The sequence below is a fragment of the Peribacillus sp. YIM B13472 genome, from assembly GCF_042788005.1.
GTDB classification, from domain to species: Bacteria; Bacillota; Bacilli; order Bacillales; family DSM-1321; genus Peribacillus; species Peribacillus simplex_E.
Genome location: NZ_JBHZPG010000034.1, coordinates 1 through 55,941, shown reverse-complemented (window position 1 = coordinate 55,941; position 55,941 = coordinate 1). Strand labels below are relative to the sequence as shown.

The following is a 55,941-nucleotide window of genomic DNA, read 5'->3' as shown; positions in this document are numbered from 1 at the left end:
AAGGATTTCGAGGTTTTATCCACTCCGATAACTCGGTTTTTCTTCGAGACGTATTCCTTTCGGACTGAACGGATTTCAATCATTTAAACATTAAAAAACTGCCTCTATCATTCAGAAAGAGGCAGCGAAATTATATCTCGTCTTATCTTTCGGAATGCAATCATTCTGCAGGAAGTGGCACCGTTCCCTATGGTCGGTTGCCGGACATCGCAGGGCCTGATCCTCCCTCTCTCTTGATAAATAAATTATTTTTTTAGAATATTTCAAGTTTTTTAATATAATCTAAATTATTTATAAAATTCGACAATGTCAATAGTTTCTGAGATTTTGGGATGATTTTTTGGTATTAAAATTGAGTACGGTCCGTTAAAATGATTCGTGAAAAAAGGGCTATTATGCAATAATCCAGCATGTACGTCCAGGTTAATTATTCCAAAATTTCCTTGTCAAGCAGGTGAAGTGGTAATACATTTATTATAGTAAAGTTAAAAAAGGGAAGCTGAAACTATTTTTGTGTAATGATGGGGAGGCAATTGAATGATAGAGATTAACACGATAAATGATGTGGTTTGTGTGAACGGGACTCCTGGCGGGAACAGATCGGGGATGAGTGTTTATGTCTTTTTAACGGATGGTCTATTGATAGATACTGGCGCACAGATTTTATTGGAAGAGCTTATTCCATTCTATGAGTCCGCAGACTTCGACTCAGTGGCCCTGACTCACTATCATGAAGACCATACCGGGGGCGCTGCATGGATACAGGAACATAAAAAGGTCCCGCTTTTCATTCACCCGATGTCGGTTGAGATTTGTGCAAAGGATGCTGTATACCCTGAATATCGTAAAATTTTCTGGGGAAAGAGAGATGCCTTTAAAGCTGAGCCGCTAGGGAAGGCCATTCATTCCCGCACCCAAACGTGGGAGCCGATTTTTACCCCTGGTCATGCAAAGGACCATATGGTGTATTTGAATCACAATAATGGCATGCTCTTTTCAGGAGACCTTTTCGTAACACCAAAAACAAAGCTTGTCTTACGGGAAGAGTCTGTCCCGGTCATCATCGATTCCATAAAAAGATTACTTCAATATGACTTTGGGGAAGTGTTTTGCTGCCATGCTGGGCATGTCCCTGATGGGAAGGACATGTTTCGGAAAAAGCTAGATTATTTGGAAAACCTCCAAGGTGAAATTTTACGCTTACATTCTCAAGGGCTGACCGTTCATGAAATCCAGCAGGTCGTTTTACCGAATCGCTATCCTCTTATCGAGATATCTGGGCATGAATGGGATTCAGAGCATATCATTACTTCAATATTAAATGAAAATAATTTGAGTGCGAGGGAGAATGGAACTATTTGAATGTTATCCGTTTAACTGTCTTCTATTTGTCACTCAAACAACTTCCATCCAGGAAGTTGTTTTTACTTGATTACTTATAAAAGAAGGACTTTTTATAAGGGGAATGCAGTGCAAGCGGGAGATGAACGGGAGACGTAATAAAGGAGAGCTCTCCATAAGAGAGCCCGCATAATTTATTTATTTATTTTCGTTGGGAGCTGTTTCATCATAAAAATCATGTGCTTCTTCGATGTTCTGAAGGTTAGCGACTTCATACACATTTCCGCCAGCCATTCCTTCATTGATGATACGGTCGATATCCAGGTAAACGGAGTCCTTGCCATCATATTCAGTATCCTTCAAAAATGTCATTTTTTCTTTATCCAAAATTAATCCCTCCTAGCCTTTTCTTTAGTTTAGGCAAAGGAGTTTTTTTTATTCTGTTTAGGGATTTCATGAATGTAAAGAGGGTTCATTCATATACATGGAAGATCATTAAATCATGTATCATGCTTTTGAGTTTGGTTTCATCTGTTTCGGAAGGCGGGTTTGCTGTCCACTCGATGGATCCATCTTTATGATACAAGGCTTGGACTGCCTGTTTGTTGAAATAAAAGGAAATTTTCCATCCTGGCAGATTCTTATGCAATGGTGCCCATTGAAAATGAGTGATCATATGTATTACCTCCATATATACAGTTTCTCATTTAATTATAATGGAAAACGGCAGCTGGAGGTGTTATTTTATTGTCAGGTTGGGAAAAGTTAATTCAATGAAAAGATTTTTTAAATGCAAAAGCCTGTTTGTTTCAATTTCCACCTCATCGAATTGCATGGGCTTTGAGTTCACTTCATATATGAAGAGCGAGCCCGATTCGTTTTCCCCTATATCAATGGAAAACTCTCCGAGAAACCCAATTTTTTTCGATAGTATCTCTCCGCATTTTTGGGCGATATTCGCTAATTTTAGATTCAGGCTTCTTGATTGCAGGTCTTGATAAGGAAAAAGCTTACCCCCTCGGGGAGTGTGGGTGGTGATTTCCTGAGTTTGTGACATCCTTACCGCTTTGCCGGTCACTTTATAAGAACCTTTTTCATAATGGACGAGAATCCGGTAATCATAACGATGTCCAAAAAGTTTTTTTGGTTTAATCGCCTGTTGAGCAAGATAGCTCCTTTTTAATAAATCCCTTTTTTTTGTTTCCCAGAATGATGCGAAATCCGGGAAGGACTCACTATGCTTTAAGCTATTGAACAATAGTGTATCATCATCATTTTTGATTATGGTATAAATGCCTTTCCCTTGGCTTCCTTTGCAGGGTTTAAGGTATATATGCCTGTAGGTCTCCAGGAAAGCATAAAGGCAATCGCTGTTTCGTAAGACCGTTGTGGGTGGAAGGTGATTTGTGAGGGATCCATCTTCATTTAATGCTTCGAACATCACATATTTATCTATAAAACAGGGGTTGAATAGATTCATTCGGTAATCTTTAAAGTGTGTAATAAGATGTTGGAATTCCTCTGACGCCTCATAGCTCCTCGAGGGGATACGGTTATAGACGATGTCAGGGAAGGGCACTTTGCATTCGATCCACTTGTTTGAAATGGAGGAAAAAACATACCCTCTCAACGAATCGGGATGAAGGGCATTTTCTGTGAATACATACGCTAATATTCCATGTTTTAATAAATATAATGATAGGTCCCGAAAAAGGGTCAGGTTTCCACCCAAACCTGATTCCTTTTTGGGATTGGAAACAGTTAAAATTCCGACGGCGAGCATCCGGTTACCTGGAAATACCGTGATTGGAATTAGGGGTTGATTCGAATGATCCTTTTTATAGCTGATTTCCTCTTCGGCAGAGCCGGCGAAAAGTTCAGCATTCTCATGATTGTGGTACCAATTTTCAGTGGGGATATCGTAAAAAATGTTCATCGCGGCACACTGATTGATTTCGTAATCGTCTGTTCCGTAAGATAAATGGCATAATCAAGGCTTAGCTTTCTGGTCAGCAATTCGAAATCCTTGAGTTTTGGATGTGCGAATATGGAACGTCCAGGTTTGGAATTGGCTTCAAACATCCAAACCTGCCCTTTTTTATCCAATCCAAAATCAAATCCTATTTCTGCAATGATGCCGTCCAAGTTCTTTTCTATACTGTCACTTAAAATCAGCGCGGCTTCCGATAGCTTTCGTTCGACTTCTTTCGCCTCATCGTCATCTCCAAACAGTTCGGCAACCGTTTTGATGACACCCCCGCTTTTAATATGGGTCGTGACGCTGCCAGCGCCGGCGATTTTTGCGGCGATCGCGGTTACCTGCCATTTTCCATTACTGTCCTTGTTCGTATGGACCCGGAAATCCACTGGCCGTTTTTCAAATCGAATTAATGGGATGCCCTGCTGCACGATAAGATTCTCAAGCGGTCGGTCGTGAAAAATATGTTTAACGATGGATTCCAATGTGGGAAACTTTTGCAGTTTATTTTCTTTTGCTTCATTTGTATAGCGACAATAGTAAACATCCTCATGCTTATCATAAAGAATTTGGTGAATCCCTAGACCGAGGCTGCCGTGAATGGGCTTTATATAAACTTGCCGGTAATGGGAAAGAAGGGTTTCCACTACGGACATGGATTGAAATGGATACGTTTCCGGCAAATAAGGCAGTGCCCGTTCATCTGCGCATAGCCTTTCATTTACATCCCATTTATTGAAAAATCCAGGATTATACCATGGTATGGTATATTTTTTTTGAAATTTCTGCTTCACTTCTTTAGATCCATCGCGGTTTTCCGTCAACCGATTTGGGAGACGGTCATAGATGACATTAGGAAAAGGGAATTCATCAATGTGCCAGTAATCGTTATCAAACACATAGCCTTTGATTGTCTCCTCATCCCAATTGATTACATTCTCTCCAAAAACAAAGGGGATACAGCCTGTGGTCCTGCTAAGTGAAAGGAGCTTTGCGAAAAATTCCGATCTCTCCCCTAATGGTTTGTTTGAAAGGCCAGTGAAGCCTGAGGAAAATATTCCGACAAGCGGTCCGATATGGATGCTCTTGCCATAAATGAATAAATGAAGGGGAATATCGGTATGATCGAATATTAGGGATTCCGCAAGGCTTTCCGATAGGACGATTGACTGATTGACAGCTGGGTTTTGTTTGACGATGGCAGGACATGAATGCCGTCCGAAATAAATTAATTCAATCTCTGCCAAATCTCCAAGCTCTGAAGGGTAGTAGAGAACATTGCCAGGGATAGCAGCAATTTCGGCAGGATAATTCTTTCTCACTTTCTATTCACCTGCTTTCTGAAGATGTTCGGCTAAATACTGGCTATATTGAAACGGTGCGCGATGAATATCTTTCATGGTCTCCGGCTGTAGTGTCTGAATGATTTTCCTTCCGGGCTTCGAGTTAATGTCCATGATCCATAATTGGCCTTTTTTATCGATGCCTAGATCAATCCCCAATTCGAATAATCTTTCAAAGACAGCTTCGGTTTCTACGGGCAGGGTGCGAAGGATATGCTGAATCTTTTGTTCGACAGCAATCGAAATCGTTTCCGGATTTCTTTTGTTGAAAGTTTCCAATGAAATGGCTTCCCCGCCTGTGGCAAGATTTGAAGTAATTCCGTCTTTTTGTCCTGTACGAATTCCTCGGCCTCGTTCCATCCATTGATTCTTCTCGTTTTTTTGAAGGAAAATCCGTAAATCGAATGGCTCGTTATTTTGGTTGCAAAGTTCCAAATATGGCTGGCAAAGGTAACGGTATCGATTTAATAAATGCTGCAGCCATTTGTTAAGCTGAGATTTGGAGGAGAATGGGCGGTCATATTTGGTGCCCTTTTTCGTCATGGATACCAAAGTGCCGTCTTCGGTTTTTGAAAGGAGATAGATTCCTGTACCGCCTGCACCGAATTCAGGTTTGATGATGATTTTATCCAGGCGTTCCAAATGACCGGTAATATCTTCAGGTGTCGTCACTTGTACGGTCTCTGGAAAAAATGCCTGCAGGTGTGGATGGTTTTTTAGGATTTGGTACACTTCCCACTTACCAGGAAGGCCCAGCCCTAAGAAATTCGAGTTATCTTTTAACCAATCGATTTTGTGTCGCGTTTCCGTTGACTCACGGACTAATCCGTGAAAACAGCGATCATATACAAAATCAGGTAAATCAAAAGATGTGGCGATCCAAGTTTCATTCTCGGCATCAAAACGCTCGCCACGCACTTTTTTCAGATCCATATCAATATTTTCAGGTGAGAATTTACAAACTTTCATATTAAATGATTTCGCGGTTTTGGCTATTTCGGTGAAGTAGTTGTTTTCATGTGTATCCGACGCGGCCATTAATCCTATTAACACGAGCTAGCAACTCCTTTTATGGATGGTTTTCGCGGTTAAGGGCAAGCATGAAATCTATGATGGATTTTACTGATGGACGAAAGGTTTCATAGTTGCCTTGAAATTTTTTCGAAGGTTTTGAATTCACTTCGATGATCCATGGATGTGTATCGGTATCCAGTGCTAAATCGATCCCTAGCTCACCGAATGAATCGTGATGATTTTCAACCAAGGCCTGGGCAGTATTTTTAGCCAGCCGCACGAGCTTTTGATATATGTGGCTGGCGTCCTGAAGGTCAAATGCTTCCTTTAGAAAATCCGGCCCATTTTTCATCAATCCGCCCTGTGCAAGATTAGAAACGATTGTACCAGGGTCCCCAATCCGGGCAACCATTGATGAAACTTTCCATTCAAGCTGATCGTTCCGGTGAAGAAGTATGCGGAAATCAACTTTTCTCTGATCGATTTCGAATAGGGAAATCCCTTTTTGAAGAATGAAGGATCGTTTTCTGGAAAATCTTTTTAACGTTTCATACAACTTTTCATCCGTATCAGCAAAATGTACATTCTGGAGATGTTCGGATTGCTCGATTTTCCATTTTTCAGCTACTTGGGTTAATCTGCAAATATTCCTGCCTTGGCTGCCTGCTGAAGGTTTAAAGTAGATTACCGAATGCCTTTCTATAAAAGCCAAGAAAGATTCCTTTTCGTTAAAAAGAATCGTCTCTGGCAAATTTGGCAACAGCTCATCTTCTAAGATTAGCAACTCATGTACATGATGTTTGGAGAGGAACCTTCCATTGAACATCGGTATCGACCGTTCCTCCAGTTCAGTTTTAAACAGGTTGAAAGAATGCGATTCCTCAAGTTTGCGCGAATGTATCCGGTTATAAATTACATCAGGAATGGGGAGGGGAAAGGGTTTCCAGCCATTTTGTCCAGGCAGGTAGCCTTCCACAACCCCATCTTGAAGAGACTGCAGTTTTACTAAATAGAAGGGGATGCCCTGCTGATTACAATATGATTTCATTTCCTGATAAAATTTTTCCATCTCGCCGAATGTCCCGTCTTGCGACGGGGTCTGGTTCATGAGTGAAGCGAAGAATGGGCCTATTTTAATTGACCTTCCTTCCGCATGGTATGAGACGGAGATTGGATCGGAAAAAACGGGTAAGGATAAAATTTTGTTCATATCATATGAAAGTTTCAATGTAGGCTGGGATGACGGGAATGGCTGGACAAGTACCGGGACGGAACGGCATCCAGCCATGATCGTTATGGGTTCTCCAAATTGAAGGCCCCATTCCTCAAATAGTTTTTCTTCGATAAACAGTAGCGCCTTCTTTCTAGTCTCTGCGGAATTTACCGTAATGAAAACTTTCTGATGGTTAAGGTTCATAATAATTCCCCGTTTGCGCTAAGTTTGATATCCTTTTATAAGTAAATGATGGGCAAATGTGGATAACACATTCTATGTTTTTTTTATTAGAAGGTGTCATCAAGCCTTTATTTCAAGCAATAAAAGAAGAAATTTCAATGGTGAATTTTAGGTGAAGATACTGTTTATGGTCGTCGTAGGTGCTGTAATAGGTGCTTCACAATTTATTAGCTATCAGAAAACCAATCTATTCTTTCGGGAATCAACTGCCGTTGACACCAGGGTTGATTCTGAAGCGGCAGGATGAGTTAGGCAAATTGTTAATGATGCCTCTATACAGAATATGAAAATTTTCGTGAAGGCAGAAGTAAAGAAAGCATTGTACACGGAAAAAAGTACTGCACAATTGCTTGATCAATTGGGAATAAAGTAAGCCGATTCGAGAATTGACGCCAATTCCTCGGACACCATTGTCGAAAAGGGCGTCCCGACCTTCATGGAAAAAGGTGCCGAGCACTTAATCACTCATTTTCAGCCGCTATTCCAAAAACTGCATTTGGAGATATCGTGGAAGAACAGGTTTCGTCATTTTCGGTGTCCCGACTTGAGGAAATGGTCGTTTACATCACTAATACGAAATTGTCGATGATCACATACCTTGGGGCTTTGCTTGGTGGAATCATCGGGTTATTTCAAGGTTTCGTAACTGTTTTAATAGGATGACGTGTAATTCTCAATCGGATTTGTTATAGTGGAAAAGGTGTATGAATACAATGATTACCGGGAGGGGAAATAAATGAGTAACGTATATGATGCAGCGTATGAAATGGAAAAGGCGATTAGGGCAAGTAATGAATATTCCGATTTGCAACGCTTATATGATCTTGTCAATTCTGATGAAGCAACAAAAGGAATGTTTGAAAACTTCCGTAATCTGCAGATGTCATTGCAGCAAAAGCAAATGATGGGACAGGAGATTGCCCCGGAAGAAGTTGAGCAAGCACAAAAGACGGTACAGCTTGTCCAACAAAACCCAACCATTTCACAATTGATGGAAGCTGAACAACGGATGAGCATGGTCATTGCAGACCTCAATAAAATTATCATGAAGCCGCTTGAAGATTTATATGGCTTGCCTGAACAACAGCAATAAGCAGTTGGAGACTCCCTTCTATAATGGTTGGGGGTTTTTTTGTTCCCTGAATGCACCGGTGCAAGGGTCGTGAACCACTATTTGTTCTAATCCCGAAATTTTAGTCATAAATTTGAAAGAGGATACTACAGATGGGGGAGATCAGCATGGTATATCGACTACTTGCGGTCAATATCGACGGGACATTGCTCCAGTCGAATGGCCGTTTAAATAAATCGACTAAAGAAGCAATAGATTATGTTCACCAAAAAGGTGTCCATGTTGCACTTGTGACATCAAGAAACTATCACTCAGCTAAAAAAGTGGCCAAAGCCCTAAAAATAAATCCGATGATCGTTGCTCAGCAAGGAGCCTTTGTCGGAGCTTCCATAGAAAAGCCGATAATGGTAAAAAGAATATCGGAAGAACTGACTGTAGAGCTCGTGCAAATGCTTGAAAAGACCACGTGCCAAATATTGCTCATTCATGAAAAATACTCGCTGGGCAATCGGGTTAACCTTCCGGAGAATTTGCTAGGTAAAACGGTTATGTATTTGAATGATCAAAATATTTATGCTCAAAATTATGTCGACGATATCAGTGAAGAGCTTATTGACCAGCCGATGGCCCCGACGAAGATGGATATAATATTTTCAGAAAAAAGTGATCGAAATGATATGTTGAAATTGATAAAGAAAATGTTCCCTGAAGTGGATGCAATATTACATCCAGGACATAAAATGACAATCGTCCCGAAGGGGGTTTCTAAATGGAGTGGTGTATTGTATTTAGCCGACCATTTAGAGGTGAGAAGAACGGAAATCGTCTCGATTGGTGATGGATTGGATGATATGGAGATGATTGCCGGTTCTGGTCTGGGAGTTGCCATGGGTAATGCGGATGAGGAAGTAAGGAAAGTGGCAAAATGGGTGACGCGCTCCAATGATCAAGATGGTGTTGCCTATATGCTGAGGGAATTTTTCCGGAAACAGCATCCGATCGAATTTTTACAAAAGATGAATATGCTTAAGTGAATGGCGGGGCTTCTTCATATAGAAGGGGCCCCATTCAGATAATGCCGCTTGCGAGGACTGTTTTATTTCATAAATAATTATAAACTTCTTTCCATAAACTAAAGGAAAATCAGTAATGGAAAGGAAGAATTCAATGGGTGTAATCAATGCAAAAGAAGTGCAAGTCGGTGATGAGGTGTTTGTGATTTATAATAATCCCCATGTTCCTACCGTTTCGAATATAAGGGCAGCGGAAATTGTTCCGCATCCCAAAGATCCCAATGCAGTTGCCTTGTTCCTGAACGATACATTTCATACGATTGAGGATGATGATGCTTTGTTCACTTCGGAAGCCGCAGCGGAAAAAGCATACAGTGATTATATGTATAACCAGGACCAGATGACTTGAAGAGGCGTTTACTTCGCTTTACGGAAAGAGTATGAACAGATGAAAGCCCTCGCTTAAAAAGCGGGGGCTCCTTTTGATTATTAAATCGGAGCATCAAGCAAAAGTAGCTTAGCATCGAATGGACCCATAAAAAGCATCCAAACTCAGGAGTGAAAGCTCTGAATTCACGAGTAAAAGCTCGAAATTCACGAGTAAAAGCACGAAACTCACGAGTATTTGCTCAAAACTCACGAGTAAAAGCACGAAACTCACGAGTATTTGCTCCAAACTCACGAGTAAAAACACGAAATTCACGAGTAACGCTCAACGAGTAAACGCACGAAATTCACGAGTAACGCTCAAACTCACGAGTAAAAGCACGAAACTCACGAGTATTTGCTCCAAACTCACGAATAACGCTCAAACTCACGAGTAAAAGCACGAAACTCACGAGTATTTGCTCCAAACTCACGAGTAAAAGCACGAAATTCACGAGTAAAAGCACCCATACTCACATGTCAGAGGCCATTAGTGTTAATACAGCATATTTGACTGGTAAATTAAAAAACTGCCACTCCTTTTTTAAAGAAAAACAGAGTGACAGGTATGGCTTAACTAGTTATTGGATTGTATAAAGAGTTTCATTGCGTGAATTTGTCCAATATGATTGGCTTCGTGGAGCACTACAAAATTAATGAATTCCCCCACTGTTTCCATTCCGTTGAAAGGCTTTGCTGTTTTTTCTGTCAATCGTTCTTCCGGAATTTCAAGAAGTCGATCAAGTTGCTCATGCAGCTGTTTCTTTAATAATTCAACGGTAGGTACGTCCCCGGTCCAATCTGCTGGTTTTGAACCATATCCGAATAGTTGGCTGTAATTCGCTGGCAATTCACTGTTGGATTTCAATAAAAAATTTTCGGCTGCAGTAAGGATATGTCCAAGGTGCCAATGGATTGTATTATTAAAACCTTCAGGCTGTACATCCATAAACTCTGGATTGATTCCCTCGATTTCTTTTAAAAGATTGCTGCGCATGACCGTTAGCTGATTTTTTACATAATTCATTTTACATTCCCCTTTCAATCTTGTTTTTCTAAACGCTATCTCATGAAATTATAACAAGGAGAATTCAATATTATCAAATTTTAGATAATCCGTTTCGAAAAGGGAAACGATTACCAATTTAAAATTATTTTCATGTTAAGGGTTGAAATTGTCAGAAGATTTATTATAATTAAAATGATGGTAATTAATGTAACATTATTGCGTAAGATTAAATCACAAATTGTGAACCGATAATGGGAATTAAGAGGAAAGATGTAAAAAAATGAAATGGTTGTAACGGGACTTATGGAAAGTACTTTGAACATTTTGCAGTATAGTTTGGCAAAAGGAGAGAGGGTATGCGTTTAACAGCAAGAGAACAGGAAAAGTTAATGGTTGTAGTGGCGGCAGATTTGGCAAGAAGGCGAAAAGAACGCGGCTTGAAATTGAACTATCCGGAATCCATTGCCTTGATTACCTATGAAATCGTGGAAGGGGCCAGGGATGGGAAGTCAGTATCGGAACTAATGCAATTTGGCAGGACGATTCTTACAAGTGAAGATGTTATGGATGGTATCCCTGGGATTATTCATGATATTCAAGTCGAGGCGACATTTCCGGACGGTACAAAGCTTGTGACTGTTCATAATCCGATTCAGTAAGGAGTGGGGAAGCCATGATACCAGGTGAATATATCTTGAAAAAAGAACCGGTCTTATGTAACGAGGGAAAGATTTCAACGGTCATGACTGTCATCAACAGGGGGGACCGTCCGATACAGATTGGCTCACACTTTCACTTTTATGAAGTTAATCCTGGACTGGAGTTCACTCGTGAGGATGCTTTTGGGAAAAGGCTGAACATTCCTGCCGGTACAGCTGTCCGTTTTGAGCCGGGCGATGCGAAGGAAATTGAACTGATCCCATTCAGCGGCAAGAGGGAAGTTTTTGGATTGAGCAATAAAACGAATGGTCCGCTTGATAAGGAGTGAAAATATGAGTCATGAAATGTCACGTAAACAATATGCCGACATGTTTGGTCCAACAACAGGAGATTTGATTAGATTGGCAGATACCGAGCTTTTCATAGAAGTGGAAAAGGATTTTACAAAGTACGGGGATGAAGTGAAATTTGGCGGGGGGAAAGTGATCCGTGATGGTATGGGGCAACATCCAACCGCTTCAAGAGATGAGGTGATGGATCTTGTTTTCACCAACGCGATCATCATAGATTACACCGGCATTTATAAAGCGGATATCGGAGTGAAGGATGGAAATATTTCAGCTATCGGAAAAGCGGGAAATCCCCTATTGATGGATGGTGTGACAATGGTTATAGGAGCCGCTACGGAAATAATTGCAGCTGAAGGAAAGATCGTTACGGCTGGAGGCATTGACGCCCACATCCACTTCATTGCCCCGCAGCAAATCGAGACTGCACTTTCAAGCGGGATCACGACAATGATCGGCGGGGGAACCGGACCTGCAACGGGAACGAACGCCACGACGTGTACTCCGGGTGCTTGGAATATACATAAAATGCTCGAAGCGGCAGATCATTTCCCAATGAACCTCGGTTTTTTGGGGAAAGGCAATTCCTCGTCCAAAGAACCGCTTGCTGAGCAAATAGAAGCTGGTGCGATCGGGCTGAAATTACATGAAGATTGGGGAACGACGGCTGCAGCTATCAATACAAGTTTAATGGTGGCAGATGAATACGATGTTCAAGTGGCGATACATTCAGACACGCTTAATGAAGGTGGTTTTGTCGAGGATACGATAAATGCGATCGACGGCCGTGTCATTCATACCTATCATACCGAAGGAGCGGGCGGGGGGCATGCCCCTGATATCATCAAGGCAGCTAGTTATCCCAATATTCTTCCGTCCTCGACGAACCCTACCCGTCCATACACGATCAATACGTTGGAAGAACATTTAGATATGCTGATGGTATGCCATCATTTGGATCCATCCGTTCCGGAAGATATCGCTTTTGCCGATTCCCGGATAAGAAAAGAGACGATTGCCGCCGAAGACATTCTGCATGATCTGGGCGTCTTTAGCATGATTAGCTCCGATTCCCAAGCGATGGGGCGTGTAGGTGAAGTTATACTGCGGACATGGCAGACGGCCGACAAGATGAAAAAGCAGCGTGGGAAAATGATGGAGGAGGCAGGGGAAGGGGACAATTTCCGCGTTAAGCGTTATGTTGCCAAATATACGATAAATCCTGCGATCACACATGGAATCTCTGATATCGTCGGATCTGTGGAAGAGGGAAAATTCGCGGACTTGGTGCTATGGGATCCTGCTTTTTTCGGTGTTAAACCCGACTTGATCCTAAAAGGGGGGATGATTGCACACAGTATAATGGGGGATCCAAATGCCTCGATTCCAACGCCTCAACCCGTGTTATACCGCCCGATGTTCGCAAGTTTTGGAAAGGCTGTTGCAAGTACATCGATTACGTTCCTATCAAAAGCGTCATATGAAGCGGGTATTCATGATGACCTGGGTTTGCAAAAAATAGTGAAGACTGTCTCGAACATTCGCAATCTTACAAAAAAAGATATGAAGTTAAACGGGGAGACCCCCGTCATAGAAGTAGATCCGCAAACATATGAAGTGACGGTGGATGGTGATTTAATTACGTGTGAGCCAGCGGAAATCCTGCCGATGGCGCAACGATACTTTTTATTCTGAGGTGATAGCATGATAGTTGAAGAAGTTTTGGGAAATATAGAGTTTATTGAAAAAAAAGCGAAACATATGGAAAAGGTTTATCTGGAAAGCGATTCATTAAGAAAACGGATACTAAGGGTTAAAACGGATCATGGAAATGAAATTGGGATTCGCCTTAAAGAAAATAAGGATTTGATGGATGGGGACATCATTTATATGGATGAAAATAATATGATCGTGATCCATACGATAGATGACGATATTTTGACGATCTTGCCTACAACCCTAGGGCAAATGGGCGATATAGCGCATCAATTGGGGAATCGCCACTTACCTGCCCAATTTGATGGGGATGAAATGCTTGTTCAATATGATTACCTGGTGGAAGAGCTTTTATTGGAACTGGAAATACCGTTTCGCCGTGAAAAGAGAAAGGTGAAGCAGGCATTCCGTCATATCGGCCATTCACATGATTGAACGTTTGTTTCCGTTGATCCAGCTTTGTGATTCCAATTTTCCATCTGGGTCGTTCTCCCATTCATTCGGGATGGAGACATACGTTCAAGAAGGGAAAATACATGATGCTGCCTCTTTAAAGGAATTTTTGAAGGTATACATTTCAAAATCCTTAACCTATTCAGATGGATTGGGGTGCCGGATTGCTTATGAATTGATTAGAAGTCATAGGATTGAAGGGATATGGGATTTGGATGAGAAGCTTTATGCTGCCTGTTCCGCCCGGGAATCCAGAGAAGCTTCCAAAAGAATAGGGCAGCAGATTGCTAAACTATGCTCAAACTTATACCCATCCAAAGAATTATCGGCATACTTGAAGAAAATCCAAGGAAAACAATGCTATGGACATCCGGCGATTGTATTTGCGCTTGTTTGTACCGAACTGAACCTTACCGTAGAAATGGCCATTCATGCTTGTTTGTATGCAGCCGTATCTTCGCTGATCCAAAATGCAGTAAGAGGAATTCCTCTGGGTCAGACAGCGGGACAAACCTTGTTATTATGGACGCATGAGGAAATCCAGACTGCAGCGGCATTCATTAAGGGGCTTCCGGAGGATGAACTCGGACGGACATTGCCGGGGTTGGAAATCGCACAAATGAGACATGAGCAATTACATGTAAGACTATTTATGAGTTAACCAGAAAAGAGGTGACAGGTTTGCCCCATATGGAGGTAAATCGATAATGATGAAACAAGTAGTCAAAATAGGAGTAGGTGGCCCGGTTGGTGCCGGAAAAACGATGCTTGTCGAGAAGCTGACGAGGGTAATGGAAAATGACTTCAGCATGGCAGTCGTAACGAATGATATATATACAAAGGAAGATGCGTTGTTTTTAATGAAAAATGGTGTACTTCCTGAAAATAGGATCATCGGCGTAGAAACTGGCGGCTGTCCGCATACAGCGATACGTGAGGACGCTTCGATGAATTTTGCAGCCATTGATGAATTGATGGAACTCCACCCGGAACTGGATTTGATTTTTGTGGAAAGCGGCGGTGATAATTTAGCGGCGACCTTCAGTCCTGAACTCGTTGACTTTTCGATCTATATCATTGATGTCGCACAAGGGGAGAAAATCCCCCGCAAAGGTGGCCAGGGAATGATTAAATCGGATCTATTCATCATTAATAAAACGGACTTGGCCCCTTATGTAGGAGCAAGCCTGGAAGTGATGGAGAGGGATACATTATCGACCCGAGGGGATAAACCCTTCTTTTTTACTAACTTAAAAGACGAAAAGGGTTTGACTGATGTCGTGAACTGGATAAAGTCAGAGGCATTTCTAGTAGGTCTTGAGCAGTGAGGTGGACAGGCAGCATACGCTTAAAAGCGGTACTGAAAAATGATCGAACGATACTGAGTGATACTTATTATGACGGGGCATTCAAATTGTCCCCCCCTGTGTTTCTTGATGAACTTTCACCTACCTATTTTCTCATTCATGTTGGAGGCGGCTATGTAGGTGGTGACAGGTACCATCAGCTTTTTTGTTTGGAAGAAGGGGCTACAATGACATTGACGACACAGTCGGCAACAAAGATATACAAAACGATGGATGAGCCGGCACTTCAGAGAACCGAGCTAGTTTTAAAAAAGGGGAGTTTCCTTACCTATGTGCAGGACCCTGTAATTGCCTATGAATCCGCTCGATATATTCAGGATACGACGATCCATATGGAATGCGGAGCGGGATTGTTGCTGACTGATATATTTACACCGGGATGGTCGGAGAGTAGGACTGCCTTTACATATGATTGGATTCGGTCCAAAATGAACGTGTTTCATGATGGGAAAAGACTGATAATGGACCACTTGCTTCTGAATCCTTCAGATGAGATGGACTCTGTACTCTTATTGGAAGGATATAGTCATTTCGGCTCGTTATTATTGATACATGAAGAGGTGGATGGGGAAGTCATGGCCGAACTCGATGAAATGCTATCCCCGTTAATAAGCAAAGTTAGAATTGGTTTTTCTCGGCTGCCAATAAATGGTTTAATGCTGCGGGTATTGGCAAATCAAACTCAACAGATAGAAAAGGTATTTTCCGTTTGTGAGGATCTCTTCCGAAGGAGGGTCCTGCGGGAGGGTGCAATTTTTTATCGAAAATATTAAGAAAAGGTAAAGGCGGGGGTTCATGGAAATGAGTTTATTGCTGGTTTTAGCGATTGGGTTTGTATTAGGCATCAAACATGCTTTGGAACCCGATCATATCATCGCAGTTTCTACGATTGCGAGCCAAAGTAAGAAAATATGGAAATCTTCACTTGCAGGCGTATTTTGGGGAATCGGCCATACACTTACTCTTTTATTATTCGGTGTCATCCTGATCCTTTTGAAAAACGAAATTCCGGAAGCTTGGGCTATGTCATTGGAATTTCTTGTAGGAATCATGTTGGTATATTTAGGTATCACGACGGTTTTTTCTTGGAAGCAAACGCAGCAGCATGACCATACAGGCCGGGCTGCCTATCTGAAATCGATGGTAGTGGGAATTGTCCATGGACTTGCAGGCAGTGCTGCAATGGTCCTTCTTACTATGAGTACGATAGAGACAGCGTGGCAGGGAGCGATTTACATTATCATATTTGGTGTAGGTACTTGTATAGGCATGCTTATGTTCACGACGATTTTAAGCATCCCCTTTGTCACAAGTTCTTCTTCCAAAAAAGTCAATCGTTCACTCATTCGATTGACAGGTGTGATAAGTATGGTTTTCGGAATCTATTATATGTACAATCTGGGCATCAACGAGGAACTATTTTCTGTTTGGTTTGGTTGAATGCCGGACATATGCCCAAGGGATACAGGGGTCATGAACTCTTAAGCCAAAAGCTTGAGGGTTTTTTGCTGTTAATTAATTGACAAACATTTCTATTACTCTTTTGTGTGGACTAGTATAATGAGAATATATTGGATAATTAATCCATCAGGGTGTGAGGAGATGACATATGATGAAAAGGAAACAGCTGCTTGTTGCACTTGGCCTATTATCAATAACGTTAGCTTCAGGTTGTACAACAAAGCAAGAACATATTTCCGTCCAAAAATATGAAGGTAAAAACTACAAATTTGAAGCATATAAAGAAAAGATAGAATTGGAGAAAACAGATAAAACAAAAGAAATAGTAAAGAATGCTGATTGGGAAGAATTCGCATTGGAGAAAGATCATCCTAAGGCGGACTTCATCTTTTATTTTAATGATGAAAAAAGCGAAGGTAAAATAGCTGTATATTATGTTTGGGTTAATACTGATGGAAATATTGTAGAATTGACGAAGGATGAACATAGCCAGTATGCACAGTTAAATAGAAAGGATTCTGAAACTATATTAAGACTTCTGCATTAATGAAAAGGAGGAGAAAGGAAAGACCTGTACTTTCAAAAATATCCAGACAAGCATTTTTTTATTGCATTTAGAATTCACATGTGAACGAGTAGCCAGCTTTTTATGGGGTAATCTTTTGGAGGGGCTTATGAAAATTACTTTATCTAATGGAAAAATGGTGGAAGTTGAATGTTTAAGCTGTGCTTTGACAAGTGGGGAAGCAGAAGCCGAGGGTGGTGTAATAGTCGAATCTGAATATTTTCATGCTCACCAAGATGTTGCATACCCCATTGAAGGTTTAGTGATTTTAGCATCTAAACGCCATATTAAGTGCTTTGATGAATTAAATGAACGAGAAAAGGGTGATTACATAAACTTATTAACCAGGATAAGAAAAGCTCAAAGGGAAGTATTGGGGGTAAAACACGTTTATTATTTTTACAATGAGGATACTTCCCACCATTTTCATACTTGGATGGTTCCTCGATATGAATGGATGTACGAGTTTGGACGTTCGGTGGAATCAGTTAGACCGGTTTTGCTGCATGCAAGAAACAGCTTGAATGATGTTGGAAATTTAAAAAGTGTAATGGATGGAATCGAGGCATTAAAAAAAGAATTAAACCGTTAATCCTTCCTGTTCAAAAGAAACAGATGCGTAATTTCCATTTAAAAATCTAATGTTTGAGAACAAAATGTTTAAAAAAGGCGAAAGAAACCGGACTTCCATACAAGTCCGGTTTCTTTCATCTGCTCAGGCTGAATCAGTCTTCTTATTCGTTGTCCTCAATAGTGGCATGGTGCAACAACGGAAAGAACCACCGGACTTGATGATTTCGCTTATATCGACTTCAATGACTTCGTATCCGCGTTCACGAAGCTGACTATTTACCTGTTTATTACATGGTAGACTGAATAATTTTTTATTCCCAATCGAAAGCACGTTGGTTCCTAATGTGAATTGTTCTTCTTTAGTCACTTCTATCATGTCATAACGTGAAGCTAATAAATCCATCTCTTTTTTTGTAAAGGACTCTGGAAAAATAAGCGCCTCTGTCGGTGATATGATATTGAAAACACAATCTAAATGAAGGAATGTTTCAATGAAAGGAACCGCGATGATATCGTATTCCGGTAAAAGGGTTTGAAGATGCTTGACGGATGTTTCATCCGTTCTTTCACTGATTCCAATATAGATGGTCTTTCCGTCAATAAGGACATCCCCGCCCTCAATATGATTTTTGAGGAGGTTGAAATATGAGATACCATTCGTTTCGAGCCAGGATTTCAATATTTGTTCTTCACCCTGTCTGATACCTGTTGCCAATTCAGCAACGCATACGGTATTGCCAAGAGTAAAACCGATATCCCTCGTGAAAACTTGTTCTGGATATGTAAATTGTGGCGGAAGTTTTATGACTTCAATCCCTTCATGTTCAAGAGCCTTTATAAATTGGGCGTGCTGCTTCAAAGCAAGTGCCTGATCGATATTTTCTTCTTGAAACTCTTTTTGAGTTTCGTTAATGATCTCCCGGATTTCCATATAACGTGGTTCACAGACGATCACCCGTGATAGCTTTGAATATTCACTCGCGCAATAAGCTTCCAGTTCTTCGTTTATTTTGTTTACCATAAATGAGCTCCCTCTAAATATAATTATATCTTTACTATTTCCTCTTTTTTCTAGAAAGAAACATAAAAAATATGTCATGGAACTGCACCGCTAAATTTGGATGGTTTGGATCCTTTCAATTCGAAGAAGGTTCTGCTTAAAAAAAACGTTCCAGTTGTTTTCAGAAATCCGCTCCCTTTCCGAATCCCCTCTTTGTCGCCAAACTGATTTAAAAATTCCATCTAGATAAAGCCGGATTCAAAATCATCGTAAATGGCGCCTAGGGAAAAAGGATTATTTTTTTTCTGGTCGAATATATAATGAGCATGCTTTTAATATAAGGGGGAGATTGTAATGATGGATACTCCATTGATCATGACTCAAATCATTGAGAGAGCTGAAAAATATTTTCCGAAGAAAGAGGTAGTTTCGCGTACGGATGGTGGAATTCACACATTTACATATGCTGAAATTGCTGAGCGTACAAGAAGGCTGACCAGTAATCTTGAAAAATTCGGTATTCAAACAGGTGACCGTATTGGAACACTTGCCTGGAACCATCATCGGCATTTAGAAGCTTATTTTGCGATTCCTTGTCATGGTGCTGTCCTACATACAATCAATATGCGTCTGTCTCCTCAACATGTTTCTTATATCGTCAATAGTGCGGAGGATCGATTATTATTGATAGACCCGGATGTCATCCCCCTTTTGGAAGCAATTAAAGATGAGTTAACGACAGTGGAAGGTTATATCATAATGACGGATAAAGATGAGCTGCCTGAAACGACGCTTTCACCTATTTACCATTATGAAAAATTATTAGCCGAAGGGAATCCGAAACAGCCATTTATTCAAACCTTGGATGAAAATGCACCTGCCGGCATATGTTATACTTCCGCCACGACCGGGCATCCAAAAGGTGTGGTTTATTCACATCGCGGAATTTTGTTGCATGCGATTGCACTGGGACTTGCCGATTCTACAGCATTAAGCGAACGTGATGTGGCACTTCCTGTCGTGCCCATGTTTCATGTGAATGCCTGGGGCATGCCTTTTGCCAGTGTTTGGTTTGGAACGAAGATGGTTTTGCCGGGACCTTATTTCACCCCAAAGATTTTGGCTGAGCTAATAGAAACGGAGAAGGTTACAATCGCAGCAGGGGTCCCGACGATATGGCTGGGCTTATTGAAGGAGCTAGAAGAAGGCAGCCATGATACGAGCAGCATTCGTGCTGTTTTATGCGGAGGGTCGGCTGCTCCGAAAAGCATGATTAAAACCTTTGAACAAAAGTATGGGATACCATTCCTGCATGCCTATGGAATGACTGAAACAAGCCCGCTCGTATTTGTATCCAAACCAAAAAGCTATCAGGAAGATCTCCCTGAAGAAGAACTTTATGAGTTGAAGGCCAAGCAGGGCCTTGTTTCACCAATGATAGAAATTAAAGTGATCGGTCAGGATGGCGAAGTGAAACCTGATGGAAAAGAAATGGGCGAATTGCTGATCAGGGGTCCTTGGATAGCGAATGAGTATTTTAAGGATGAGCGGTCAGAGGATACGTTTAAAGATGGCTGGCTGTATACGGGGGATGTTGTCACGATTGATGAAGAAGGATTCGTGAAAATCGTCGACCGGACCAAGGACTTGATAAAAAGCGGGGGTGAGTGGATTTCTTCCGTAGATATAGAGAATGCATTAATGGCCCATGAAGCAATCTTTGAGGCGGCGGTAATTGCAGTGCCTCACGAAAAATGGCAGGAACGGCCGATTGCCTGTGTTGTTTTGAAGGACACATACAAGGGTCAAGTGTCCCAGGAGGATATCATCGAATTTTTAAAACCGCAGTTTGCAAAATGGTGGCTGCCCGATGAAGTGGTCTTTTTGGATGAAATCCCTAAAACGGGTGTTGGGAAGTTCTTGAAAAGGGCATTGCGTGATCAGCTTCACGATAAATATATCAATAAATAATGCTATATTTGTTTAATTATAACTTTTCGACCTATTCAGTTAATGGAAGAAAAATATATAATAGAGTAATAGAACGAAAGAGGAGGAAATAAATTGAGTATTGAATCGACATCACCTGCTGGCACTGTTTTAATCACATATTCGGACAGGACGGCTACTGTTGCCATGAACCGTCCAGAGGCCATGAATGCCTTAAATCCGAAAATGCTGCATGATTTCATTAATGCCCTTAAGGAAGTAAGTGAGAATGATGAAGTGGACGTCGTCCTTTTAAAAGGGAATGGGAAAGCATTTTCCGCGGGTGGTGACATTAAGATGATGCTCTCGCCTGGAAAAGAAAGCGCTTTCGATGAACTGATGGATGGAATCAGTGAATTGGTGACCACTCTATACTTCATGCCTAAATTGACCATCAGTGCCATTCATGGTGCAGCTGCAGGGCTTGGGTTGAGTATAGCTCTTGCAACCGATCACCTTATTGCCGATTCGGACAGTAAGGTCGCGATGAATTTTATCGGGATTGGATTAATCCCTGATGGCGGCGGACACTTTTTCCTTGAACGCCGTCTTGGTGAAGTGGGTGCGAAAGAATTGATCTGGGAAGGCAAAGTGCTTACAGCGCTTGAAGCAAAAGAAAAGGGCCTCATTCATGAAGTGGCAGAAGGAACGTTGGAACATGCGGTAGAGAAGAAAGTGCAATCATGGCTGCAAAGCCCGGTTCAGGCCATGATTAAAACGAAAAAGATCCTTAGTGAAAAAAATCGCCCACTATTAATTAAGATCCTTGAGATTGAAAAAGCTGCTCAGATGAAAATGCGCCAAACAGCGGACCACCAAGAGGGAATAAAAGCTTTCGTGGAAAAAAGAAAACCGAACTTCATCGGAAAATGAATGAGAAAGGCCGTCACGTAAATGTGACGGCCTTTCTATATAGAATAAAAAGGAATAAATGGAAAACCTTTTTCTTTTGATTGCGCTTCCATTTCCAATCAGCGATGAAAAAGCAATAACGCGCCTGAAGGTGATGTACAGCGATGTGTTTGATCTTGATAGTTTTTTTCCTTTAATAGATTTTGTCCCAATTCTTTTGCTTGTTCATCATTCTCGGCTGTAAATGATTCATCCAATAGTTTCTTCCCTGAGGGTTCAAAAACGGTTAATTTGTATATTTTGCTCATTTTCAAAAACTCCCTTGTCAATAATAATGCTGTCTTTTATCTAGATAGGTACTGTTATAAAAATTTTATCATTATCTGTCAATTTTGACTATTGTTATGTGTGGGGGAATGTATTAAGACAGGGAATATTGATAAGTAGCTGAATATCTTGAAAAATGATGGAAAATAACTAAATCGAAGTAATTTCATGGTTTCTTCCTTTATGTTTGGAAAGAATGAAAACAAAACCTATTTATACTAGAGGAATTCTCTCTTTAAAATGAAAAATCATAAATGATATAATAAACCTGAGTAAAAGGTAGGAAGTGTATGGATCGAAGGGAGATTTTTTGAATGACGGTAAAAATCGTTAATAATATCACTGAATTGATAGGAGATACACCTGTTGTAAGGATTAATCATTTAACAGCGGCGGGTGACGCTGAAGTATTTGTGAAACTTGAATATTTCAATCCGAGCCGCAGCGTAAAAGATCGGGCTGCCTTCAACTTAATTAGGCAGGCTGAATTGGATGGTATCATTCAATCCGGGGCCACGATCATAGAACCAACATCAGGGAATACAGGAATTGGGCTTGCTATGAATGCCGCGGCAAAGGGGTATCGTGCCATTATGGTCATGCCGGATAATATGTCGAAAGAAAGAATCAATATCTTAAAGGCATACGGAGCGGAAGTTGTCCTCACCCCTGCATCAGAGCGTATGCCTGGAGCCATTCGTAAAGCTGAACTACTTGCCGCAGAGATTCCTAATAGCTTTATTCCGCAGCAATTCGAAAACCAAGCCAATCCTGATATTCACAGAGTGACGACAGCAGTCGAGATTCTGGATCAGATGGATGGAAACCTGGATGTGTTTGTCGCTACTGCTGGAACGGGAGGAACGATAACCGGTACAGGTGAAGCCTTAAAAGAACATCTGCCGGAGTTAAAGGTTGTCGTTGTCGAGCCTAAGGGTTCCCCAGTTCTTTCCGGCGGAAAGCCTGGTCCTCATAAGTTAGTGGGTACGAGCCCTGGTTTTATCCCCAACATTTTAAATACAGAGGTATTTGATGAAATCGTTCAAGCGGCCGATGAAGATGCGATTTCCACCATGAAGGATTTGGCTTCGAAGGAAGGTATATTGATTGGACCTTCAGGAGGTGCCTCTGTCTGGACAGCCCTGCAGGAAGCCCGTCGTCTTGGAAGTGGCAAACGAGTATTATGCATTGCACCGGATAATGGTGAACGATATTTAAGTATGGATATTTTTAAATGAAAAAAAAGACCGAATGCCGTGCATGAAACAATGTTCACGCCATTCGGTCTTTTTCCTATTGAATTTGCCCATACTGGAATAACCAGGTACCAAATGCCGGATTAAAATAATAATGTATGGGAAAGTATGTTCTGTACGTGTTAAAATTAAATGTGAAATGTTGAAAGAAATCGAGGTGATACTTTTGAGCGGTGTGAAGTTCATTCATGCGGCGGATCTCCATTTAGATAGTCCCTTTTCAGGGTTGAAGGATATGCCGTCATCTATATTAAAGGAATTAAGGGACAGTCCGTTTAAAGCTTTTAAAACTATCATTAATGAAGCAATTTCCCATCAGGTTGACTTTATCGTGTTATCGGGGGATCTATTTGATGGGGAAAATCGGAGTCTCCGGACACAGGTCCGCTTTCGAGCCGAATTGGAAAAGCTCCAGCAGCATCAGATACCTGCTTATATCATTCATGGTAACCATGATCATCTCAGCGGCTCATGGATTACTGTGGAGCTGCCGGATAATGTCCACGTATTTTCAGGAAAAACCGAAGTGAAACGGTTTGAAAAAATCGATGGGACGACTGTCCACCTTTATGGATTCAGTTATCCACGCCGTCACGTAAGGGAGAGAATGATTGAAACCTACATAAAAGCTGAAGGGGCCGATTATCATATAGGTCTGCTTCATGGGAATTTGGAAGGCAATTCCGAACATAGCCCATACGCCCCTTTTTCATTGAAGGAACTAGCTGCTAAAGATTTCGATTACTGGGCATTAGGCCATATTCATAAACATCAGGTAGTATCAGAAGATCCGCTAGTGATATACCCAGGAAATATTCAAAGCAGGAACAGAAAGGAGTCTGGAGTTAAAGGGTGCTTGCTTGTCGAATTCGACGGGGACATGAAGCGTCATTCTTTTATTGAAACCTCTGAGGTGATATGGGAAAGCGAAACAATTGAAATATCTGCGGAAGGCGGATTCGATGCCCTGTTCAAGCAATGCAAGGCAGTAATTGAACAGAAGAGTTTCGATGGGAGAAGCTTTCTTTTGGAATTGAAGCTGGATGCAGGTGACGCAGCAGGCCCTTCCGGGGATTATCTTGAAGAATTGACCCGGATCTTGCAGGAAGAGGACCAAGGGGAACCATTTATCTGGGTGTATAAAATCAAAGTCATCCGGTCCATGCCGATGATTAGGTCAAATGAAAGAATATCGCCCTTTATGGCTGAGGTATCGATGCTTGCATCTGAATTTGATGATACGGATGCTGCTCTGGCCCCGCTTTATATTCATCCGGGAGCAAGAAGGTTTCTTGATTCAATAGAGCCGGAAGAGCAGAGGGAACTTTTGGATGAAGCGGAAAGATGGCTTTTGCAAGTTTTTGAAGCGAATAAATGAATGTAGGGAGGAGGAACGGATTTGATTATTAAAGACCTCCATGTTTATGGTTACGGCAAACTGGAAAATCAGCGTTTTCCTGAATTGGGGCAGCTGCAGGTTTTCTTTGGGGAAAATGAATCGGGCAAGTCAACCATCATGTCCTTCATTCATAGTATGCTGTTTGGTTTTCCGACAAAGGTTCAAAACGAACCGCGTTACGAGCCTAAAATGCATGCCAAATATGGGGGAAGGCTCAGTCTCATAACAAAAAATGATGGGGAAATCGTCATTGAGCGTGTGAAGGGAAAGGCTACTGGTGATGTAAAATTGACCTTCGAGGATGGAAGGGTAGGCGGCGAGGAAGAATTGAATGAGATTCTCCATGGCGTTGATAAAAACTATTACCAAGCCATTTTTTCTTTCGACCTTCAAGGTCTGCAGGGATTACATACACTAAGTGAAGGGACCATGAGTAAATATCTGCTTTCAGCTGGGCTGATTGGGAATGATAAACTTCTTGAAGGCGAAACGAAATTGCAAAGGGAGCTCGATTTAAGGTTCAAGCCATCAGGCCAAAAACCTTTACTGAATGTGAGATTGAAAGAACTTAAGGAATTGCAGAAAAAGGTGAAAGCATCGGAAGAAGAACAGCAGTCATATACGGCATTACTTCAGGAAGAAGCAAAACTTAAGAAGGAGCTCTCTAAAGTCACGATAGAAATTCAAGAGATTGAAGAAGACCTTGTTAACGTGAGCACTTTTTTGCGAATTAAACCCTTGGTTGAAGAACAGCGGGAACTTGAAACAGAAATAAGTGAAATTCCGGATGTAAGTTTTCCTGTTGATGGCTTAAAAAGACTTGAACAGTTTCAGGCAGTTGGAATGCCCATGAAAGCCCAACTTGCGGCATTGACTGAGAAAGTGGACAAACTTGAGGTAAAACTCACGGAAATCGAAATCAATCCGTTCATCAAGGAGCATAAAGAGCAGATTGAACATGCAATCGATCAAGGAACATTGCTGGAGAAGCTCGAGCTGGATATAAGAAAAGCGGAACACGAAAGGCTGTTGGAAGAAAAGAATATTGAAAAGGTGAAGCAGGAATTATTCTTGGATGTTTCTGATGATGAAATAAGAAAACTGGATATCAGTACATTCATGAAGGAAAAGGTGAAAAGGGCCGAGAGGGAAAAGCATCAACTCCAAAATAATAAAAAACAGCTTGATGAGAAATATGGGCTGCAAAAGGATAGTCTGGAAACTACAGAATCCCGATTGAAGGAGATAAAGGCCCAGTTACTTCCAGATGAAAAAAGAATCGAGCTGGAATCCTTATACAACAAGCAGAATAACATCGAATTTGAAGCAGCACAAACCCTTATTCTTGATGAACAAATACTCGAGCTTGAAAAGCAATTGGCTTTACAGAGGAAGAAGGAAGCGCATAATCGCAAACGTTCACTTATCATGAATGGCAGTTTAATAGTCCTTCTTTGTTTAGGTGCGATCGGAAGTTATTTCAGTGAACAGATTTTGTTGGGGATTATACTTCTAGCCATGGCTGTTCTGTTTGCGGTTTCCAGGCATCTCTTTAAAGGTGAAGATATATTGTCCGGATATATCAGGCAATTGGATGAGATGAAAAGGAAAAGGGCTGCAATTGGCAGTGAAACCAATCGAGTGAGTGAAGGAGAGTCGATGGGTCGGTTGCTTGAACTGGACCAACGTCTTCAAAGGCGGTTTGAAAGTGAAAAGTTTAAATATGAAGAAAGGGAGGAAGCGTTTGAATCGACCATTCAGGAATATGCTACTTGGGAAGCTAGCAGGGACCGATTGGATAAAGAAGTGAGGAGCATCTTAAGCGGTTGGGGTCTGTCTTATCCCGGAATGGAAATCAATCTTGAATCTGTATTTGAACTTCTTGAGAAATGGAAAGAAGCCGTTGATAGGAAATATGAAGCAATCAAGATGCACAATTTTCTGCATGCAGAATTTGAGGGGAAATCGAAGGCTTTATTTCATTTTGCACACCGCCTTGATTTTGAACCATCCACATGGCGGGAAGCGATTGGCCTATTGAAACGGGAAATGAATAAAGCGGTTGAATTCTCCGTTCAGCTAATACAATGGATGCAGGAACGGAGTCATTTGGCGAACGAAATCGAGCAGTTGACGATGGAAAAAGGCTATCTTGATGCAGAAATGGAAAAGCTTTTTAAGTTAGCGAAGGTCAAGGACGAGGAAGAGTTCAGGCAAGACGCTGCATTGTCCGAAAAGAAAATTGCTTTACAAAAACAGCTTGATTTGATCACCATTCAAATTGGGCAATCGAGAATGCTGCCTGAACAAATCCAAACATACCTAAAACAGGGGATCAACACGTATACATTTGAAAATTCAGAACGGAAACGTAAGGATTCTGTAAAGGTGAAATCGCTTTTATTAGAGAAACAGGCGGATGCGAAGCATAAGATAAAACAGCTTGAAGTTTCAGGGATTTATGATGACTTACTTCATCGTTTTTATGAAGAAAAAGCTGCTTTTAATGAAGAGGCAAAGGAATGGGCGAAATTGGCAATAGCCAAAAGCTTATTGAATAAAACCTTGGACCGATATAAAAGGGAACGCCTACCGAAGGTCATCGCTGATGCAGAGCGGCATTTTTCCTTTTTAACGAATGGAAGCTATCATAAAATCATCCTTGATCAGTCGGGAGAAGGCATTTGGGTACAGCGCAGTGATGGTTTGAGTTTCAGGGTTGAAGAGGTCAGCCGCGGGACAGCAGAGCAAATTTATGTTTCCCTAAGGCTCGCACTTGCTGATCATACTTTTGAAAATGATCCATTCCCTCTCATCATTGATGATAGTTTCGTCAATTTTGATGCGGAAAGGACAAAACGGATGCTCGAGTTATTGAAAAAGGTTTCGGAAAAACGGCAAATTTTATTTTTTACTTGTCACCGATATATAATGGAGTACTTTAGCGAAAACCAAGTGATTCGTCTATCCAGCCCCGTATTGCGACAAGATATGAATGATTTGATCATCCCGAAATATAATGGGTTATTAACTATTAATAAAGAGAGTGAAGTCATTGAAAATGAATGAGTTTGTAAGCCACCATGATTCTTCTTTGGAGCTAATCATCGAAAAGGAGTTTCCTGGTGAACGATGTGTTGGGGGAAAATATTCTGCCAAAGGACATAGCATCACTTTATATGAGAGAGATATCGAAATTCAGTGTGAACGCTCTCTAGGCTCGCTTGCAAGGCTTGAGGAATATTCATGGGTGATTCTCACACATGAGTTGGGCCACGCATTGGATCCCGACCTTGCTGTGCTTAGTGAGGAGCTATTCAATACAGGAAAATCAGAAATCCTTTATCAAATAGAGGTCAATGCATGGAATATTGCAGAAGGATTAATTCCTTTCATCTTTCAGGATTTATTTACCTTCATTAGGGATGAATCCCTGGAACATTGTACAAATCGCATGCTGGTCGGTTAAAAGGCTCTCCATATGGAGGGCTTTTTTTTATTTTCCGCTAAATGAAGCTTGGAAATTCCGATAGGGTTTGCGCCGAGGGGGAGAATGGACTATTGAATCGTTCGGAAGCTACAGGAAGTCGTAAATGATTTGGCAAGACATAATGTGCTAATTTTTTTACATTAATGTTTCCAAAGGAGGCTTCATATCTTTAAAGGGGTATTCACTTTAATGAAACGTTTAAGAGGAATGGGACATGGATTTTTTTGTTTATATTTTTTAAAAGATTGACAGTGAGAATCATTTTCATTAAACTAGTATTATTAGACTAAAAGGGGAGTATTTTAATGCGACCAGCTATTAACACACAGTCTTTATCGCTCGGTTATGGTGAAAAATTAATTATAAATGATATGAATATAGAAATACCCAAAGGGGAGATCACCGTATTCATCGGTGCTAATGGATGTGGAAAATCAACACTGCTAAGGTCGGTTGCCCGATTGTTAAAACCTCAATCCGGCTCAGTTTTGCTCGAAGGCAAAGCGATTTCGACCATGTCATCGAAGGATGTAGCAAGAAAGATGGCGATTCTTCCACAATCCCCGGTTGCTCCTGAAGGACTTACAGTCTATCAACTTGTTAAACAAGGAAGGTATCCTTATCAAAGTTGGTTGAAACAGTGGAGTTCCGTGGATGAAGAAAAAGTTCAAAAGGCGATTGAAGCGACGAACCTGACCGGTTTGAAGGATCAGGCAGTCGATGAATTATCGGGAGGCCAGAAGCAACGGGCATGGATAGCAATGACGCTGGCTCAGGATACGGACATCATTTTGTTGGATGAACCGACTACATATCTTGATATGACCCATCAAATCGAGATTTTGGACTTATTGTTCGACTTGAATGAATTTGAGAACCGAACAATCGTGATGGTGCTTCATGATTTGAATTTAGCTTGCCGTTATGCGGATAATCTGGTGGCACTTAAAGATGGGGCGATACATGCTCAAGGTCGGCCAGAGGATATCATCACGCCTGAATTGGTACAGCATGTATTCAGCATGGAATGTCAAATTTCTTTTGATCCAATTTTCGGCAGTCCCATGTGTGTCCCGTTTGGTAAAGGCCGCTACGCCCAAAGACAGGTAAAAGCGCTGGCCAATGCATAACCTAACACCAGCTATTGAAAAAGAGCTGCAGGGATATCGCATTTCCTTTCGAGATGAAGACAAAGTTTCCAAGAGCTTCAATCATGCTGATGAGCTTATTCAGTATGCTCAAGCCCGGACTGGTGCTGAAACGTCAAGGATAGCAATTTCAATGTGGTTCAGACGCTATGCTTTTTTTGTCACGGCACAATTTTACATGTTCAGCAAACATCGGCTTATCTGGGAAGGCACACTTCAGGAAATTGGCGTTTTGGATGATCCAGAAGATGAACATTGGCTCCCGAATTTTTTGCTGAAAACTAACAGGTGGAGCAATGTCACGGAAAAGGAAAGCACATCTGCCCTCCATTCCATATTAAGGAGCTTTGGTGCTGATGCCATTCGCTTCTTTTCCGGAACTGCTAAAATATCGAAACTAGTGCTCTGGGAAAATATTTGGAGTTATACGGTATGGATGTATAGTGAGTTATTGAAGCAGGCAGATATAAAGACGCGAGTTGAAAAGGACATTGAAATGCTGCTTGAAGATGAAGTATGGCTGAATATTGAAACGCATTCGCCCTTTAAACGATTCATTGGGGAAAAAAGTGTTCCGGCGTCCATGAATCCTTATAAACGGGTGACATGCTGTTTATATTACCGAATTGAGGGTCAGGAAAAATGCGCGTATTGTCCGAACAATAACTGTTGAAATACATTTGATTGGAGAGCCAGGCTTGGGGTCAAGCCTGGTTTTCTTGTGGAGTGATAAGAGACGGCCAGCTTAGGCCTTTTCTTGTCCATTGTCTATCACTTATTAACGAAAACTAAACGCACTAACGAGATTGGTATGTTATAATGTTGATATTTAATTGAACGGAGGCAGTCGCATGGGAAATGGGATCATACACTACGGAATTGGTGAAGTAGTAGATATATATATGTACATTAAAACGAGTACAAAAGCGGTGGCAAGTAATGGAAAGCCGTTTTTAACATTGATTTTGTGCGATAAAACCGGGGAGATCGAGGCAAAGCTATGGGATGTTTCCGAGGCTGATGAGAAAACATACAGTGCGGAAGCTACGGTGAAAGTTCAAGGGGAAGTCCAGAATTATCGAGGACGCAGCCAATTGAAAATCCGTAATATCAGAATTACTTCAGATATTGATGGGGTAACGAAAGCCGATTTAATTCAAACGGCCCCTATAAGTCAGGAAGAAATGATGGAAACCATCACTCAATTCATTTTTGAAATGAGGAATCCGAATATCCAAAGGGTGACTAGGCATCTCATAAAAAAATATCAGAATGAATTCCTGACGTTTCCTGCTGCCACCAAGAACCATCATGAGTATATGTCGGGTCTGGCCTATCACGTTGTATCGATGCTAGGGCTGGCTAAGGCCATTTCAACACTATATCCTTCCCTCAATAAGGATCTTTTATATGCAGGAGTCATTCTCCATGACCTTGGAAAGGTACATGAGCTTTCTGGACCTGTTTCGACTGTTTATACAGTGGAAGGGAACTTGTTGGGGCATATCACCATCATGGTAAATGAAGTCGGCAAAGCTGCAGAGGAATTGGGTATTGAAGCGGAAGAAATCATGATTCTCAAGCACTTGATATTAAGCCACCATGGTAAAGCTGAGTGGGGCAGTCCAAAACCGCCAATGGTTAGGGAAGCGGAAGTGCTGCATTATATTGATAATATGGATGCCAAGATAAATATGATGGACCGGGCATTGGAAAAAGTGAAACCGGGTGAATTTACGGAAAGAGTCTTCGCGCTCGATAATCGTTCATTCTATAAACCAACATTTTAATGAAATATGTTTCTTTCTCGATGGAGAAAGAAGCATATTTTTTTTGTTCGCGCATATTCTCTAGTAAATGAATAGTAGATTTTTTGGGAGGGAATGGACATGCCAATTTGGATCTGGTTCGTGTTTATTGGGATAATTGTCAGTGCAGTCATGTCAATTTGGACAGCTAGGCAGGAACGCCTCATAGATGATGCTTGGATTGAGAAGGAAGGTCAGAAGTATATTGAACGCATGGAAGAAGAGCGCGAGAGGCGTAAGAAGGATATAAATCAGGGGGCATGACTCGAATGATGAAAAAAAGCGACAGGCAAATCCTGTCGCTTTTTTTCTATTCAATTATTTTTCAGCCTTGGTTGTGTCACCAGAAGTGATGGCATCTTTTAGATCTTTATCTTTAATCTTCACGTCCGCTTTTTTGACTTCTGAATTCAAAATATCCTGAACTTTAGTTTGGTCAATTTGAGCGACTTTCAAATCATATTCAAGATCTTTTTTCATATCTTTGTATGATTTTTTTTCTTTTGTATCAAGAAGTTGGATGATGTGGTAGCCGTAATCGGATTTAATCGGCTTGCTGATTTCATCTTTCTTCATTTTGTAAGCTTGTTCTTCAAATGCAGGAACCATTTCACCTTGTCCGAACCAGCCTAGCTCGCCGCCTTTTTCAGCTGTGCCTGTGTCTGTTGAATATTCTTTTGCAAGTTTAGCGAAATCTTCGCCTTTGTCCAATTTAGCTTTAACTTCGTTGGCTGTTTTTTGGTCTTTCACTAGAATATGTCTCGCTTTGATTTGTGGTTTATAGTCTTCATAAGCTTTTTTCACATCAGCTTCTTTAACTTTTATATCGGCAACGGCTGCTTTTTCTTGAAGCATGCCGATTTTAAGTGCACGTTTAAGATCATCTTCGCTCTTATATCCGGAAGAGGCCAGGGCCGTTTCAAAATTTTCACCCATTTGCTCTTTAAGTTCGTCCGTTTTAGCTTTAACTTCTTTATCAGTTACTGTATATTTTTCAGAAAGAACTTTTTCATAAACAAGTTCCTGAAGAACGGTTTCACCATAACGGTCTTTCATTACATTGTAAAATTCTTCTTTAGTTATATCCCCCGCTTTAGTTTCCACGACTGCTTCCTTGTCGCTGTTGCATGCTGTAAGTCCGATCAGCCCTGCAGTAACAGCAATCGATAATGCCCACTTCTTCATAAAAACAACTCCTAGTTTTAAGTTTCTGGTTTGCAATTTTTCGTATTTCCACAAAATTAACTATAACATATTCTGGTTACTTTACAAAAAATAATATATTGGTGTATGAATAAGATTTTTTTGAAAAATGGGTGTACGCCTACCCAGATAATAAACCATTACATATGATAAATCGAGGACAACAAAAGGGGGTAGGAAAATGAGTAATGGATTTAACGGAGGTTTCGCTTTGTTAGTGGTGTTATTCATATTATTAATAATTGTAGGATCAGCCTGTTTCTAATCGGTTGCAAAATTAATAATGGAAAGAGCCCACTCCTTTTGTCATGGAGTTGAATAGGATAGGGTAGCCGCTCAACAAAAAGACGAAGTGAATATCAAGCTTAGAAAGGAATGGATTCCTTTTGGCGGATTTAAGGGTGTGCATGAAATTACAATTACTTAAGAATGGAAAGGAGGAAGATCAATGTCTGGAGGAATAGGTGGAGGCTTTGCTCTAATTGTCGTTCTTTTCATCCTGTTAATCATCATTGGAGCTTCTTGGTTATAAACTCATAAACAAAAGGCGAAGCTGTTGGCTTCGCCCTTTTTCTTTATGTGGATAATGCCCCGGGTATCACCAATGTATGTAACAAATGATGGCCATCATTTGTTGCTCATCTCTACGTATACAAAATTTCAATATAGGAGGATAATAACATAATAGTAATTAATACATTAATGGTCCTGAATACTTTAGGCTGCCGGTCTTCAGCAATTTCCTTTTGAATGCATAAAGAGTTTGTCATTCTATTAATATTATAAAGGATCAAAATAGCAAAAATAATAAACCAGAACGAGATCAAAACCTAAAATCCCTCCTTGCAAAACATCATGTATAAATACGATACCAAATTATAATGAAAAAAGATACCTAAAAATCTTATTGGACATCTTTATGAATAAAATCACTTTTGAATAAGTATATCGTATCCTTCGAGATGTTCCTCGATAAAAGAATGCCTTGGGGAACCAATCAGGTTTTTTATATAAATAAAATCCGATACGCATAATCCGGTGTGCAGGGATAATAAAATAGTGAAATAATGAATGTAATGTGGAAAACTAAGGGCACAACCAATCAATATGACAGACATAATGACAAAAGGCAGCCCAAGGGTCAAAAGATAAAGATGCTTTCGAATCGGAACATGTACATTGACATTGCATGTAAGCACAAGGTTCCACTTCAAGGACCAAGAAGTTTTTACTTTTTTACATAATAATCGTAAAGGTAAATAGTGTAATAGTTTGTGAACAGGATATAATAAGAGCAATAGGCTAAAAAATACCATTGTTTGATCGCCATACAAAATTACATGAGTTAAAAGGACACTTAATAATGTATAGATCAGAACAAAAGACAACAATATAGTAAAAACTGAAAAAAAGATCAGACGGCAACTGCCATATTGTTTTGCCACGTCAATTGTTTTCCACGAATTCATTTCGAAATCAGCCCTCCAAAGCCGTTTTAATATACTTACATACATTACGATGAAAGGGTGGAAAAAGCAATGAAATTCTTGGATTAACTTTAAGATAAAATCACTATAGTGTGTAGGCAAGCTAAGAACGTTTAGGGCCAGGTTTTGAACCAGGGATCTGACGGATTACTTAGCGTGAAAAATCAAAAATTAATTATATGCCTTTTATGATAAATTGAATGATCGATTGGGGATAAGTGATGTATGAAAAATATAAATGAAGAAATAGAAATACTCCGTTTTCATCAACGGCTTTTATTAAACCTGATACGCAATCCGGAGGCCAAGTTGGACTATCTATTTGTGGAAAAAAATTTCACGAAGAAGGAAGCGGAAGAATTATTGGAAACATGTGATATGTTGAGCAAACGCTATGAAATAGAAAAAGCGGAAGGGTATATGAACTTTCGACCGCTTTTTAATCAATTTGAAAGAAATGTTAATCCAAAAATAACCATAAAGGAATGCATTGATGCATGCCTCTCACAGGGTTTATATGTATCATTCATGAAGGAAATGGATGGAGTATGAGATTAAACTGGCTCAGTTTCTTTCTCTATCTTTTTTTTTGTGATTTTACCCTCCACGTCAGTAAACTCCTGATCAATGTTATCGAAGGATCGTTCAAAGATTTGCATGAAATCTTCACCGTAGATATTACGGATGATGGCCATCATTTCAATCATATCCGGAAACTTGCCATAAAGCTCACGCAGTGGAAGTGCACCTGAGAAAGCAGAGTTCTTGCTTGGGTCGTATGTCTCCATTAAATCAAGAAGAATTTTTTCACCTTCCGCTGTGATCTCTATATACGTATTCCTTTTGTCATTTTCTTTTTTGGAAAATGTTAAGTATCCGCGTTCCTCTAATTTTTTTGAAAAGTTAAATGCTGTAGAAACATGCATGACCCCAAATTTTGCAACATCAGAAATGGAAGAGCCATTAAGATGGTAGGCAATCCAAAGAATATGATGCTCATTGATATTTAAATCATAGGGTTTGATCCATTGCTGCCAATCTTTTTCAATCGATTTCCATAATGCTTTGCTTAATTGTGCAATTCGTTGACTAAAAATCATTGCTTCTTTCATAGAATAATTTTTATTCTGCATATTATGGGCTCACCTACTTATAAGATTCTATATATTTATTATGACAATAAAATAAAAATTAATAAAGAAAAATATTTGCAAAATTTTTAGAAAATTTTAGTTTTTTAATGAATTCTCCATTCTTCTCCAATAAACCGTGTAATTTATTGGGAAAAATGGAGAATCAGGTTTGTGTGACGATGTCAGCTATTAATTTTTAGAAGAAGGGGTGGCCGCTTCCAATTCTTTCAATGAATTTTCAATTTCTTGAACGTTCTTCAATAATTCATTTTTATTGGGTTCGATTTCCCGCTTCCAGTTCTCGATGACGACCTGAACATCCGAAATGAACGTTTTTACCGTTTCTTTGCTGATTTGTGAAGCTTCCATCGTGTCATCTTTAATATTTAGCATTTTTACCTTAAATTCATCAATTGTATTCTTAATTTCTTCGGTATTCGTTTTGATGCGGGTCCGTAGGTCCTTACCTGAACTTGGTGTTGAAAGTAAGGTTGCCGCACCAGCTACTACTGTTCCGGTCAAAAAGCCAATTAGTAATGATTTTGCTTTCATTAGGATCACCTCATTTTATAATATGTTTTCGCTTTCCATGGTCTGAATCCCTGCTGAAAAAAGCATCAATTGGAAATTATGATAAATAGGGAGAGAAATACTATTGATATCAAAATACCATAATTTTCATCCTTATGGAAGAGTATCGACCATTTTATCTTTATATCACAAAAATATTTTTTTAAACTTAGAGAGTAAATATATAATATTTAAAAATAACTTGAAGCTTTATTAATAATGCTTCATATAAAGGGAAGAGCAGCATATAGATAATAAAAACAAGCTGTCGGAACATGGATGGCACTGGTGGGTAAAGAATGAAAATCATTTTTTTATTAGGTCTGGTATGCGTGTGCGGAATGGGGTATTTTCTAAGGCAAGCTAAAACTCCTGGCATCTATCCGCCTAAGAGGGTGCTCCAGGCTAGAGCCTTCGCTATGGGCCTCCCAGGGGTTTTACTGCTTTTCATTTGGTTTATGTGGATATTGATTCAATGACCGACGAAGGATGATTATGACTAGAATTGCAGATTCATAAGATTGGAAAAAAAGCACCGGATATTCCGGTGCTTTTTTAGGTATGATGATCCTGCTGCTTAAGCATTAATGGGTATATTTGATTTTCTTACGATGCCGTTCACAATTGGATAAATGATGACCATCGCAACTGTATTTAACAGTACGGCAGGAAGTACAACAGCGCCGAAAAGTGCAACGAAAGGCCCTGGAAGGGAAACGATATAATAAGCCGAACCAAGGAAGACAGCGCCGGAAATCATTGTTCCTACGGCAGTCAAGATACTAACGGTCACAACGGATGTTGAAAACTTCTTAAGACTGATGAATAAAAGGTAAAACAGAAAGGCTGTTGCCAATTTGTCTATGATATTTGGAATCTGTCCACCAGGAAATGTAGTTGTCATGGCAGAGATGGCTCCAGCAGCCAGGGCGACAATGAAAACATTCTTCTTCGCGGGAAACAGGGTAATCGCCAAAAACATCATCAACAGCATCATATCCGGTTTCATTCCAAGGAAGAATCCAGGTACGATAAAATGCAGGGCAGCCCCAATCCCGATTAATAGGGACAGTGACACAAGGGTTTTCGTTTTCATTTACTCATCTCTCCTATTCTCATCTCAACTAACATCTTTTCTTCAACAATGCACTATTGCCTGTTGCAAGAAGTTTAAAATAGTATATCATAAGACCTATTTTTTTAGAAGTTATATTTATTTGATTTAAAGGATTTGAGCTTCCTTCGCTTTATACGATTCCTGGAATTTCTTCATGAAATCCGCAAGGTCCTGGCAATGGGATAGAGGGACAGCATTATAGATGGATGCTCTGCAGCCACCGATGGAACGGTGACCGTTCAGTCCTACGAATCCGGCTTGCTTTGCCTCTTTAAGGAATTGTACTTCAGCTTCTTCTGACGGAAGCGTGAACGTCACATTCATTAAAGAACGGCTGTCCGGTACGGCATGGCCTTTATAAAAACCATCGCTGCCGTCGATGGCATCGTAAATGACTTTTGCTTTTTCATCATTGACTTCAGCAATCTTTTCCACGCCGCCCTGTTCTTTTGCCCAATCCAACACAAGGGACAATAAGTAAATGGCCAATGTCGGAGGAGTGTTGTATAAAGAGTTATTTTTTGAATAGATAGAATAGTTCATCATGGATGGGATTTTGTCATTATCCGTAATTAAATCTTTACGGATGATAACGACTGTGATTCCTGATGGACCCAGATTCTTTTGTGCACCTGCATAGATGATGCCGAATTTACTAACATCAATTTTTTTGCTGAGAATATCACTTGACATATCAGCTACTAAAGGAATGCCACCTGTTTCCGGGAAGTCCTTCCATTGCGTTCCGTAAATCGTATTATTGCTTGTGATATGAAGATATGCAGCATCATCATTCAATTGGATGTCTTCGACTTTAGGGATGAACGCATATTTTTCATCTTTGGATGAAGCGACAACAGCCGTTTCACCAACCTTTTTGGCCTCTTTTAATGCCTTTTCCGACCAAGAACCAGTTAGGACATAATCTGCCCTTTTCCCATCATTCAAAATGTTCATGGGAATCATGGAAAATTGTAGACTTGCTCCTCCTTGAAGCAGGAGAACTTCATAATTTTCAGGAATTTCCATGAGGTCTTTTAATGATTGAATGGCATGGTTATGAATTTTTTCGAATTCCGAACTTCTATGGCTTAATTCCATTACGGACATACCGGAATCCTCAATATTCAACCATTCGTTTTGGGCTCTTTGTAAAACTTCTAAGGGAAGGGCGGCTGGCCCAGCGTTAAAATTGTGTGCGCGTTTCAATTTTTTTCCTCCTATATGACTATGTGATAAAGTATTTGAGACTATTCATATATCCTACCAGAAAACTAAATTTAATAGGAGGAAAATTTAGAATTTTACGTGACAATCCGTTTTAATGATTGGCAAAAGTAAAAAGGTCCTGCACTTTGAGTGAGGACCAAACCGGGATCATCGTTTTTTCATGCAACCAGCGTTTAGCTAACGTGCAATTGCCGATTCTTATAAAAAGATATAAAGAAAGGAGAAGGAAACCTTCACTGGCCATCACAGTCTCATTTTAAATGCTGTGCAATGGAGTCAGCTATTTGTTTCAGGTCATCTGGTGTATAGTCGCTAGTATTCGTTTTCCAAACAGCACCAAAGCCGTCACCTTCCCCATGCCGAGGAATTAAATGCATATGAAAATGGAAAACGGACTGTCCTGCGGCTTCCCCGTTATTATTTAAAAGGTTCAGGCCTACAGGTTGGAATTCCTGTTTCATGGCGCGGGCAATTTCCGGCACCACTTCAAAAAGATTCTTGGCAATCTCAGGTGTCAACTCATAAAGATTTTCCTTATGTACTTTAGGTATTACAAGCGTATGGCCTTTTGTTACTTGACTGATATCGAGAAAAGCCAATACATGTTCATTTTCGAAAACTTTCGTACTTGGAATTTCCCCATCGATAATTTTGCAAAAAATGCAATCACTCATTAAAAACGCTCCTTTAAAAGTTAATGTATTTGGTTAATCGTACCATAGCTTGAATCCTTGAGAAAAGGAAAAATCATAAAAACAGGATGCAACATTAAGTTGCACCCTGCCTGTCGAAAAAGGGGGTTTTTGCTTCAAAATTCGCATTAGCATAAATTCTCTGCGACAAACACCTCATCTACATTGTAGTAAAATATGGTTATTATCTGATTAGAGATTTTCCATTCAAAGCAACCATCTCCTATATCTTTAAAGTTTCATCAACTTTCAAAGCATAATTGATAATTATTGAATGATTTTTCTGCTTTTACGTGCAAGTCAACCATCTCCTTGCTCGAAACGATTTTTTTTAATGAAGCTTCTGGTTTAATTCAGTTATACGTCTTTAACTGACACCTCATTTACAATATGATGTGAATCATTTGTAATAAAATTTATGGGTATTTCAGTGTAATACGTCTTTAACTGACACCTCATTTACAATATGATGTGAATCACACGTAATGACTAACCCCTTCTTCCTTAATTATGATGGCCACTTAGCGGGAAAAATATAATTAGTTATTTATGGAAATTTTGTTCCGGGTACACTCGACTATATAAAAGCAGGAGAATTTGATAAAATGGAAATAAGAACCTCTATATAGAAAGGATCGTTTATATGTCCTTATTGGAAATAAAGCAATTAGTGGGCGGATACACGAAAACGCCCGTTTTAAAGGGAATAAGTTTTGACATTCAACCGAATGAGCTAGTAGGGTTGATTGGGCTCAACGGGGCTGGGAAAAGTACGACGATTAAACATATCATCGGACTCATGGAGCCGAAAGGCGGAAGTGTCTCGATTCATGGTAAGACACTTGCCCAGGACCCGGATACATATCGTAAACAATTTACTTATGTTCCAGAAACGCCAATCTTGTATGATGAGCTTACACTTGAGGAGCATTTAAAGCTTACGGCAATGGCACATGGTTTGGCGGAAGCCACATTTAAAGAAAGGATGGACGTTCTATTAAAGGAATTCCATATGGAAAAAAGACTTAAATGGTTTCCTGCCCATTTTTCAAAGGGAATGAAGCAAAAGGTCATGATAATGTGCGCCTTTTTAGTACAGCCATCTTTGTATATCGTCGACGAACCCTTCGTGGGTCTTGATCCATTAGGCATTCAATCCCTGCTTGATTTGATGAGGAAAATGAAAGAGAGCGGAGCGGGAATATTAATGTCTACACACATACTGGCGACAGCCGAGAGGTATTGTGATTCATTCATCATATTGCATAATGGAGAGATCCGGGCAAAAGGCAATCTTGAGCAGCTTCGTGAACAATTTTCCATGCCGGGTGCAACACTTGACGATTTATACATTCAATTGACGAAAGAAGAAATCGGTCATGAATAGTCAAAATCTCTGGAAGGAAAGATATTTAGGCTATATAAATGAAACGCAAAAATATCTTCGCTATATTTTTAATGGCCACCTAGTTTTTGTCATGGTTTTGGTTCTTGGTGGTTTGGCTTATTATTACAGTGATTGGGTGAAGACGTTAGACAGTGATTTCCCTGCTGAATTGATCATGGCCTTTGTTTTATCGATCATTGTAACCAGAAGCCCGATTAATACTTTTTTGAAAGAACCTGATACGGTATTCCTGCTTCCGCTTGAAACGAAGTTGAGAAGCTATTTCAAGAATTCACTGATATTAAGTTGGTTCATGCAGGGGTTCATTCTTCTGGTTGTCCTCATTGCATCTATACCGATGTATTCGAAGGTTACGGGTGCAGGAGGTACGGACCTTGGAATCATCCTGGTCGTTTTGCTTATTTTGAAGTTCTTGAATTTAACCATGCGCTGGCAGGTGTTGAAATATCAGGATACATCAGTGAGCCATTGGGACTCTCTCATCCGCTTTTTACTTAATGGGGTGATTCTTTATTTCATCTGTTCAAGGGCAAATATACTGTTTGCACTTATAACATTTTTATTATTGTTAGGACTTTACATGTATTACCGAAGCGCAACTAAAGGGTTTGTGCTTAAGTGGGAACGGCTGGTGGAACTGGAAAACAAGAGGATGAATTCTTTTTATCGAATAGCGAACATGTTTACTGATGTTCCCCATTTGAAAGGAAAGGTAGCAAGAAGGAAATGGATGGACTGGCTATTATCATTCATTCCGTATGGTGAAAAATCAACGTATACCTACCTTTACGCCCGTACTCTGTTGCGATCGAATGATTATGTGGGACTTTGTTTTCGCTTGACTATCATTGGGTCAGTGATTTTAAGTGTATTCACTAACATATGGGCACATTTGATTGTAACCTTCATGTTCCTATTCATGACAGCCCTGCAACTGCTGCCGGTTTGGAAGGCTCATGAATGGAAGGTATGGGTCTCATTGTATCCATTACCAGCAAAAATGAGAGAATCTGCAGTCATAAAGCTAATTTCCTATTTCTTATTATTTGAGGACCTTGTCTTCGGTTTGGTCCTGCTAGTGAAAGGGGAATGGATGTCCGCTTTAGCCGCCTTGGCAATGGGGCTTGTTTTCTTACTCGTTTTTAAAATTTATGCAGCAAAGAAAATTAAAAATTTTTAATCAGAAGCTGATTTTTCATAAAATCAGCTTTTTCTTTTAAGAAATGAAAATTGAAACTAAAAGCCTCATAAGGGGTATATACATATTTAACGGAGGTGTTAAATCATGGATGAATATGGACAAAAGGCATTATTAGAACTAGTATCATGGAAAAAGAAAGTAGCCAAGAAATCCGGCAGGCTTGAGCGGATGTCCAAAAAGGCGCAAATCAAAATGAATAGTTATATTCCAGAACGAGTGCACAAAATGATTACTGATAGTATTAAAGGGATGATTGAGGCCGTATTATCAGGTTCGAAATATATGTCTAAAGAAAAAAATGTAGTGCTTCTCTCCTTGCAGCAAAAAGAAGAATGGGTTGCAGAAACGGTAACGGCCTATCGGAAAACGGCCGTTATAGAAGGTGTGGGAACCGGAGCGGCAGGGCTTTTAATTGGATTGGCTGATTTCCCATTACTGCTTAGCATAAAGATGAAGTTATTATTCGAAATATCCCGTATATATGGTTTTGATCCAAATGAATATGAGGAACGCCTGTTCATCCTCCATATCTTTCAGATGGCATTTTCGAGCGAGGAAAAAAAACTGGAAACATTACGGGTAATAGAAGAATGGGATTCAGGGAAATGTCCGGAAATAGACTGGCAAGAATTACAGCAGGAATATCGCGATCACATCGATGTCATCAAAATGTTCCAGCTAGTCCCAGGGTTTGGGGCAGCTGTCGGTGCATATGCCAACCATCACTTGTTGGAACAACTTGGGGAGACGGCTGTCAATTGTTACCGAATCAGACTTCTAAAAGAGTAAGGGACGTGGAAAACCCGTCCCTTTTTCATTACCGTAATAAAGATTCATTCACCTTTTGCGATGATTGTTTCTTATTGTGATAGGTTACAGCTGCAGTGCCCAATATTTTGGCTGCAATGAGCATCGCTTTTTCATCGATGTCAAACAAAGGATGATGATGCGGATATGTATGTTCATTTTTTGGCTTGGCCCCTGTAAAGAAGAATGTTCCTTTCACATTTTGTAAATAATAAGAAAAATCTTCACCTGTCATATCCGGGTCAATTTCCTCTGTAATCAAAACTTCCTTGACGGATTCAGTGCTTTCGATGAGGAATTTAGTTTCCTCTATATGTGGAATAACAGCTGGATAACCCTGAAAGTATTTATATTCATAAGTGCAGTCCGCAGCTAGGCAGGTTCCTTTAACAACCCGCTCCATTTCTTCGCTTATGAATGAACGGACATCTTCCTTGAAAGTGCGGACGGTCCCGATTATTCTAGCCTTATCTGCAATGACGTTAAAGGCATTATCCGCTACAAAGGAACCGACGGTAATGACTGCAGAATCTATTGGGTTAAGGCGGCGGCTTACGATTTGCTGTAGGGCCATGACTAGCTGAGAGCCGACTACGATTGCATCACGGGTCTTATGAGGCTGGGCTCCATGTCCGCCCTGCCCTTGAATGGTGATTTCAAAACGGTCAGCAGCGGCCATAATGGGGCCATAAGCGTATTGTACAGTTCCGGTAGGGACCGTAGCCCATAAATGGGTGCCGAAAATTACATCCACCCCATCTAGGCAGCCAGCCTCAATCATCGGTTTGGCACCTCCTGGAGCATATTCTTCAGCATGCTGATGGATAAATATATATTCACCTTCGAGCTCATCCTTCAGATCATTCAGATTTTTTGCAAGGACAAGGAGTGTCGCTGTATGGCCATCGTGTCCACACGCATGCATTACCCCGGGTACGGAAGATTTATAGGGAACTTCTTTTTCATCCTGAATGGGTAAGGCGTCGAAATCAGCGCGCAAAGCTACGGTTTTACCAGGTTTATTGCCTGTGATCTTGGCAATAACACCATTACCGCCTACATTTGTCCGGTGTTCGATTCCAAGTTTTTTATAATATCCAGCGATGAAGGCCGCCGTTTGGGTTTCTTGAAAGGAAAGCTCGGGATGTTGATGAAGATAACGTCTGATGGAAACCATTTCTTCATATGAACCATCTAGAAGATCATGTAATCGCTGTATCATTTTGTGCCTCCTAATGATTGGATTAATTGTAAATAGTATATCATATTCTGAATAATCCAAAGTGAATTAAATACCTTGAGGAGATATATATAATGATTAAATATTCCTGGATTGCTATGGTTTTGATTTGCTTGTTGCTATTCTTTTTTTGATGCAAGAAGTCCAGAGTGAGAAGACTTTAGCGTTCGATACATATATTGCGAAACTTTTTTCGGTAGGTGAGAATATTTTTCGTTCACTTTCTTCAAGCCTATTACATATCTTGGGAAATCCAAGTTCATTGGTTTTGGAAGCTTATTGTGGGTTCTATATTTGTGGATAATAAAGAAGGATTATTGGACCATGGCCATCTTCTCTATCGGTATGGCAGGGGGTGATGTATTAAATGGGTGAAAAAAATCATATTAAAAGAGTGCGCCCTAAAAAATCATTTGATGGAGACCGCTGGCTTCATTTTTCCAAGTGGCCACGCAATGGTGGGCCTTATTTTCTTCAGTATGTTTTCTTATTTAATCATGAAAGAATTTAAAGGAAACTCTTTGAAATGGGCAATGGAAATCGGTTTCGTTTGTCTGGTTTTGCTAATCGGGGTCAGCAGGATCGCTATGAAAGTTCACGTTCCAACTTGGCAGGTTTTGCATTAGGAGCGGCATATATTTTAACGCTGTTTAAATTGTATAAATTTTTCGGGCCTAAAGTACTTTGAAAAAAGGGTTCAGATAAAATATATGTAAATAGCCGTTGCATTTCCCCGGAAATAAAGAAGGAATTTGTCGGATTGTTATAGGTTCATAGATTTTTGGGCCGTCCAAAATAACGCTCTGTATTACTGAATTCAAAGAGGCCCATCCTTGAGGGATGGGCCTCTTATTGAGAAAGAATGGATTATTCTTCTGGATCCTTCACCAAAGTATACTGCGTTACATAGGCTTCACCTGAAAACATCTTCTGGCTGGAATTTGTAACGGGAGCTTTGGAGTCGCTGTTATGCGCCTTCTGAAAGGAACTGGACTTCTTCCAGTTCAGGAAATCGGTTTGTTTCTCCCAAATCGTTAAGATTACATAAGTTTCAGAGTTGATTGGCCGCAGTACACGAAGTGCGACAAAACCTGGTTCATTTTCAATGAATCCTGCCCTGTTTTTAAAACGATGTTCGAATACCGGCCTTCCTTCTTCACTGACAGGTATATTGTTCATGACTACATACCCATGATCCTGAAGGTTTCCTTTCCCATCAACTACTTCATACTTACGTGGAGAACTGAAGATCGTTTTACCTGCTGTTTCATGTAAAAGTACTGTAGTGTCAGGATTTTGCATAAGTAATATATTTTCATTCGGATGCTTATCTTTTTTGCTTTTCAAAAAATTGAAACTGCCTGATGTGATGAATACATTCATAAATTCCCCTCCAATATCTATAGTACCTGTATACCCATTTTACCCAATGAATAGTGCTTTTACCATTTCCAATCTAACCAATAGTCTTTGATGCCGGTAAGATACTTATAAAAAAGTCGATTTTCTGACAAATAAATAGGTTGGCTATACTTCTATTATAGAAAAAGCTATAGTTTAAAGAGATTCGATTTGAAATTCAACATCCTTCTGATATTCTATGTAGGTAATGAATAAAAATAGAAACGTGATTGCTTGAAAGGTGGATATTAATGTCTAAGGAAATTACGAATGATACATTTTTAAAAGCTGCAAGAGGAGAGAAAACGGATCATGTGCCTGTTTGGTATATGCGTCAGGCTGGCCGTTCACAGCCGGAATACCGTAAGTTGAAAGAGAAGTACTCCCTTTTTGAGATTACTCATCAGCCGGAATTATGCGCTTATGTGACTAGATTGCCTGTTGAGCAATATGACGTAGACGCTGCGATTTTATATAAAGATATAATGACACCGCTGCCAGCCATTGGTGTGGATGTTGAGATTAAGTCCGGAATCGGTCCAGTCATATCCAATCCGATCCAATCGGTGACAGATGTTGAAAAGTTAGGTGAATTGAACCCGGAGAAAGATATCCCATATGTGTTGGACACGATTAAATTATTGACCACGGAGCAATTATCCGTTCCTTTGATCGGTTTCTCCGGGGCACCGTTCACCATTGCTTCATACATGATTGAAGGCGGCCCATCCAAAAACTACAATAAGACGAAAGCTTTCATGTATTCCGAGCCAAAGGCCTGGTTTGCATTAATGGATAAGCTAGCGGAAATGATCATCGTATATGTCAAGTCACAAATTAAAGCCGGCGTTAGTGCCATCCAAATCTTTGATTCATGGGTAGGTGCTTTGAATGTTAAAGATTACCGCGTGTTCATCAAGCCGATCATGACTCGTATCTTTTCTTCATTGCGTGAAGAAAATGTACCGCTAATCATGTTCGGGGTCGGCGCAAGTCACTTGGCACTTGAGTGGAATGATCTTCCGATTGATGTGGTCGGGCTCGATTGGAGACTGCCAATTACAGAAGCAAGACAAATGGGAATACAGAAAACGGTACAAGGTAATCTTGATCCTGCCCTTCTTTTATCATCATGGGATGTTATAGAAGAACGGACGAAAAGGATCCTGGATCAGGGCATGGAACAGGACGGCTACATCTTTAATCTGGGACATGGGGTTTTCCCTTCCGTAAACCCGGAAACACTGAAGAGGCTGACCGCTTTCATTCATGAATATTCATCAAAAATGAAGTAAGGTGAGCGAGCCATTTGCTAAAAATCATTAATTGGATGCACAATAAAAGAACGAAATCTTTAAATGAGGTGTAATTTCATGTCAAGAAAAAAAATGGGCCTTTTAGTCATGGCTTATGGTACTCCATACACTGAAGAGGATATTGAAAGATATTATACACATATTCGTCATGGGAGACGGCCAAGCGATGAATTGATTGCCGACCTAAAAGGCAGATATGAAGCGATCGGTGGATTATCCCCGCTTGCAAAAATAACGGAAGGACAAGCTGAAGCCCTTGAAAAGAGATTGAATTCCGTTCAGGAAGAAGTTGAATTCAAGGCATATCTTGGACTGAAACATATTGAACCTTTTGTTGAAGACGCAGTGAAACAAATGCATGAAGATGGAATCGAAGAAGCGGTCAGTATAGTATTGGCACCGCATTTTTCAACATTCAGCGTGAAGTCTTATAATGGACGTGCCCAGGATGAAGCCGCTAAATTGGGGGACCTGACCATCACTTCCGTTGAAAGCTGGTATGATGAGCCGAAATTCATTCAATATTGGGTAGACCAAGTAAAAGAAGTAATCGGGAAAATGACCTCGGAAGAACGCGATAACTTCGCTTTGATTGTGTCGGCACATAGCCTCCCTGAAAAAATCCTGCAATCAGGAGATCCGTATCCAAATCAACTGAAAGAAACGGCAGACATGATTGCTGAAGGAGCAGGGGTTACCAATTATGCAGTAGGCTGGCAAAGCGCTGGACAAACACCTGAACCATGGTTGGGACCTGATGTACAGGATTTAACCAGAGATCTCCATCAAACAAAAGGTTATAAAGCTTTCATTTATATTCCTGTTGGCTTTGTTGCCGAGCACCTTGAAGTCCTTTATGATAACGATTATGAATGTAAGGTTGTGACGGAAGAGATTGGTGCAGGTTACTATAGGCCGGATATGCCCAATGTTAAACCTGAATTCATCGATGCCTTGGCCACAATCATTTTAAACAAATTACAGGAAAAGTGATCAATCAATAGAGGAAATTGGTTTAACCGTGCTTACAATGTGCTCTACATATTTTCATATGAAGTTGATAGATGCCATACACCTGGAAAAGCGGCGCTTTTTTTACTTTACCTGAGTGATTTAAATTAATACCCTTTTGAAAAAGTGGCTGTCCATTAATGAGGATGGCCATTGTTTCTCTAAAAAATTGAAAATTTAATTGAAAAGACTGAATATTTTTGGTATGATATCGTTGAACATAATGACTGTTTTGTCCGTTTGGTCAGGATTGAGGTGGAAAATGTCTGTTGATCGTAAAAAATTAATTTTAGAAGCCGCGACCAAGTCGTTTTCACTTTTTGGATATAAGGCAACGACGATGGATCAAGTCGCTAAAATTGCCAATGTGGGAAAAGGGACCATTTATACCTTTTATAAAAATAAAGAAGAGCTGTTTAAAGAAATCGTTCAGCGGATGATAGAGGAAATGAAATATGAGGCGGAACAATCTTTGGATGATCAACTCTCCTTTTTTGAAAATCTGCATCGGGCCGTTTATCGAATTCTGGAGTTCAGGCAGGAACATCAATTATCTTTAAAACTTCTTCAGGAAGAGCGGGAAATTGGTACGCCGGCCGTTCAGGAAATGGTTAATGAAATGGAAGAAGCCATTGTATCCTACATTAAGGAAAAACTAAAAATAGCGATTGATAAGGGCTATATACAGCCTTGCGATCCAGAGATAACAGCTTTCCTGATGCTAAAGATGTACCTTGCCCTGATTTTTGATTGGGAAAGGAACCATGCCCCATTAGAGAAAGAGGAAATTGCTGAACTATTTAAAATATATTTGTTCAAAGGATTATCCGTAAAGTGATAATTCTATTTTTTGGCTGAAAGGCAATGACCCAATAAAAAGAAGAGATACCGATCATCGGTATCTCTTCTTTTTATTGGGGATGTTTTTCAGCTGCGAAACTGAACCTTATATAAATCATCCTGCTATTTGGGAAGCGGATGGTGAAACACAAGACTACTACTCTCCAGAAAGGCAATGATCACAGTGGTTTCCATAACATTCGTGCTGTTCTTCGATTTTTTTTCCGCATTCCGTGCATTGTTTCGGAGGCAGGTTTTTAAAGAACTCAACGCTACTTTGAATCATGAACATCATCTCCTGAATTATTTTATTATTCGCTTTTCTATGGTTTTATTGTATTATAACAGATTTGATATGTCAACCAATGTTTTATAACATAAGTAAAAAAGGTGAAATAAGGGCAAGAATAGTTTATATTAATGGGGAAGTCATTGAGAGAAAAAAAGGAGTGCCTAAGCATGAAAATCACCGTAATTGGCTGCTGGGGCGGTTATCCAGCTAAAAATGAGGCAAGTTCCGGCTATTTGCTTGAATATGAAGATTTTCGCATTCTGCTTGATTGTGGCAGCGGTGTTCTATCACAGCTGCAAAACCATATGAAGCCGGAGGATCTTGGTGCTGTTGTATTATCCCACTATCATCCGGATCATGTAGCGGATATTGGTGTCCTGCAGCACGCTGCGTTCATACAGCAGATATTGGGCAGCGAAAAAAGGACGATTCCTATTTATGGTCATGATTTGGACGAAGTCGAGTTTGGTAAGTTAACTTATAAAGACGTGACAAAGGGGATAGCCTACACTGCTGATCAACCCTTAACCATTGGACCGTGTAAATTTACGTTCATGAAAACAAATCATCCAGTCCCTTGTTTTGCAATGAGGATTGAAGCTGAAAATCATTCGATAGTTTACACAGGGGACAGTTCATATATGGATGAGCTTGCAGATTTCGCTAAAGACGCAAACGTTTTACTATGTGAAAGTAATTTTTACAGTGATATGGATGGTTCAAAGGCGGGGCATATGACGGCAAGAGAAGCGGGCATGCTAGCGGAAAAGGCTGACGTCCAGCTTTTGCTGTTAACTCATCTCCCTCATTATGGGAATCTTGATCAACTGAAAACAGAAGCATCCGAGGTATTCAAAAGGGAAATAGCTGTAGCTAAAACCAATCTCGAATTCCAACTATAAATGAAACATCAGTGATATGAAGTCTACAAGGAGGAACAACTGTGCTTTTTATTGATAATAAGGGAATTACAGATCCAAGAATTAACCTTGCCATCGAAGAATATGCGCTTAAACATTTAAATATAGATGAAACCTATCTTCTATTTTATATTAATCGTCCTTCAATCATCATAGGAAGAAATCAAAATACGATTGAAGAAATCAATGCCGATTATGTAGATGGAAATGGCATTACAGTTGTTCGCCGCCTTTCCGGGGGTGGAGCGGTTTATCATGACCTAGGGAATCTCAATTTCAGTTTCATTACGAGGGACGATGGGGATAGTTTTCATAATTTCAAGAAATTCACCCAGCCTGTCGTGGAAACGCTTGAGAAACTTGGAATACATGCTGAATTGAGCGGTCGTAACGATATTCTGGCTGAAGGAAAGAAAATTTCGGGAAACGCGATGTTTTCAACGAAGGGCAGAATGTTCAGTCATGGGACATTGCTGTTTCAATCAGAAATGGATCACATTGTATCCGCTTTAAAAGTGAAAAAAGATAAAATCGAGTCCAAAGGGATAAAATCAATAAGAAGCCGTGTCGGTAATATCGCTGATTTCTTAAAAGAACCGATGTCTGTTGAAGAGTTCCGTTCATTCCTTCTGCAAAATATTTTCAAAGATAGCGGTAAGGTTACAGAGTATATTTTAACGGAGACGGATTGGGAGAAAATTCACAAAATCTCTGAAGAAAGGTATCAAAACTGGGAATGGAATTACGGAAAATCGCCTAAATTCAACTTACAAAACTCACATAGATTCGCTGTGGGGTCTGTTGATATCCGCCTTGAAGTGAACAAGGGAATCATTGAGAATTGTAAAATCTACGGCGATTTCTTCGGGGTCGGAGAGGTTGCGGATATTGAACAAAAGCTTACTGGAACACGTTATGAAAAGGAAGCGATCAGCAGGGTACTAGATGAGATAGATGTTCGTCATTATTTTGGCAATGTAACGAAAGAAGAAATATTGGCACTAATATATTAAGGCACAAAATCCGTCCCGACTTAATAGGACGGCTTTTGTGCCTAATAATGACAGTAATTGCTTGAATATGGATAAAATTGTTGCTGTAATAGCTTTCTTTTAATATAATAAAAATGTATTTAGTTCACCAAAAAAATGAATGATTATTCATTCATGCTATTTGCAGGGGAGGGAGAAAGATGAATTTATCTGAACAGCTTCATCAAATGGCTTTAAAAAAGGCGGATAAGCCAGCATATTACTTTATGGATCAATCCACTTCATATGGGGAATTGGATAAAGCCGTTACGAAGTTCGCAGACGAATTACATAGGCTTGGTGTTTCAAAAGGTGATAACATTGCGCTGTTATTGGGCAACTCTCCACATTTCATCATTTCTTTGTATGGGGCTATGCGAGCAGGGGCGACCGTAATTCCCGTCAATCCAATTTATACACCTGACGAGATTGGTTATATCCTGAATAATGGCGATGTTAAGGTTGTTGTGGCATTAGATAAGCTTTTACCCTTACTAGAGAAAATGAACCCGATTCTTTCAAGCGTAGAACAATATGTTATTTGTGAAACGCAGCAGGATAATGGGGGTATTAGCGAATTTAACATCTGCCCAAAAATGAAATCGTTTACAAAAATGATCGAATCGGGGGATGACGGCTTTAAAGGGCCAGAACTGGATCCTGAAGATACGGCAATCATACTCTATACTTCCGGAACAACGGGGAAACCAAAAGGGGCCATGCTCACACATACCAATATCTACTCCAATGCACATGATATTGGTGAATATTTAAAAATCTCGGAAAGTGACCGTGTCATTACGACATTGCCAATGTTCCATGTTTTCAGTTTAACGGTAGTTGTGAATGCCCCATTGATAAGCGGGGGTACGCTTTTAATTGTCCCGCAATTCAGTCCAAAGGAAATATTCAGGCAAATCAAAAAATATGATGCAACCGTTTTTGCTGGAGTGCCTACGATGTATAACTTTCTTTTCCAATACCCAGATGCGAAAGAAGATGCTTTGAAGTCGTTACGGATATGCATATCGGGCGGATCCGCCATGCCAGTGTCCCTGCTTGAATCATTCGAGCGAAAATTTAATGTCAGGGTTTCAGAAGGATATGGCTTATCCGAAGCATCCCCTGTTACCTGCTTCAATCCTTTGGATCGTCCAAGGAAGGCGGGATCCATCGGAACCTCCATCCTTAGGGTGGAAAACAAAGTGGTCAATGAGCTTGGAGAAGAAATGCCAATCAATGGTGTAGGAGAATTGATTGTCAGAGGTCCGAATGTAATGAAGGGTTATTATAAAATGCCTGAAGAATCAGCCGCTGCCTTGAAAAATGGCTGGTTATATACAGGCGATTTAGCCAGGATGGATGATGAAGGCTATTTTTTCATTGTAGATCGTAAAAAGGAGCTTATCATCGTCGGTGGTTATAATGTCTATCCACGTGAAGTGGAGGAGGTTCTGTATGCCCATCCTGAAGTAGTTGAGGCAGCAGCCATAGGCGTTCCCGATCCCAATCAAGGGGAAGTGGTTAAATGCTTTGTGGTAAAGAAAAACAATACATTGACAGAAGAAGAACTGCTTGCCTATTGCATGGAACACTTGGCCAAATATAAGGTACCGGCAATAATCGAGTTTTTGGATGAACTTCCTAAAAACGCTACTGGTAAAATATTACGTCGCTCCTTGAAAAACCATGTACTGCAAAACTGAATATTCATTGATCATCAGGGATCATTGCCTATAACCGGCATGGTCCTTTTTTGTACAACCAAAGTGTATCAGGCTGCATAAAATATATTGGAGAATCTTAAAACCTTGATTCTTGTTTCGAAAAGAGTTATGATTGTCATTAAAAATTTCCACATAATTGTAAGGAGGGGTTAGATGAGAGATGTAAAACTTTTGGATATTTTTACACATCCCATTGCTCAAAAATACTTGAACCGTTCAGGTCTGGCACATGCGATTGCGGTAGCATACCATGCGTTTCACTTAGCAAACGAATATAATGTCGACCCTGATATTGCTGCTAAAGCTGGACTTTTGCATGATATGGGTCATTTCACCTGGTATCGCAATGGAAAATGGGATTATGATATGTATAAACAAAATGATATTCACCCCATCAAAGGTGCAGAACGAGCACATAAACTGTTAATCCGCTTGGGAGAAAACCCGATAAAAGCAAAGACCATTTCCCTCGCCATTTTATTTCACACCGATTCGTTCTTACCTTCAAATGATATTATTCGTACACCGCTTCAGCAAGTCGTCAAATGGGCCGACGAAAAAGATGAAGAAGAAGGTGGAAAACATCATTATCGCAAAATTGATTTTCCCAGGGCAAAGGAAAGCATCATGAAACTTGATACGCTCATAGATGAGGAACAAAGAAAAAGGCTATCATCCTGAAGGTAAATGGGTGATAGCCTTTTTACTGTCAGGAGGTACACTTTTTAAGCATTTTACAGTTTAAATTTGTTATAAGGTGAATTAATGATGTAAAGTATAGACCAATAGAACTATTAGCGGCGGGCAATTATAAAAAATTATCGGATTAATAACAAATAATGAAAGTAACAGGTGATGTTATGAAGTCGATTAAGCTATTGATATATGGTGGGCAGGGAGGTCTTGAGGAATTCATCGAAAAAGAAGAAGACATTAAGGCCATAGGGGTGACTGGAAATGAAATGGACCTTCTTGATTTTAATCACACATCATCAGTCATGCCAGATGTCATTATTATTGATGCCCGGTCATCAGGGAAGTATGGACAGGAAGTCATGCCAATCCTAAAGGTAAAACATCCATCCACTCCTTTCCTTGTTTTTACTGACTATTCAGAAGATCATTATCTTATCGAAGCGATATGCCATGGTGCAGCAGGTTATGTGTTACAGGATGGCGGAATGAAACAAGTGCTGTCGGCAATCCGTCAATGTGCCAACGGTCAGATAGTTTATCCTGCCTCATTTAAATCAATTTTAATGAAGAAGCTGCAGCAGGATGTTGAAAGATCACCAGTAACTTTGGATAAGGCAATCGAAAAATTGGGGGCCTTTTCTAAACGCGAGTATGAACTGCTTATCCTGCTGACCCAAGGCGAAACAAATCAGCAAATCTCAAAAAAACTTTTTCTATCCATCGGCACGGTAAAAAACTATTTAAGCCGTATTTACAGAAAACTGAATGTTAATAATCGACCGGAGCTTATGGCACTTTTGTATAGTTTTCAAAAAAGAGGGATGAAGGGATGACTACTTATGCCCGCCGTACCGTTAGTCGGCTTCTTTATCGAAATCACATTCCAAAAAATTTGATGAAACGATTTACATCAAAGCAATTAGGTGGCGGCAAAGGGATAAATTCGTTGTTGCCTTAAACCTCCAAGCCCTCCGTTTTTTTAAAAATATCTCTGCATATAAATCATTTCACCTCTTCGTATGGCCATATTATCCCGGAAGTGCATTTTTGACTAAAGGTGTATTCTGTGAAATCTTAAGGTTGATAATAAAGAATAAAAAATAAACAAAATGATGGAGATTGAAAGGAATAAATAATATAGAAGGGAAATGCGGTTCTAACCTGTCCATTTTGGATTAAACTATTGAGAGGGAGATTCGTTTAAGGAGGGGCATCATGGTTAGAAAATGGGCTGGAAGAGCGATTCTGTTATATATCCTTTATGCAGCGGCGATGTATTGGTATATATTTTATGGAGCTGATACCTCGATTCCCGAGGCTTTGCGTGGAACTGCAGCAGATCCTGCAACATTCCTGAATGCAAGGGAACTAAAGCTTAGCGAAGAGTATTCAGGACTGCGGAATTTTATTTTTTTCGTATCCACGCCATATGAATGGCTGCTGTATTTCTTCATTTTATTATTCGGTTTTTCAAAAGCATTTGAAAAGTCGTCAATGGCAGTCTCGAGGTGGAAAGCGGTCAGAACGGGCATCTACTTATTCTGGCTTTCCGTTATTTCTTACCTGGCACTGTTTCCAATCAGTTTCATTGGATATCGGATGAGTAGGAGTTACCATATAAGTACACAAAGTTTCACCTCGTGGATGAAGGACGGAGTCATCGAATTCTGGGTGAATTTCGGGATGATGTTCATCATCGTGTCCGTTTTGTATTGGTTAATGAAAAAAAGTGTGAAGAAGTGGTGGCTCTATGCTTGGATGTTGTCCATTCCATTTACCTTGTTCCTGATGTTTGTACAGCCTGTATTGATTGATCCACTATATAATGAATTCTATCCGCTCAAAAATAAAGAGCTGGAAACGGAAATATTGGCACTTGCCTCACAGGCTGAAATTCCTGCTGAACACGTGTATGAAGTAAATATGGCGGAAAAGACAAATGCTCTGAATGCATACGTGACCGGCATAGGTTCCAACTCAAGAATAGTCCTTTGGGATACGACCCTGAACAAACTGAAGGAAGATGAAATCCTTTTTATCATGGCACATGAAATGGCTCATTATGTGGAAAAGCATATTTATATAGGGATTGCAGGTTATTTAGGACTGACTTTAATCGGTTTGTGGCTGACATCGAAAATCATGAATTTTATCATTAGACGCTGGGGCCATCTGTTAAAGGTTCGTTCTATTGACAGCATTTCTTCTCTTCCTTTATTTCTCTTAATAACGTCTGTTCTGCTCTTTGCTTCGAGTCCGCTGTCCAATTATGTCTCCAGATATCAAGAAACAAGGGCTGACCGTTATGCCATTGAAATGACTGGGGATAAAGAATCAGCAATCACGACGTTCCAGGAACTCACGAGGTCGGGTTTGAGTCAAGTCAACCCACCATTCCTGGTTAAATGGCTGCGGTATTCCCATCCAACCATGCTCGAGCGGATTTCAACGGTTGAAAATACTGATACAAAGGGTGATTGAAAGCCAGCTGAAAACCAGCTGGCTTTTTTCTTTTATATCGGAAAAATGTAAGTTTGTAAGTTGTTTTCAGAAAAAACTATTATTTTTAAAAACGTAAGGTTCTCTACTATAATAAATTAAATTCCCAGTTCGTTTTAAGGAGATCGGATATGTATAATGTACTTTTGATCACTATGGGCTCAGTGCTTGTTGCAGTAGCCTATAACTTATTTTTGATACCTCATTTAATTTTAAGCAGCGGACTTAGTGGACTTGCGATTATGTTCGGAATCATCACCCCCGTCAACACAGGGATATTGAATTTTCTGTTGAATCTGCCATTGCTGATTCTTGGATACTTGAAATTAGGGAGACGCTTTATCACCTATACGATATTATCAGTTGTCGTGATATCCGTCAGTTTATACCTCATTCCAGTTCACGGAATATCCACTGAGCCGATTTTGTCTTCTTTATTTGGCGGAATCATATCGGGATTCGGTATAGGCATCATCTTTCGTGCTTCAGGTTCTTCAGGCGGTTTTGATATCATTGCCATGCTATTGGCTAAGAAGAGCGACTTTCCACTTGGTACATTGCTTTCGGTGATGAATGCAGTTGTGGTGGTTATCTCAGGCTTCATCTTTGGATGGGATGCCGCATTATATACGCTGATTTCCATTTATGCAGCAGGAAAGGTGATCGATACGATCCATTCCAATCACATTAAATTAACATTGATGATCGTTACTAAAAAGAGTGACGAAATGAAAACCAAGCTCCTGACCAACCTTTATCGTGGAATTACAGTCATGGATGGTGAAGGTGCATATTCAGGAGAAAAGAGTAAAGTAATGATGACAGTCATTACACGTTATCAGTTAACCGATGTAAAAACGATGATAAAAGAAGTGGATCCGAATGCTTTTGTCAATATAACCGAAACCGCCGAGGTCATGGGGATGTTTCATAAAGAGTGATGATAATTAGAAAAGCCTCCCAACATTATGGGAGGCTTTAGACTGTAGACAAACTCGATGAAAATCGAGTTTGTCTATTTTTATGGCTTGTACAATTTGGACGTTGATTTCCACTC

General features: G+C 40.2%; 66 protein-coding genes, 1 pseudogene and 1 riboswitch. Of the genes and pseudogenes, 45 read left to right on the top strand and 22 right to left on the bottom strand.

The features are described 5' to 3' along the window. Nucleotides 1–139 precede the first annotated feature (139 nt). Nucleotides 140–243: riboswitch (SAM riboswitch) on the bottom strand. A gap of 294 nt (nt 244–537) precedes the next feature. After that, entirely contained in the window at nt 538–1,362 is an 825-nt protein-coding gene (locus ACFX4I_RS21145) for an MBL fold metallo-hydrolase (protein ID WP_377422812.1), read from the top strand. 177 nt (nt 1,363–1,539) lie between these two features. On the opposite strand, the gene ACFX4I_RS21140 is transcribed toward ACFX4I_RS21145, so the two are convergent. From ACFX4I_RS21140 to ACFX4I_RS21115, 6 genes are all read right to left on the bottom strand, one after another. Beyond that, complete coding sequence (locus ACFX4I_RS21140; protein WP_230301003.1) at nt 1,540–1,728, bottom strand: hypothetical protein; 189 nt, start codon at nt 1,726–1,728, stop codon at nt 1,540–1,542. 85 nt (nt 1,729–1,813) lie between these two features. Further along, a complete protein-coding gene (locus ACFX4I_RS21135; RefSeq protein WP_251433303.1) occupies nt 1,814–2,017 on the bottom strand; it encodes a YheE family protein in 204 nt (67 codons plus the stop codon). A 63-nt stretch (nt 2,018–2,080) separates the two neighbouring features. Beyond that, nucleotides 2,081–3,277, bottom strand: coding sequence for a YheC/YheD family endospore coat-associated protein (locus tag ACFX4I_RS21130; protein ID WP_230300975.1), 1,197 nt, complete (start codon nt 3,275–3,277; stop codon nt 2,081–2,083). After that, nucleotides 3,274–4,641: a YheC/YheD family endospore coat-associated protein gene (locus tag ACFX4I_RS21125; RefSeq protein ID WP_377422810.1), complete on the bottom strand. Its 1,368-nt coding sequence runs from the start codon at nt 4,639–4,641 to the stop codon at nt 3,274–3,276. The genes ACFX4I_RS21130 and ACFX4I_RS21125 overlap by 4 nt, the downstream gene beginning before the upstream one ends. Before the next feature lie 3 nt (nt 4,642–4,644). Then, a complete protein-coding gene (locus ACFX4I_RS21120) occupies nt 4,645–5,715 on the bottom strand; it encodes a YheC/YheD family endospore coat-associated protein (RefSeq protein WP_230300973.1) in 1,071 nt (356 codons plus the stop codon). Between the two features lie 16 nt (nt 5,716–5,731). After that, nucleotides 5,732–7,093: a YheC/YheD family endospore coat-associated protein gene (locus ACFX4I_RS21115; protein WP_377422807.1), complete on the bottom strand. Its 1,362-nt coding sequence runs from the start codon at nt 7,091–7,093 to the stop codon at nt 5,732–5,734. 151 nt (nt 7,094–7,244) lie between these two features. Here ACFX4I_RS21115 and ACFX4I_RS21110 point away from each other — a divergent pair, with 151 nt between their 5' ends. The 5 genes and pseudogenes from ACFX4I_RS21110 to ACFX4I_RS21090 all read left to right on the top strand — a co-directional run bounded on the left by ACFX4I_RS21110 (nt 7,245) and on the right by ACFX4I_RS21090 (nt 9,626). After that, complete coding sequence (locus ACFX4I_RS21110; RefSeq protein WP_377422805.1) at nt 7,245–7,379, top strand: hypothetical protein; 135 nt, start codon at nt 7,245–7,247, stop codon at nt 7,377–7,379. 191 nt (nt 7,380–7,570) lie between these two features. Beyond that, nucleotides 7,571–7,795, top strand: a pseudogene (locus ACFX4I_RS21105) (DUF445 family protein); the annotation flags it as partial. A gap of 73 nt (nt 7,796–7,868) precedes the next feature. Continuing rightward, complete coding sequence (locus tag ACFX4I_RS21100) at nt 7,869–8,225, top strand: YlbF/YmcA family competence regulator (protein ID WP_230300971.1); 357 nt, start codon at nt 7,869–7,871, stop codon at nt 8,223–8,225. A 146-nt stretch (nt 8,226–8,371) separates the two neighbouring features. Further along, on the top strand, nt 8,372–9,238 hold the full coding sequence (locus ACFX4I_RS21095; protein ID WP_230300970.1) for a Cof-type HAD-IIB family hydrolase: 867 nt from the start codon (nt 8,372–8,374) through the stop codon (nt 9,236–9,238). Nucleotides 9,239–9,353: 115 nt separating this feature from the next. Next, the gene (locus tag ACFX4I_RS21090; protein WP_228467335.1) at nt 9,354–9,626 is read left to right on the top strand and encodes a transcriptional regulator SplA domain-containing protein; all 273 of its coding nucleotides are present in this window, start codon (nt 9,354–9,356) and stop codon (nt 9,624–9,626) included. A gap of 108 nt (nt 9,627–9,734) precedes the next feature. Here ACFX4I_RS21090 and ACFX4I_RS21085 read toward each other — a convergent pair whose 3' ends face one another. The 3 genes from ACFX4I_RS21085 to ACFX4I_RS21075 all read right to left on the bottom strand — a co-directional run bounded on the left by ACFX4I_RS21085 (nt 9,735) and on the right by ACFX4I_RS21075 (nt 10,670). Next, the gene (locus ACFX4I_RS21085) at nt 9,735–9,920 is read right to left on the bottom strand and encodes a hypothetical protein (RefSeq protein WP_377422802.1); all 186 of its coding nucleotides are present in this window, start codon (nt 9,918–9,920) and stop codon (nt 9,735–9,737) included. 31 nt (nt 9,921–9,951) lie between these two features. After that, nucleotides 9,952–10,098, bottom strand: a complete 147-nt coding sequence (locus ACFX4I_RS21080) for a hypothetical protein (RefSeq protein ID WP_377422800.1) — start codon at nt 10,096–10,098, stop codon at nt 9,952–9,954. Between the two features lie 122 nt (nt 10,099–10,220). Continuing rightward, nucleotides 10,221–10,670 (bottom strand): DinB family protein, encoded by a 450-nt coding sequence (locus ACFX4I_RS21075; RefSeq protein ID WP_377422798.1) that lies wholly within the window; start codon nt 10,668–10,670, stop codon nt 10,221–10,223. Between the two features lie 338 nt (nt 10,671–11,008). On the opposite strand from ACFX4I_RS21075, the gene ACFX4I_RS21070 reads away from it, so the two are divergent. The 10 genes from ACFX4I_RS21070 (at nt 11,009) to ACFX4I_RS21025 (ending at nt 17,813) form a co-directional block, all read left to right on the top strand. Further along, nucleotides 11,009–11,311, top strand: coding sequence for an urease subunit gamma (locus tag ACFX4I_RS21070; RefSeq protein WP_230300966.1), 303 nt, complete (start codon nt 11,009–11,011; stop codon nt 11,309–11,311). 14 nt (nt 11,312–11,325) lie between these two features. Next, nucleotides 11,326–11,640, top strand: coding sequence for an urease subunit beta (locus ACFX4I_RS21065; RefSeq protein ID WP_230300965.1), 315 nt, complete (start codon nt 11,326–11,328; stop codon nt 11,638–11,640). A 4-nt stretch (nt 11,641–11,644) separates the two neighbouring features. Further along, nucleotides 11,645–13,354: an urease subunit alpha gene (gene ureC / locus ACFX4I_RS21060; RefSeq protein WP_230300964.1), complete on the top strand. Its 1,710-nt coding sequence runs from the start codon at nt 11,645–11,647 to the stop codon at nt 13,352–13,354. 9 nt (nt 13,355–13,363) lie between these two features. Next, nucleotides 13,364–13,810: an urease accessory protein UreE gene (gene ureE / locus ACFX4I_RS21055; RefSeq protein ID WP_230300963.1), complete on the top strand. Its 447-nt coding sequence runs from the start codon at nt 13,364–13,366 to the stop codon at nt 13,808–13,810. Then, on the top strand, nt 13,803–14,489 hold the full coding sequence (locus ACFX4I_RS21050; RefSeq protein ID WP_377422794.1) for an urease accessory protein UreF: 687 nt from the start codon (nt 13,803–13,805) through the stop codon (nt 14,487–14,489). The genes ureE and ACFX4I_RS21050 overlap by 8 nt, the downstream gene beginning before the upstream one ends. A 49-nt stretch (nt 14,490–14,538) precedes the next feature. Further along, the gene (gene ureG, locus ACFX4I_RS21045; RefSeq protein WP_230301000.1) at nt 14,539–15,156 is read left to right on the top strand and encodes an urease accessory protein UreG; all 618 of its coding nucleotides are present in this window, start codon (nt 14,539–14,541) and stop codon (nt 15,154–15,156) included. Continuing rightward, nucleotides 15,153–15,968 (top strand): urease accessory protein UreD, encoded by an 816-nt coding sequence (locus tag ACFX4I_RS21040; protein ID WP_377422789.1) that lies wholly within the window; start codon nt 15,153–15,155, stop codon nt 15,966–15,968. Before ureG ends, ACFX4I_RS21040 begins: the two co-directional genes overlap by 4 nt. A 22-nt stretch (nt 15,969–15,990) precedes the next feature. Further along, the gene (locus tag ACFX4I_RS21035; RefSeq protein ID WP_230300960.1) at nt 15,991–16,635 is read left to right on the top strand and encodes an urease accessory protein UreH domain-containing protein; all 645 of its coding nucleotides are present in this window, start codon (nt 15,991–15,993) and stop codon (nt 16,633–16,635) included. 169 nt (nt 16,636–16,804) lie between these two features. Beyond that, complete coding sequence (locus ACFX4I_RS21030; RefSeq protein ID WP_377422786.1) at nt 16,805–17,203, top strand: hypothetical protein; 399 nt, start codon at nt 16,805–16,807, stop codon at nt 17,201–17,203. Nucleotides 17,204–17,330: 127 nt separating this feature from the next. Further along, on the top strand, nt 17,331–17,813 hold the full coding sequence (locus ACFX4I_RS21025) for an HIT family protein (RefSeq protein WP_377422784.1): 483 nt from the start codon (nt 17,331–17,333) through the stop codon (nt 17,811–17,813). A gap of 123 nt (nt 17,814–17,936) precedes the next feature. On the opposite strand, the gene ACFX4I_RS21020 is transcribed toward ACFX4I_RS21025, so the two are convergent. After that, nucleotides 17,937–18,815 carry a dimethylarginine dimethylaminohydrolase family protein gene (locus ACFX4I_RS21020; RefSeq protein WP_230300957.1) on the bottom strand — a complete coding sequence of 293 codons (879 nt, stop codon included), beginning with the start codon at nt 18,813–18,815 and terminating at the stop codon, nt 17,937–17,939. Between the two features lie 333 nt (nt 18,816–19,148). Here ACFX4I_RS21020 and ACFX4I_RS21015 point away from each other — a divergent pair, with 333 nt between their 5' ends. After that, on the top strand, nt 19,149–20,765 hold the full coding sequence (locus tag ACFX4I_RS21015; RefSeq protein ID WP_377422782.1) for a long-chain fatty acid--CoA ligase: 1,617 nt from the start codon (nt 19,149–19,151) through the stop codon (nt 20,763–20,765). A gap of 99 nt (nt 20,766–20,864) precedes the next feature. Further along, on the top strand, nt 20,865–21,656 hold the full coding sequence (locus ACFX4I_RS21010; RefSeq protein ID WP_377422829.1) for an enoyl-CoA hydratase: 792 nt from the start codon (nt 20,865–20,867) through the stop codon (nt 21,654–21,656). 98 nt (nt 21,657–21,754) lie between these two features. Here ACFX4I_RS21010 and ACFX4I_RS21005 read toward each other — a convergent pair whose 3' ends face one another. Further along, nucleotides 21,755–21,943, bottom strand: a complete 189-nt coding sequence (locus tag ACFX4I_RS21005) for a YhzD family protein (RefSeq protein ID WP_377422780.1) — start codon at nt 21,941–21,943, stop codon at nt 21,755–21,757. A gap of 333 nt (nt 21,944–22,276) precedes the next feature. Here ACFX4I_RS21005 and cysK point away from each other — a divergent pair, with 333 nt between their 5' ends. From cysK to ACFX4I_RS20965, 8 genes are all read left to right on the top strand, one after another. After that, entirely contained in the window at nt 22,277–23,200 is a 924-nt protein-coding gene (gene cysK / locus ACFX4I_RS21000; RefSeq protein ID WP_377422778.1) for a cysteine synthase A, read from the top strand. A gap of 112 nt (nt 23,201–23,312) precedes the next feature. Further along, entirely contained in the window at nt 23,313–24,596 is a 1,284-nt protein-coding gene (locus ACFX4I_RS20995) for a metallophosphoesterase family protein (RefSeq protein ID WP_377422776.1), read from the top strand. Between the two features lie 21 nt (nt 24,597–24,617). Continuing rightward, nucleotides 24,618–27,686, top strand: a complete 3,069-nt coding sequence (locus tag ACFX4I_RS20990) for an ATP-binding protein (RefSeq protein ID WP_377422774.1) — start codon at nt 24,618–24,620, stop codon at nt 27,684–27,686. Then, entirely contained in the window at nt 27,679–28,086 is a 408-nt protein-coding gene (locus ACFX4I_RS20985) for a hypothetical protein (RefSeq protein ID WP_377422772.1), read from the top strand. The genes ACFX4I_RS20990 and ACFX4I_RS20985 overlap by 8 nt, the downstream gene beginning before the upstream one ends. 326 nt (nt 28,087–28,412) lie before the next feature. Next, the gene (locus tag ACFX4I_RS20980; protein ID WP_230300953.1) at nt 28,413–29,237 is read left to right on the top strand and encodes an ABC transporter ATP-binding protein; all 825 of its coding nucleotides are present in this window, start codon (nt 28,413–28,415) and stop codon (nt 29,235–29,237) included. Then, on the top strand, nt 29,230–29,928 hold the full coding sequence (locus tag ACFX4I_RS20975) for a (2Fe-2S)-binding protein (protein WP_230300952.1): 699 nt from the start codon (nt 29,230–29,232) through the stop codon (nt 29,926–29,928). Before ACFX4I_RS20980 ends, ACFX4I_RS20975 begins: the two co-directional genes overlap by 8 nt. A 178-nt stretch (nt 29,929–30,106) precedes the next feature. Beyond that, complete coding sequence (gene yhaM / locus ACFX4I_RS20970; RefSeq protein WP_230300951.1) at nt 30,107–31,045, top strand: 3'-5' exoribonuclease YhaM; 939 nt, start codon at nt 30,107–30,109, stop codon at nt 31,043–31,045. A gap of 99 nt (nt 31,046–31,144) precedes the next feature. Further along, complete coding sequence (locus tag ACFX4I_RS20965) at nt 31,145–31,327, top strand: sporulation YhaL family protein (protein ID WP_053344914.1); 183 nt, start codon at nt 31,145–31,147, stop codon at nt 31,325–31,327. A gap of 54 nt (nt 31,328–31,381) precedes the next feature. Here the strand turns inward: ACFX4I_RS20965 and ACFX4I_RS20960 are convergent, their stop codons facing one another. Next, entirely contained in the window at nt 31,382–32,248 is an 867-nt protein-coding gene (locus ACFX4I_RS20960) for a peptidylprolyl isomerase (protein WP_230300950.1), read from the bottom strand. Between the two features lie 199 nt (nt 32,249–32,447). Here ACFX4I_RS20960 and ACFX4I_RS20955 point away from each other — a divergent pair, with 199 nt between their 5' ends. After that, a complete protein-coding gene (locus ACFX4I_RS20955) occupies nt 32,448–32,531 on the top strand; it encodes a YjcZ family sporulation protein (protein ID WP_076367290.1) in 84 nt (27 codons plus the stop codon). 183 nt (nt 32,532–32,714) lie between these two features. Next, on the top strand, nt 32,715–32,798 hold the full coding sequence (locus tag ACFX4I_RS20950) for a YjcZ family sporulation protein (protein WP_061462016.1): 84 nt from the start codon (nt 32,715–32,717) through the stop codon (nt 32,796–32,798). A gap of 112 nt (nt 32,799–32,910) precedes the next feature. Here ACFX4I_RS20950 and ACFX4I_RS20945 read toward each other — a convergent pair whose 3' ends face one another. Further along, nucleotides 32,911–33,093 (bottom strand): hypothetical protein, encoded by a 183-nt coding sequence (locus ACFX4I_RS20945; RefSeq protein ID WP_034314696.1) that lies wholly within the window; start codon nt 33,091–33,093, stop codon nt 32,911–32,913. Between the two features lie 102 nt (nt 33,094–33,195). Further along, a complete protein-coding gene (locus ACFX4I_RS20940) occupies nt 33,196–33,582 on the bottom strand; it encodes a DUF3267 domain-containing protein (protein WP_355481947.1) in 387 nt (128 codons plus the stop codon). Between the two features lie 396 nt (nt 33,583–33,978). Between ACFX4I_RS20940 and ACFX4I_RS20935 the strand changes: the two genes are divergently transcribed. Continuing rightward, nucleotides 33,979–34,305, top strand: coding sequence for a DUF1878 family protein (locus ACFX4I_RS20935; RefSeq protein ID WP_377422768.1), 327 nt, complete (start codon nt 33,979–33,981; stop codon nt 34,303–34,305). Nucleotides 34,306–34,307: 2 nt separating this feature from the next. Here ACFX4I_RS20935 and ACFX4I_RS20930 read toward each other — a convergent pair whose 3' ends face one another. Together ACFX4I_RS20930 and ACFX4I_RS20925 are read right to left on the bottom strand one after the other, a co-directional pair. Next, nucleotides 34,308–34,886 carry an HTH-type transcriptional regulator Hpr gene (locus ACFX4I_RS20930; protein WP_034314691.1) on the bottom strand — a complete coding sequence of 193 codons (579 nt, stop codon included), beginning with the start codon at nt 34,884–34,886 and terminating at the stop codon, nt 34,308–34,310. A gap of 189 nt (nt 34,887–35,075) precedes the next feature. Further along, nucleotides 35,076–35,438, bottom strand: coding sequence for a YtxH domain-containing protein (locus ACFX4I_RS20925; protein WP_230300948.1), 363 nt, complete (start codon nt 35,436–35,438; stop codon nt 35,076–35,078). Between the two features lie 317 nt (nt 35,439–35,755). Between ACFX4I_RS20925 and yhzF the strand changes: the two genes are divergently transcribed. Further along, the gene (gene yhzF / locus ACFX4I_RS26420; RefSeq protein WP_483878224.1) at nt 35,756–35,935 is read left to right on the top strand and encodes a membrane protein YhzF; all 180 of its coding nucleotides are present in this window, start codon (nt 35,756–35,758) and stop codon (nt 35,933–35,935) included. Nucleotides 35,936–36,033: 98 nt separating this feature from the next. Here yhzF and ACFX4I_RS20920 read toward each other — a convergent pair whose 3' ends face one another. The 3 genes from ACFX4I_RS20920 to ACFX4I_RS20910 all read right to left on the bottom strand — a co-directional run bounded on the left by ACFX4I_RS20920 (nt 36,034) and on the right by ACFX4I_RS20910 (nt 38,477). Next, nucleotides 36,034–36,552, bottom strand: a complete 519-nt coding sequence (locus ACFX4I_RS20920; RefSeq protein WP_076367276.1) for a tryptophan transporter — start codon at nt 36,550–36,552, stop codon at nt 36,034–36,036. Between the two features lie 126 nt (nt 36,553–36,678). Next, nucleotides 36,679–37,782, bottom strand: a complete 1,104-nt coding sequence (serC, locus tag ACFX4I_RS20915) for a 3-phosphoserine/phosphohydroxythreonine transaminase (RefSeq protein ID WP_230300947.1) — start codon at nt 37,780–37,782, stop codon at nt 36,679–36,681. 272 nt (nt 37,783–38,054) lie between these two features. Beyond that, nucleotides 38,055–38,477: an HIT family protein gene (locus tag ACFX4I_RS20910; protein ID WP_063232254.1), complete on the bottom strand. Its 423-nt coding sequence runs from the start codon at nt 38,475–38,477 to the stop codon at nt 38,055–38,057. Between the two features lie 661 nt (nt 38,478–39,138). Between ACFX4I_RS20910 and ACFX4I_RS20905 the strand changes: the two genes are divergently transcribed. The 3 genes from ACFX4I_RS20905 to ACFX4I_RS20895 all read left to right on the top strand — a co-directional run bounded on the left by ACFX4I_RS20905 (nt 39,139) and on the right by ACFX4I_RS20895 (nt 41,893). After that, nucleotides 39,139–39,882 carry an ABC transporter ATP-binding protein gene (locus tag ACFX4I_RS20905; protein WP_048677969.1) on the top strand — a complete coding sequence of 248 codons (744 nt, stop codon included), beginning with the start codon at nt 39,139–39,141 and terminating at the stop codon, nt 39,880–39,882. Further along, nucleotides 39,875–41,083 carry an ABC transporter permease gene (locus ACFX4I_RS20900; RefSeq protein WP_377422766.1) on the top strand — a complete coding sequence of 403 codons (1,209 nt, stop codon included), beginning with the start codon at nt 39,875–39,877 and terminating at the stop codon, nt 41,081–41,083. Before ACFX4I_RS20905 ends, ACFX4I_RS20900 begins: the two co-directional genes overlap by 8 nt. A gap of 105 nt (nt 41,084–41,188) precedes the next feature. Next, on the top strand, nt 41,189–41,893 hold the full coding sequence (locus ACFX4I_RS20895; RefSeq protein ID WP_230300945.1) for an EcsC family protein: 705 nt from the start codon (nt 41,189–41,191) through the stop codon (nt 41,891–41,893). 28 nt (nt 41,894–41,921) lie between these two features. On the opposite strand, the gene ACFX4I_RS20890 is transcribed toward ACFX4I_RS20895, so the two are convergent. Then, complete coding sequence (locus tag ACFX4I_RS20890) at nt 41,922–43,133, bottom strand: M20 family metallopeptidase (protein WP_377422763.1); 1,212 nt, start codon at nt 43,131–43,133, stop codon at nt 41,922–41,924. 385 nt (nt 43,134–43,518) lie between these two features. Between ACFX4I_RS20890 and ACFX4I_RS20885 the strand changes: the two genes are divergently transcribed. Both ACFX4I_RS20885 and ACFX4I_RS20880 read left to right on the top strand, forming a co-directional pair. Further along, a complete protein-coding gene (locus ACFX4I_RS20885; RefSeq protein WP_377422830.1) occupies nt 43,519–43,662 on the top strand; it encodes a hypothetical protein in 144 nt (47 codons plus the stop codon). Continuing rightward, nucleotides 43,607–43,777 (top strand): phosphatase PAP2 family protein, encoded by a 171-nt coding sequence (locus ACFX4I_RS20880; protein WP_377422826.1) that lies wholly within the window; start codon nt 43,607–43,609, stop codon nt 43,775–43,777. The genes ACFX4I_RS20885 and ACFX4I_RS20880 overlap by 56 nt, the downstream gene beginning before the upstream one ends. Before the next feature lie 241 nt (nt 43,778–44,018). On the opposite strand, the gene ACFX4I_RS20875 is transcribed toward ACFX4I_RS20880, so the two are convergent. Continuing rightward, nucleotides 44,019–44,534: an antibiotic biosynthesis monooxygenase family protein gene (locus tag ACFX4I_RS20875; protein ID WP_230300942.1), complete on the bottom strand. Its 516-nt coding sequence runs from the start codon at nt 44,532–44,534 to the stop codon at nt 44,019–44,021. 269 nt (nt 44,535–44,803) lie between these two features. Between ACFX4I_RS20875 and hemE the strand changes: the two genes are divergently transcribed. The 3 genes from hemE (at nt 44,804) to ACFX4I_RS20860 (ending at nt 47,717) form a co-directional block, all read left to right on the top strand. Further along, nucleotides 44,804–45,847 carry a uroporphyrinogen decarboxylase gene (gene hemE, locus ACFX4I_RS20870; protein WP_377422761.1) on the top strand — a complete coding sequence of 348 codons (1,044 nt, stop codon included), beginning with the start codon at nt 44,804–44,806 and terminating at the stop codon, nt 45,845–45,847. Between the two features lie 78 nt (nt 45,848–45,925). After that, nucleotides 45,926–46,861 (top strand): ferrochelatase, encoded by a 936-nt coding sequence (hemH, locus tag ACFX4I_RS20865; protein WP_230300940.1) that lies wholly within the window; start codon nt 45,926–45,928, stop codon nt 46,859–46,861. Nucleotides 46,862–47,141: 280 nt separating this feature from the next. Beyond that, nucleotides 47,142–47,717: a TetR/AcrR family transcriptional regulator gene (locus ACFX4I_RS20860; RefSeq protein ID WP_076367257.1), complete on the top strand. Its 576-nt coding sequence runs from the start codon at nt 47,142–47,144 to the stop codon at nt 47,715–47,717. A gap of 159 nt (nt 47,718–47,876) precedes the next feature. Here the strand turns inward: ACFX4I_RS20860 and yhfH are convergent, their stop codons facing one another. After that, nucleotides 47,877–48,005, bottom strand: a complete 129-nt coding sequence (yhfH, locus tag ACFX4I_RS20855; protein WP_065310849.1) for a protein YhfH — start codon at nt 48,003–48,005, stop codon at nt 47,877–47,879. Nucleotides 48,006–48,178: 173 nt separating this feature from the next. Here yhfH and ACFX4I_RS20850 point away from each other — a divergent pair, with 173 nt between their 5' ends. The 7 genes from ACFX4I_RS20850 to ACFX4I_RS20820 all read left to right on the top strand — a co-directional run bounded on the left by ACFX4I_RS20850 (nt 48,179) and on the right by ACFX4I_RS20820 (nt 55,825). Then, nucleotides 48,179–48,913, top strand: coding sequence for an MBL fold metallo-hydrolase (locus ACFX4I_RS20850; RefSeq protein ID WP_230300939.1), 735 nt, complete (start codon nt 48,179–48,181; stop codon nt 48,911–48,913). Between the two features lie 41 nt (nt 48,914–48,954). After that, nucleotides 48,955–49,944: a lipoate--protein ligase gene (gene lplA, locus ACFX4I_RS20845; protein WP_377422758.1), complete on the top strand. Its 990-nt coding sequence runs from the start codon at nt 48,955–48,957 to the stop codon at nt 49,942–49,944. A gap of 179 nt (nt 49,945–50,123) precedes the next feature. Further along, a complete protein-coding gene (locus ACFX4I_RS20840; protein ID WP_377422756.1) occupies nt 50,124–51,668 on the top strand; it encodes a fatty acid--CoA ligase family protein in 1,545 nt (514 codons plus the stop codon). A gap of 174 nt (nt 51,669–51,842) precedes the next feature. Next, nucleotides 51,843–52,370: an HD domain-containing protein gene (locus ACFX4I_RS20835; RefSeq protein ID WP_230300936.1), complete on the top strand. Its 528-nt coding sequence runs from the start codon at nt 51,843–51,845 to the stop codon at nt 52,368–52,370. Nucleotides 52,371–52,549: 179 nt separating this feature from the next. After that, complete coding sequence (locus tag ACFX4I_RS20830) at nt 52,550–53,218, top strand: LuxR C-terminal-related transcriptional regulator (RefSeq protein WP_377422754.1); 669 nt, start codon at nt 52,550–52,552, stop codon at nt 53,216–53,218. A 382-nt stretch (nt 53,219–53,600) separates the two neighbouring features. Continuing rightward, nucleotides 53,601–54,866: a M48 family metallopeptidase gene (locus ACFX4I_RS20825; protein WP_377422752.1), complete on the top strand. Its 1,266-nt coding sequence runs from the start codon at nt 53,601–53,603 to the stop codon at nt 54,864–54,866. A gap of 149 nt (nt 54,867–55,015) precedes the next feature. Further along, the gene (locus ACFX4I_RS20820; protein ID WP_230300932.1) at nt 55,016–55,825 is read left to right on the top strand and encodes a YitT family protein; all 810 of its coding nucleotides are present in this window, start codon (nt 55,016–55,018) and stop codon (nt 55,823–55,825) included. The last annotated feature ends 116 nt before the right edge of the window (nt 55,826–55,941 follow it).

Coding starts and splice junctions, on each gene's coding strand:
- ACFX4I_RS20825 (WP_377422752.1), top strand. CDS start 53,601: ATGGTTAGAAAATGGGCTGGAAGAGCGATTCTGTTATATATCCTTTAT.
- ACFX4I_RS21095 (WP_230300970.1), top strand. CDS start 8,372: ATGGTATATCGACTACTTGCGGTCAATATCGACGGGACATTGCTCCAG.
- yhaM (WP_230300951.1), top strand. CDS start 30,107: ATGGGAAATGGGATCATACACTACGGAATTGGTGAAGTAGTAGATATA.
- yhfH (WP_065310849.1), bottom strand. CDS start 48,005: ATGATTCAAAGTAGCGTTGAGTTCTTTAAAAACCTGCCTCCGAAACAA.
- ACFX4I_RS20950 (WP_061462016.1), top strand. CDS start 32,715: ATGTCTGGAGGAATAGGTGGAGGCTTTGCTCTAATTGTCGTTCTTTTC.
- ureC (WP_230300964.1), top strand. CDS start 11,645: ATGAGTCATGAAATGTCACGTAAACAATATGCCGACATGTTTGGTCCA.
- ACFX4I_RS20995 (WP_377422776.1), top strand. CDS start 23,313: ATGTATGGGAAAGTATGTTCTGTACGTGTTAAAATTAAATGTGAAATG.
- ACFX4I_RS20940 (WP_355481947.1), bottom strand. CDS start 33,582: ATGGTATTTTTTAGCCTATTGCTCTTATTATATCCTGTTCACAAACTA.
- ACFX4I_RS20980 (WP_230300953.1), top strand. CDS start 28,413: ATGCGACCAGCTATTAACACACAGTCTTTATCGCTCGGTTATGGTGAA.
- ACFX4I_RS21065 (WP_230300965.1), top strand. CDS start 11,326: ATGATACCAGGTGAATATATCTTGAAAAAAGAACCGGTCTTATGTAAC.
- ACFX4I_RS20965 (WP_053344914.1), top strand. CDS start 31,145: ATGCCAATTTGGATCTGGTTCGTGTTTATTGGGATAATTGTCAGTGCA.
- ACFX4I_RS21100 (WP_230300971.1), top strand. CDS start 7,869: ATGAGTAACGTATATGATGCAGCGTATGAAATGGAAAAGGCGATTAGG.
- ACFX4I_RS20960 (WP_230300950.1), bottom strand. CDS start 32,248: ATGAAGAAGTGGGCATTATCGATTGCTGTTACTGCAGGGCTGATCGGA.
- ACFX4I_RS21070 (WP_230300966.1), top strand. CDS start 11,009: ATGCGTTTAACAGCAAGAGAACAGGAAAAGTTAATGGTTGTAGTGGCG.
- ACFX4I_RS21075 (WP_377422798.1), bottom strand. CDS start 10,670: ATGAATTATGTAAAAAATCAGCTAACGGTCATGCGCAGCAATCTTTTA.
- ACFX4I_RS20935 (WP_377422768.1), top strand. CDS start 33,979: ATGAAAAATATAAATGAAGAAATAGAAATACTCCGTTTTCATCAACGG.
- ACFX4I_RS21130 (WP_230300975.1), bottom strand. CDS start 3,277: ATGAACATTTTTTACGATATCCCCACTGAAAATTGGTACCACAATCAT.
- cysK (WP_377422778.1), top strand. CDS start 22,277: ATGACGGTAAAAATCGTTAATAATATCACTGAATTGATAGGAGATACA.
- ACFX4I_RS21035 (WP_230300960.1), top strand. CDS start 15,991: ATGGAAATGAGTTTATTGCTGGTTTTAGCGATTGGGTTTGTATTAGGC.
- ACFX4I_RS20820 (WP_230300932.1), top strand. CDS start 55,016: ATGTATAATGTACTTTTGATCACTATGGGCTCAGTGCTTGTTGCAGTA.
- ACFX4I_RS20920 (WP_076367276.1), bottom strand. CDS start 36,552: ATGAAAACGAAAACCCTTGTGTCACTGTCCCTATTAATCGGGATTGGG.
- ACFX4I_RS21135 (WP_251433303.1), bottom strand. CDS start 2,017: ATGATCACTCATTTTCAATGGGCACCATTGCATAAGAATCTGCCAGGA.
- ACFX4I_RS20985 (WP_377422772.1), top strand. CDS start 27,679: ATGAATGAGTTTGTAAGCCACCATGATTCTTCTTTGGAGCTAATCATC.
- ACFX4I_RS20890 (WP_377422763.1), bottom strand. CDS start 43,133: ATGATACAGCGATTACATGATCTTCTAGATGGTTCATATGAAGAAATG.
- yhzF (WP_483878224.1), top strand. CDS start 35,756: ATGAAAATCATTTTTTTATTAGGTCTGGTATGCGTGTGCGGAATGGGG.
- ACFX4I_RS20900 (WP_377422766.1), top strand. CDS start 39,875: ATGAATAGTCAAAATCTCTGGAAGGAAAGATATTTAGGCTATATAAAT.
- ACFX4I_RS20835 (WP_230300936.1), top strand. CDS start 51,843: ATGAGAGATGTAAAACTTTTGGATATTTTTACACATCCCATTGCTCAA.
- ACFX4I_RS21115 (WP_377422807.1), bottom strand. CDS start 7,093: ATGAACCTTAACCATCAGAAAGTTTTCATTACGGTAAATTCCGCAGAG.
- ACFX4I_RS21050 (WP_377422794.1), top strand. CDS start 13,803: ATGATTGAACGTTTGTTTCCGTTGATCCAGCTTTGTGATTCCAATTTT.
- ACFX4I_RS20895 (WP_230300945.1), top strand. CDS start 41,189: ATGGATGAATATGGACAAAAGGCATTATTAGAACTAGTATCATGGAAA.
- ACFX4I_RS21015 (WP_377422782.1), top strand. CDS start 19,149: ATGATGGATACTCCATTGATCATGACTCAAATCATTGAGAGAGCTGAA.
- ACFX4I_RS20880 (WP_377422826.1), top strand. CDS start 43,607: ATGGTGGGCCTTATTTTCTTCAGTATGTTTTCTTATTTAATCATGAAA.
- ureE (WP_230300963.1), top strand. CDS start 13,364: ATGATAGTTGAAGAAGTTTTGGGAAATATAGAGTTTATTGAAAAAAAA.
- ACFX4I_RS20905 (WP_048677969.1), top strand. CDS start 39,139: ATGTCCTTATTGGAAATAAAGCAATTAGTGGGCGGATACACGAAAACG.
- ACFX4I_RS21030 (WP_377422786.1), top strand. CDS start 16,805: ATGATGAAAAGGAAACAGCTGCTTGTTGCACTTGGCCTATTATCAATA.
- ACFX4I_RS21090 (WP_228467335.1), top strand. CDS start 9,354: ATGGAAAGGAAGAATTCAATGGGTGTAATCAATGCAAAAGAAGTGCAA.
- hemE (WP_377422761.1), top strand. CDS start 44,804: ATGTCTAAGGAAATTACGAATGATACATTTTTAAAAGCTGCAAGAGGA.
- ureG (WP_230301000.1), top strand. CDS start 14,539: ATGAAACAAGTAGTCAAAATAGGAGTAGGTGGCCCGGTTGGTGCCGGA.
- ACFX4I_RS21020 (WP_230300957.1), bottom strand. CDS start 18,815: ATGGTAAACAAAATAAACGAAGAACTGGAAGCTTATTGCGCGAGTGAA.
- hemH (WP_230300940.1), top strand. CDS start 45,926: ATGTCAAGAAAAAAAATGGGCCTTTTAGTCATGGCTTATGGTACTCCA.
- ACFX4I_RS20860 (WP_076367257.1), top strand. CDS start 47,142: ATGTCTGTTGATCGTAAAAAATTAATTTTAGAAGCCGCGACCAAGTCG.
- ACFX4I_RS21025 (WP_377422784.1), top strand. CDS start 17,331: ATGAAAATTACTTTATCTAATGGAAAAATGGTGGAAGTTGAATGTTTA.
- ACFX4I_RS20875 (WP_230300942.1), bottom strand. CDS start 44,534: ATGAATGTATTCATCACATCAGGCAGTTTCAATTTTTTGAAAAGCAAA.
- ACFX4I_RS20925 (WP_230300948.1), bottom strand. CDS start 35,438: ATGAAAGCAAAATCATTACTAATTGGCTTTTTGACCGGAACAGTAGTA.
- ACFX4I_RS21005 (WP_377422780.1), bottom strand. CDS start 21,943: ATGAGCAAAATATACAAATTAACCGTTTTTGAACCCTCAGGGAAGAAA.
- ACFX4I_RS20830 (WP_377422754.1), top strand. CDS start 52,550: ATGAAGTCGATTAAGCTATTGATATATGGTGGGCAGGGAGGTCTTGAG.
- ACFX4I_RS20885 (WP_377422830.1), top strand. CDS start 43,519: ATGGGTGAAAAAAATCATATTAAAAGAGTGCGCCCTAAAAAATCATTT.
- ACFX4I_RS20975 (WP_230300952.1), top strand. CDS start 29,230: ATGCATAACCTAACACCAGCTATTGAAAAAGAGCTGCAGGGATATCGC.
- ACFX4I_RS20840 (WP_377422756.1), top strand. CDS start 50,124: ATGAATTTATCTGAACAGCTTCATCAAATGGCTTTAAAAAAGGCGGAT.
- ACFX4I_RS20910 (WP_063232254.1), bottom strand. CDS start 38,477: ATGAGTGATTGCATTTTTTGCAAAATTATCGATGGGGAAATTCCAAGT.
- ACFX4I_RS21145 (WP_377422812.1), top strand. CDS start 538: ATGATAGAGATTAACACGATAAATGATGTGGTTTGTGTGAACGGGACT.
- ACFX4I_RS20930 (WP_034314691.1), bottom strand. CDS start 34,886: ATGCAGAATAAAAATTATTCTATGAAAGAAGCAATGATTTTTAGTCAA.
- ACFX4I_RS20850 (WP_230300939.1), top strand. CDS start 48,179: ATGAAAATCACCGTAATTGGCTGCTGGGGCGGTTATCCAGCTAAAAAT.
- ACFX4I_RS20955 (WP_076367290.1), top strand. CDS start 32,448: ATGAGTAATGGATTTAACGGAGGTTTCGCTTTGTTAGTGGTGTTATTC.